This window comes from Staphylococcus pasteuri, assembly GCF_030547725.1.
In the GTDB taxonomy this organism is placed as follows: Bacteria; Bacillota; Bacilli; order Staphylococcales; family Staphylococcaceae; genus Staphylococcus; species Staphylococcus pasteuri.
In genome coordinates, this window is the sequence record NZ_JAUOQO010000011.1 from 1 (window position 1) to 52,377 (window position 52,377).

General features: G+C 31.3%; 47 protein-coding genes and 10 pseudogenes. 19 read left to right on the top strand and 38 right to left on the bottom strand.

The genetic code is table 11. From position 1 onward, the window contains the following. Window positions 1-327: 327 nt before the first annotated feature. Genes Q4528_RS11200 through Q4528_RS11210 form a run of 3 tightly spaced genes read right to left on the bottom strand, consistent with a single transcriptional unit; the run spans window position 328 to window position 2,706 of the window. Window positions 328-1,332, bottom strand: coding sequence for an NADP-dependent oxidoreductase (locus Q4528_RS11200; RefSeq protein WP_303521587.1), 1,005 nt, complete (start codon window positions 1,330-1,332; stop codon window positions 328-330). Window positions 1,333-1,335: 3 nt separating this feature from the next. Continuing rightward, window positions 1,336-2,001, bottom strand: coding sequence for an SDR family oxidoreductase (locus Q4528_RS11205; RefSeq protein ID WP_154874843.1), 666 nt, complete (start codon window positions 1,999-2,001; stop codon window positions 1,336-1,338). Between the two features lie 21 nt (window positions 2,002-2,022). Then, the gene (locus Q4528_RS11210; protein WP_119622432.1) at window positions 2,023-2,706 is read right to left on the bottom strand and encodes a type 1 glutamine amidotransferase domain-containing protein; all 684 of its coding nucleotides are present in this window, start codon (window positions 2,704-2,706) and stop codon (window positions 2,023-2,025) included. A gap of 77 nt (window positions 2,707-2,783) precedes the next feature. Here Q4528_RS11210 and Q4528_RS11215 point away from each other — a divergent pair, with 77 nt between their 5' ends. Next, window positions 2,784-3,119 (top strand): MerR family transcriptional regulator, encoded by a 336-nt coding sequence (locus Q4528_RS11215; protein WP_303521596.1) that lies wholly within the window; start codon window positions 2,784-2,786, stop codon window positions 3,117-3,119. A 230-nt stretch (window positions 3,120-3,349) separates the two neighbouring features. Here Q4528_RS11215 and Q4528_RS11220 read toward each other — a convergent pair. Continuing rightward, window positions 3,350-4,630, bottom strand: a pseudogene (locus tag Q4528_RS11220) (alpha-amylase family glycosyl hydrolase); the annotation flags it as partial. Between the two features lie 94 nt (window positions 4,631-4,724). On the opposite strand from Q4528_RS11220, the gene Q4528_RS11225 reads away from it, so the two are divergent. From Q4528_RS11225 to arsC, 3 genes are read left to right on the top strand one after another with little or no spacing between them, the layout of a single operon-like run. Continuing rightward, window positions 4,725-5,042 (top strand): ArsR/SmtB family transcription factor, encoded by a 318-nt coding sequence (locus Q4528_RS11225; protein ID WP_017636296.1) that lies wholly within the window; start codon window positions 4,725-4,727, stop codon window positions 5,040-5,042. Continuing rightward, complete coding sequence (gene arsB / locus Q4528_RS11230; RefSeq protein WP_191962470.1) at window positions 5,039-6,331, top strand: arsenite efflux transporter membrane subunit ArsB; 1,293 nt, start codon at window positions 5,039-5,041, stop codon at window positions 6,329-6,331. Before Q4528_RS11225 ends, arsB begins: the two co-directional genes overlap by 4 nt. 16 nt (window positions 6,332-6,347) lie before the next feature. After that, complete coding sequence (arsC, locus tag Q4528_RS11235; protein WP_303521658.1) at window positions 6,348-6,743, top strand: arsenate reductase (thioredoxin); 396 nt, start codon at window positions 6,348-6,350, stop codon at window positions 6,741-6,743. Window positions 6,744-6,804: 61 nt separating this feature from the next. On the opposite strand, the gene Q4528_RS11240 is transcribed toward arsC, so the two are convergent. Beyond that, complete coding sequence (locus tag Q4528_RS11240; protein ID WP_154874852.1) at window positions 6,805-7,563, bottom strand: sulfite exporter TauE/SafE family protein; 759 nt, start codon at window positions 7,561-7,563, stop codon at window positions 6,805-6,807. Beyond that, a complete protein-coding gene (gene cstR, locus Q4528_RS11245; RefSeq protein ID WP_000456194.1) occupies window positions 7,560-7,820 on the bottom strand; it encodes a persulfide-sensing transcriptional repressor CstR in 261 nt (86 codons plus the stop codon). The genes Q4528_RS11240 and cstR overlap by 4 nt, the downstream gene beginning before the upstream one ends. Before the next feature lie 138 nt (window positions 7,821-7,958). Between cstR and Q4528_RS11250 the strand changes: the two genes are divergently transcribed. Both Q4528_RS11250 and cstB read left to right on the top strand, forming a co-directional pair. Further along, window positions 7,959-9,026: a DsrE/DsrF/DrsH-like family protein gene (locus Q4528_RS11250; RefSeq protein ID WP_154874854.1), complete on the top strand. Its 1,068-nt coding sequence runs from the start codon at window positions 7,959-7,961 to the stop codon at window positions 9,024-9,026. A gap of 18 nt (window positions 9,027-9,044) precedes the next feature. Then, window positions 9,045-10,373: a persulfide dioxygenase-sulfurtransferase CstB gene (gene cstB / locus Q4528_RS11255; RefSeq protein WP_154874856.1), complete on the top strand. Its 1,329-nt coding sequence runs from the start codon at window positions 9,045-9,047 to the stop codon at window positions 10,371-10,373. Window positions 10,374-10,638: 265 nt separating this feature from the next. Here the strand turns inward: cstB and Q4528_RS11260 are convergent. Then, window positions 10,639-10,965, bottom strand: a pseudogene (locus tag Q4528_RS11260) (HAD family hydrolase); the annotation flags it as partial. 217 nt (window positions 10,966-11,182) lie between these two features. After that, window positions 11,183-12,199 carry a hemolysin family protein gene (locus Q4528_RS11265; protein WP_154874858.1) on the bottom strand — a complete coding sequence of 339 codons (1,017 nt, stop codon included), beginning with the start codon at window positions 12,197-12,199 and terminating at the stop codon, window positions 11,183-11,185. Between the two features lie 173 nt (window positions 12,200-12,372). Between Q4528_RS11265 and Q4528_RS11270 the strand changes: the two are divergent. The 6 genes and pseudogenes from Q4528_RS11270 to Q4528_RS11290 form a co-directional block, all read left to right on the top strand. Beyond that, window positions 12,373-12,609: pseudogene (locus Q4528_RS11270) on the top strand (cassette chromosome recombinase CcrB); the annotation flags it as partial. A gap of 688 nt (window positions 12,610-13,297) precedes the next feature. After that, window positions 13,298-14,836, top strand: a complete 1,539-nt coding sequence (putP, locus tag Q4528_RS11275) for a sodium/proline symporter PutP (RefSeq protein WP_154874860.1) — start codon at window positions 13,298-13,300, stop codon at window positions 14,834-14,836. Between the two features lie 566 nt (window positions 14,837-15,402). Beyond that, the gene (locus Q4528_RS11280) at window positions 15,403-15,720 is read left to right on the top strand and encodes an SAUGI family uracil-DNA glycosylase inhibitor (protein ID WP_225307066.1); all 318 of its coding nucleotides are present in this window, start codon (window positions 15,403-15,405) and stop codon (window positions 15,718-15,720) included. A gap of 86 nt (window positions 15,721-15,806) precedes the next feature. Next, window positions 15,807-15,989 (top strand): annotated as a pseudogene (locus Q4528_RS17170) (DUF960 family protein); the annotation flags it as partial. Next, window positions 15,984-16,391 (top strand): annotated as a pseudogene (locus tag Q4528_RS11285) (DUF1643 domain-containing protein); the annotation flags it as partial. The pseudogenes Q4528_RS17170 and Q4528_RS11285, both read left to right, overlap by 6 nt. Before the next feature lie 15 nt (window positions 16,392-16,406). Continuing rightward, window positions 16,407-16,628, top strand: a pseudogene (locus tag Q4528_RS11290) (hypothetical protein). Between the two features lie 424 nt (window positions 16,629-17,052). Here Q4528_RS11290 and Q4528_RS11295 read toward each other — a convergent pair. The 6 genes from Q4528_RS11295 to Q4528_RS11320 all read right to left on the bottom strand — a co-directional run bounded on the left by Q4528_RS11295 (window position 17,053) and on the right by Q4528_RS11320 (window position 23,480). Next, entirely contained in the window at window positions 17,053-17,535 is a 483-nt protein-coding gene (locus tag Q4528_RS11295; protein ID WP_089589865.1) for a YdhK family protein, read from the bottom strand. Window positions 17,536-17,554: 19 nt separating this feature from the next. Next, window positions 17,555-18,988 (bottom strand): multicopper oxidase family protein, encoded by a 1,434-nt coding sequence (locus tag Q4528_RS11300; RefSeq protein WP_017636308.1) that lies wholly within the window; start codon window positions 18,986-18,988, stop codon window positions 17,555-17,557. A gap of 14 nt (window positions 18,989-19,002) precedes the next feature. Further along, window positions 19,003-21,066 (bottom strand): heavy metal translocating P-type ATPase, encoded by a 2,064-nt coding sequence (locus Q4528_RS11305; protein WP_017636309.1) that lies wholly within the window; start codon window positions 21,064-21,066, stop codon window positions 19,003-19,005. 633 nt (window positions 21,067-21,699) lie between these two features. Then, complete coding sequence (locus tag Q4528_RS11310; RefSeq protein ID WP_002467540.1) at window positions 21,700-22,131, bottom strand: antibiotic biosynthesis monooxygenase family protein; 432 nt, start codon at window positions 22,129-22,131, stop codon at window positions 21,700-21,702. Between the two features lie 30 nt (window positions 22,132-22,161). Beyond that, entirely contained in the window at window positions 22,162-22,293 is a 132-nt protein-coding gene (locus Q4528_RS11315) for an FAD-binding domain-containing protein (protein ID WP_236582557.1), read from the bottom strand. Between the two features lie 44 nt (window positions 22,294-22,337). Further along, entirely contained in the window at window positions 22,338-23,480 is a 1,143-nt protein-coding gene (locus Q4528_RS11320) for an RNA-guided endonuclease TnpB family protein (RefSeq protein ID WP_303521607.1), read from the bottom strand. Window positions 23,481-23,552: 72 nt separating this feature from the next. On the opposite strand from Q4528_RS11320, the gene tnpA reads away from it, so the two are divergent. Next, the gene (gene tnpA / locus Q4528_RS11325) at window positions 23,553-23,999 is read left to right on the top strand and encodes an IS200/IS605 family transposase (RefSeq protein ID WP_372868721.1); all 447 of its coding nucleotides are present in this window, start codon (window positions 23,553-23,555) and stop codon (window positions 23,997-23,999) included. Window positions 24,000-24,333: 334 nt separating this feature from the next. Continuing rightward, window positions 24,334-24,759: a pyridoxamine 5'-phosphate oxidase family protein gene (locus Q4528_RS11330; RefSeq protein WP_017636312.1), complete on the top strand. Its 426-nt coding sequence runs from the start codon at window positions 24,334-24,336 to the stop codon at window positions 24,757-24,759. A gap of 176 nt (window positions 24,760-24,935) precedes the next feature. Here Q4528_RS11330 and Q4528_RS11335 read toward each other — a convergent pair whose 3' ends face one another. From Q4528_RS11335 to Q4528_RS11400, 13 genes and pseudogenes are all read right to left on the bottom strand, one after another. Beyond that, the gene (locus Q4528_RS11335) at window positions 24,936-26,441 is read right to left on the bottom strand and encodes a phytoene desaturase family protein (protein WP_017636313.1); all 1,506 of its coding nucleotides are present in this window, start codon (window positions 26,439-26,441) and stop codon (window positions 24,936-24,938) included. Then, complete coding sequence (locus tag Q4528_RS11340; RefSeq protein ID WP_303521608.1) at window positions 26,438-27,319, bottom strand: phytoene/squalene synthase family protein; 882 nt, start codon at window positions 27,317-27,319, stop codon at window positions 26,438-26,440. Before Q4528_RS11340 ends, Q4528_RS11335 begins: the two co-directional genes overlap by 4 nt. 55 nt (window positions 27,320-27,374) lie before the next feature. Further along, window positions 27,375-28,418: a glycosyltransferase family 2 protein gene (locus Q4528_RS11345; RefSeq protein ID WP_154895750.1), complete on the bottom strand. Its 1,044-nt coding sequence runs from the start codon at window positions 28,416-28,418 to the stop codon at window positions 27,375-27,377. Window positions 28,419-28,484: 66 nt separating this feature from the next. Beyond that, a complete protein-coding gene (locus tag Q4528_RS11350) occupies window positions 28,485-29,975 on the bottom strand; it encodes a phytoene desaturase family protein (protein WP_047211166.1) in 1,491 nt (496 codons plus the stop codon). Then, complete coding sequence (locus tag Q4528_RS11355) at window positions 29,976-30,449, bottom strand: glycosyl-4,4'-diaponeurosporenoate acyltransferase CrtO family protein (RefSeq protein WP_154895752.1); 474 nt, start codon at window positions 30,447-30,449, stop codon at window positions 29,976-29,978. Between the two features lie 4 nt (window positions 30,450-30,453). After that, complete coding sequence (locus Q4528_RS11360) at window positions 30,454-30,954, bottom strand: TspO/MBR family protein (RefSeq protein WP_089589869.1); 501 nt, start codon at window positions 30,952-30,954, stop codon at window positions 30,454-30,456. A gap of 49 nt (window positions 30,955-31,003) precedes the next feature. Then, window positions 31,004-32,503 (bottom strand): NAD-dependent epimerase/dehydratase family protein, encoded by a 1,500-nt coding sequence (locus Q4528_RS11365; protein WP_089589870.1) that lies wholly within the window; start codon window positions 32,501-32,503, stop codon window positions 31,004-31,006. A 446-nt stretch (window positions 32,504-32,949) separates the two neighbouring features. Next, window positions 32,950-33,334 (bottom strand): annotated as a pseudogene (gene isaB, locus Q4528_RS11375) (immunodominant staphylococcal antigen IsaB family protein); the annotation flags it as partial. 315 nt (window positions 33,335-33,649) lie between these two features. Continuing rightward, window positions 33,650-34,015 carry a DoxX family protein gene (locus tag Q4528_RS11380; protein ID WP_303521623.1) on the bottom strand — a complete coding sequence of 122 codons (366 nt, stop codon included), beginning with the start codon at window positions 34,013-34,015 and terminating at the stop codon, window positions 33,650-33,652. Between the two features lie 9 nt (window positions 34,016-34,024). Next, a pseudogene (locus tag Q4528_RS11385) lies at window positions 34,025-34,492 on the bottom strand (zinc-binding dehydrogenase); the annotation flags it as partial. A gap of 41 nt (window positions 34,493-34,533) precedes the next feature. Next, window positions 34,534-34,980: an Rrf2 family transcriptional regulator gene (locus tag Q4528_RS11390; RefSeq protein WP_303521625.1), complete on the bottom strand. Its 447-nt coding sequence runs from the start codon at window positions 34,978-34,980 to the stop codon at window positions 34,534-34,536. Between the two features lie 64 nt (window positions 34,981-35,044). Continuing rightward, a complete protein-coding gene (locus Q4528_RS11395; protein WP_303521627.1) occupies window positions 35,045-35,473 on the bottom strand; it encodes an NAD(P)-dependent oxidoreductase in 429 nt (142 codons plus the stop codon). 35 nt (window positions 35,474-35,508) lie between these two features. Beyond that, window positions 35,509-35,673, bottom strand: coding sequence for a Rossmann-fold NAD(P)-binding domain-containing protein (locus tag Q4528_RS11400; RefSeq protein ID WP_303521629.1), 165 nt, complete (start codon window positions 35,671-35,673; stop codon window positions 35,509-35,511). Window positions 35,674-36,172: 499 nt separating this feature from the next. On the opposite strand from Q4528_RS11400, the gene Q4528_RS11405 reads away from it, so the two are divergent. Then, entirely contained in the window at window positions 36,173-37,342 is a 1,170-nt protein-coding gene (locus tag Q4528_RS11405) for a GmrSD restriction endonuclease domain-containing protein (protein WP_238101228.1), read from the top strand. Between the two features lie 191 nt (window positions 37,343-37,533). Here Q4528_RS11405 and Q4528_RS11410 read toward each other — a convergent pair whose 3' ends face one another. From Q4528_RS11410 to Q4528_RS11430, 5 genes and pseudogenes are all read right to left on the bottom strand, one after another. Beyond that, window positions 37,534-37,626, bottom strand: coding sequence for a type I toxin-antitoxin system Fst family toxin (locus Q4528_RS11410; protein ID WP_001791613.1), 93 nt, complete (start codon window positions 37,624-37,626; stop codon window positions 37,534-37,536). 160 nt (window positions 37,627-37,786) lie between these two features. Continuing rightward, entirely contained in the window at window positions 37,787-38,134 is a 348-nt protein-coding gene (locus Q4528_RS11415; protein ID WP_002452612.1) for an ArsR/SmtB family transcription factor, read from the bottom strand. 18 nt (window positions 38,135-38,152) lie between these two features. Beyond that, window positions 38,153-38,770 carry a CadD family cadmium resistance transporter gene (locus Q4528_RS11420; protein ID WP_303521640.1) on the bottom strand — a complete coding sequence of 206 codons (618 nt, stop codon included), beginning with the start codon at window positions 38,768-38,770 and terminating at the stop codon, window positions 38,153-38,155. 372 nt (window positions 38,771-39,142) lie between these two features. Continuing rightward, the gene (locus Q4528_RS11425; protein WP_002456729.1) at window positions 39,143-39,574 is read right to left on the bottom strand and encodes a universal stress protein; all 432 of its coding nucleotides are present in this window, start codon (window positions 39,572-39,574) and stop codon (window positions 39,143-39,145) included. 116 nt (window positions 39,575-39,690) lie between these two features. Next, a pseudogene (locus Q4528_RS11430) lies at window positions 39,691-40,041 on the bottom strand (winged helix-turn-helix transcriptional regulator). A 101-nt stretch (window positions 40,042-40,142) separates the two neighbouring features. Here Q4528_RS11430 and hxlA point away from each other — a divergent pair. Beyond that, window positions 40,143-40,777, top strand: a pseudogene (gene hxlA / locus Q4528_RS11435) (3-hexulose-6-phosphate synthase). Window positions 40,778-40,914: 137 nt separating this feature from the next. After that, a complete protein-coding gene (locus Q4528_RS11440) occupies window positions 40,915-41,433 on the top strand; it encodes a type 1 glutamine amidotransferase domain-containing protein (RefSeq protein ID WP_017636335.1) in 519 nt (172 codons plus the stop codon). A gap of 141 nt (window positions 41,434-41,574) precedes the next feature. On the opposite strand, the gene Q4528_RS11445 is transcribed toward Q4528_RS11440, so the two are convergent. From Q4528_RS11445 to lqo, 3 genes are all read right to left on the bottom strand, one after another. After that, entirely contained in the window at window positions 41,575-43,140 is a 1,566-nt protein-coding gene (locus Q4528_RS11445; RefSeq protein ID WP_303521643.1) for a YfcC family protein, read from the bottom strand. A 260-nt stretch (window positions 43,141-43,400) separates the two neighbouring features. Further along, window positions 43,401-43,511: an SE2200 family small protein gene (locus Q4528_RS11450; RefSeq protein ID WP_071561274.1), complete on the bottom strand. Its 111-nt coding sequence runs from the start codon at window positions 43,509-43,511 to the stop codon at window positions 43,401-43,403. A gap of 27 nt (window positions 43,512-43,538) precedes the next feature. Continuing rightward, on the bottom strand, window positions 43,539-45,038 hold the full coding sequence (gene lqo / locus Q4528_RS11455) for an L-lactate dehydrogenase (quinone) (protein WP_303521650.1): 1,500 nt from the start codon (window positions 45,036-45,038) through the stop codon (window positions 43,539-43,541). Window positions 45,039-45,727: 689 nt separating this feature from the next. Between lqo and Q4528_RS11460 the strand changes: the two genes are divergently transcribed. Continuing rightward, on the top strand, window positions 45,728-47,503 hold the full coding sequence (locus Q4528_RS11460) for an oleate hydratase (protein ID WP_303521651.1): 1,776 nt from the start codon (window positions 45,728-45,730) through the stop codon (window positions 47,501-47,503). 344 nt (window positions 47,504-47,847) lie between these two features. Continuing rightward, window positions 47,848-50,109, top strand: a complete 2,262-nt coding sequence (locus tag Q4528_RS11465) for an ATP-binding cassette domain-containing protein (protein WP_303521652.1) — start codon at window positions 47,848-47,850, stop codon at window positions 50,107-50,109. A gap of 131 nt (window positions 50,110-50,240) precedes the next feature. Here the strand turns inward: Q4528_RS11465 and Q4528_RS11470 are convergent, their stop codons facing one another. The 3 genes from Q4528_RS11470 to Q4528_RS11480 form a co-directional block, all read right to left on the bottom strand. Further along, window positions 50,241-51,395 (bottom strand): zinc-dependent alcohol dehydrogenase, encoded by a 1,155-nt coding sequence (locus Q4528_RS11470; RefSeq protein ID WP_303521653.1) that lies wholly within the window; start codon window positions 51,393-51,395, stop codon window positions 50,241-50,243. 154 nt (window positions 51,396-51,549) lie between these two features. Continuing rightward, entirely contained in the window at window positions 51,550-52,158 is a 609-nt protein-coding gene (locus Q4528_RS11475; protein ID WP_125061600.1) for a recombinase family protein, read from the bottom strand. A gap of 130 nt (window positions 52,159-52,288) precedes the next feature. Continuing rightward, a partial coding sequence (locus Q4528_RS11480; protein ID WP_303521661.1) for a helix-turn-helix domain-containing protein occupies window positions 52,289-52,377 on the bottom strand: 89 nt, incomplete at its 5' end.

Below are 52,377 nucleotides of genomic sequence, written 5' to 3' on the forward strand. Positions count from 1 at the left end.
AAATAAAGAAGCCAGTAAATGAATTTGTTAAAACTCATTTACTGGCTATTTCTCTAGGGTTTATGTCCCAGACTCTTTATAAATATGAATGCTTATTATCTAATTTTCCATTTACCCAGAATATAATATTGAAAACATTTATTGATTCACTAACGTCTCTCTATTTTATTCTTATAAACAGTTTGTTAGGTAAATTATAACACTAGTTAGTGAAGGATTGTAAAATAGAATAAATAATAATGATTAAGAAGATAAGATATTTAAATACTCTTAATTGGTGATAATATATACAACTCATTTATAACAATTGGTGTTGCAATTTTTGCACTATTCTTCTTTGATTTTGACAACTTGTTTACCGAAATTATCACCTGTAAATAACTTTCTGAATGCAGAAGGTAAATTGTCAAAACCTTCATCTATCGTCACTTCAAATTTAATTTTACCTTCAGACACCCATTGTGCGAGTTGTTCGCTTGCTTCTTTAAAATGATCAGCGAATTGTGCTACTACAAAACCTTGCATTAATGCTTGATTTTTAATCAATGTTCCTTGGATACGTGGTCCAATATCGTCTTTTTCATTATTATATGCTGAAATTGCACCACATACCGGAACGCGTGCAAATCGATTTAAGTGTTTAAACACTTCATCAGAAATTGCGCCGCCTACATTTTCAAAATACACATCAATACCATCTGGTACAGCCGCTTCGAGTTGCTGCGTGAAATCATCTTGTTTATAATCAATGGCCGCATCAAATCCTAATTCATCTGTTAAATATGCTGTTTTCTGCTTACCACCAGCAATACCGACAACTTTTGCGCCTTTAATCTTAGCAATTTGTCCTACGACAGAGCCTACCGCACCGGATGCAGCTGACACGACAACCGTCTCGCCAGATTTTGGTTGACCAATTTGAAGCAATCCTGTATAGGCCGTCATTCCCGGCATGCCTAAAACACTCAAATATAAATGTAATGGTACATCTTTTGATGGCACAGGGGTCACATCGTCTCCATTCACTGTATTTATCTTTTTCCATGGTAATATGCCTGTGACATAATCGCCAACAGATAGACGTTCATCGTTTGATTGTGTGACTTTTCCAACAATATGACCTTGTAATGGCTCATTCACTTGGAAAGGTTGAACATAACTTTTTGTATCATTCATTCTGCCTCTCATGTAAGGATCTACAGATACATAAATGGATTCTACTTGAACCTCACCTGCATGTGGTTCTCGAGTTTCTATTGTTTCAAATCTAAATACATCGTCTTGAGGGATACCTTGGGGTCGTTTTGCAAGTACAATTTGTTGATTATTCATTTATTATTCCTCCAGATATTTATTCGTTGCGTCTGATAATGACAAATTACCATTGATGATTTGGAATTCGTGACCTTGTAATGCTTCATCAGTTAATACAGAAACAAGCACTTCTGCTACATCTTCTCTTGTAATAGACGGATTTTGTACATTTTCAAATTGCTTACTCATATTGAATTGTTGCGTTTCATGTTCGTTTGTTAAAGCGCCTGGATGCACGATAGTATATTTTAAATTTGCATGTCTTAAGTAGTCATCCGCATAATGTTTTGCAATGGTATATGGTTTCAAGTCGCCTGACGCATCAAAAGCTTCTCGACATGAGTCGTACGTTGATACCATAACAAAGTGTTGACGACCGACGTGTTCACTTGCTTTAATTGCTTTCACTGCACCGTCTAAATCTACTATGATTGTTTGATCGTCACCTGTGCTCCCACCAGAACCGACGGAAAAAAGGATTTGATCATACGGTTTAAATAATTCTGTTAATTCATCAATCGATTGTTTTGCAACATCAATGTAAGTTGCATCAATACCATCTGCTTTTAAAACTTCAACTTGTTCTTCTTTTCTAATACCGGCAGTAAAATCAACATCTCGTGCTTTCAGTTTACGTATAAGATGTTGACCGACGCCACCATTAGCGCCAATAATTAATGATTTCATGTGTATCGCTCCTTTATGAAATTATTGATTAGCTAAGATTTTTAAAGCATGTTCAGCAACAGCATGTCCTGATTGAGGATTTTGACCAGTCACAATGCGACCATCTACGACTGCGAAATTGCTCCAGTCATCCTCTTTTTTAAAATGTGCACCGTTACTAATGAATTCGTCTTCTAATAAATATGGCATGTATTCAGTTGTACCATTTGCTTGTTCTTCACTATTTGTAAAACCAGTCACGTCTTTATGATGAACGAGGTAATCCCCATTTTCTTTAATGTCGAGTAGACCCGCCGCACCATGACATACAGAAGAGAGAACGCCTTGGTTATTGTAAATACTTAACGCAATGTCGTTAAGTTCTTTGTTATTTCTAAAATCCCAAATCGCACCATGTCCACCTGCAAAGTAAATAGCTTGATAGTTGCTAGGATTAACCTCTTTTGGAGATAATGTTTGTCCAAATTTATTCATATAATTATGATCTGTGTAGTATTCCCAGTCCTCAGCTCCCATCATTTCAGGGCTAAGACTGATAGGATCAAGAGGCACATATCCACCGTTCGGACTTACGAAATCAACATCATAACCTGCGTCATAGAAATCTTTCGCAAAATGCGTAACCTCTGAGAACCACGCACCCGTAGGTCTGTCTAAATTATCGTATTTCGCAATGTTTGTTACAACAATTAAAGCTTTTTTCATTGTATTTCCTCCTCATTCATGTTTATATAGAGTACAATATCAGTTAAACCTTGATTTAAGAGAAAGGATATGCTTACATGAAACAATATTACATTGAATATGTCTCAGATTATTGCAATATACCTAAAAGCAAACTACGTTATTACGAGAAAAAGAATATATTGAAACACATCCATAGAGACAGCAATAACAAGCGTTTATACACAGACGACGATATCGAAATGATTAAATTTATCCAGTGTCTAAGGAATTTAAATATGCCATTAAAAGAAATTCAAAAAAACACTGACATGCTCTATCAAAATAAAATAGACATACAAAGTATACTTGGAGCACACTTTGAATTCTTGAATAAACAAAGAAATATGATAAGTGAACACATTTCTCTAATTGAAAAAAAATTGAAAATATAGAATGCTTAGAGCTATCAATTGTATGATTTTCTTGATATAAAGATTAATTTAAGAATAAAAATATGATTATTCACATAGTATAGGAGACTTTATTAATACTCAATTTAAAAGTCAGACAAAAAAGGTAAATAATATATAATTTAAAAAATCCAAACCCACTCAAATTAAAATTTATATTGTTATGAGTGGGTTTGAATTTTGGATATTTGTCAACTGAATAAATTTATTAACTAAATCATAGCAACAAATGCTTCATAGGGTTTTATATTATCTGTATTAATTTCAGTATCATAGTTATGCAATTTTAAATCGCCCTTGTTTAATTCAAGATCAGTTTTTAGACTTGCTGTTTGATTTGTTAGATTACCGACAATGACTGCTGTTTTATTACTTAATGTGCGAGTATATGCAAAGATACTGGAATTTTCTGAATCAATTAAGTTGAATTCTCCATACGTAAAGGTGGCATCTGATTTTTTAAGTTGAATTAAATCTTTGTAAAATTGCAATATAGAATGATCATCCGCTTCTTGTTGTTCGACATTAATTGAAACGTAGTTAGGGTTGACTGGGAACCAAGGTTCAACATTAGAGAAACCAGCATAATCTTCATTATTCCATTGCATTGGAGTTCGAGAATTATCTCTGTTTTCCATGCGGTGTTTCTCTAATAATGCATCAGTGTTTCCGCCTTCTTCTTTAACCATAAGGTATTCATTTTTAACAGATACATCGTTAAATTGCTCTATATTTGTAAACGGAAAGTTCGTCATTCCAATTTCTTGTCCTTGATAAATAAATGGTGTGCCTTGTTGTAGAAAGTAAACAACCGCATGACTTGTAGCTGATTCATACCAATATTTATTATCATTTCCCCATGTAGATACACGACGCGGCTGATCATGGTTTTCGATGAATAGTGCATTCCATCCAGTATTTTCAAGTTTTTTTTGCCAACGGTTCAATACCTTTTTATAAGTTTTAACATCGAAATGAGATTGTCCTGTATTCCATAAGCCTAAATGTTCAAATTGGAAAATCATATTAAATTTACCATTTTCTCTTCCAACCCATTCGTCAGCATTATCGGGATTTACTCCATTTGCTTCACCGACAGTCATAATATCATACTTACTTAATGATTCATCTTTGATTTGTTGTAACCAATCTTGAAGACCAGGGCGGTTCATATCAGCATCAAAAGCTGGGGCATATTTTTTACCCGGAGGAACGGGTAAATCTCCCATTTCCCAAGATTTTTTAAGATGCGTAATTGCATCTACACGAAAACCATCAATACCTTTATCGAACCACCAATTCATCATGTCTATAACTGCATTTCGTACTTCAGGGTTTTCCCAATTTAAATCGGGTTGTTTAACACTGAATAAGTGAAAATAATATTGTCCTGTATTTTCATCAAATTCCCAAGTTGAACCATTAAAGATACTTTCCCAGTTATTAGGTTCAGAACCATCATCCTTCGGATCAGCCCAATAGTACCAATCACGTTATAAACAATCTAATGGATTGTTGCAAAAAATCAATGTATATAGATTGTTATCTATATATATGATATTCTATATTAAAGGAGGTAGCAAATTTATGTCTTACAAGGAACTTTCATTACAATTAAAAACTTTATCCAATTCAAGTCGATTAGAAATATTAGATTTATTATCTTGTGGTGAATTATGTGCTTGTGATTTATTAGAGCATTTCCAATTCTCACAACCTACATTAAGTCATCATATGAAAATACTGGTAGACAATGAACTAGTGACTACGCGAAAAGACGGTACTAAACGTATGTATCAACTTAATCAAGAATACTTAGATGCAATCAATAAAGAATTAACTTATATTAGTTCCCCTACTCAACAATGTATGTGTAAAAAAATAAAGACAGGTGAATGTAAATAATGACTATTTTAGCGATTATTATTTTTCTTTTAACCCTCCTTTTTGTAATTTGGCAACCTAAAGGGCTAGATATAGGTATTACAGCATTAATTGGTGCTGTAGTTGCTATAATCACTGGCGTTGTAAGCTTTTCAGACGTACTAGAAGTTACTGGAATTGTTTGGAATGCGACTTTAACTTTTGTTGCAGTTATTCTTATTTCACTCATATTAGATGAAATTGGATTCTTTGAATGGTCTGCCATACATATGGTAAGAGCGTCAAAGGGTAATGGCTTGAAAATGTTTATCTTTATCATGCTCTTAGGTTCAGTTGTAGCAGCCTTCTTCGCAAATGATGGTGCGGCTTTAATACTGACGCCTATTGTTTTAGCAATGGTACGTAGTTTAGGATTTGATAAAAAAACGATATTCCCATTTATTATTGCTAGTGGTTTTATTGCAGATACTACGTCTCTTCCACTAATTGTAAGTAATTTAGTTAATATCGTTTCTGTTGACTACTTCCATATTGGATTTATTGAATATGTAAGCCGCATGATCATTCCCAATCTATTCTCTTTACTTGCAAGTATCGTTGTATTATGGCTATATTTCAGAAAAGTTATTCCTAACCATTTTGAAATTAAAAATCTTAAAGCACCTAATCAAGCCATTAAAGATCCAAAATTATTCAAGTTTTCATGGATTGTTTTATCAATCTTACTCATCGGTTATATAGTTAGTGAATTTATTCAAATTCCAGTATCGTTAATTGCTTGTTTGATTGCGTTTATATTTACTGTATTGGCCTATAAATCGAGAGTAGTAAATACAAAACAAGTTATCAAAGGTGCACCATGGAATATTGTGCTCTTCTCTATAGGTATGTATTTAGTTGTATTTGGTCTGAAAAATGTAGGTATTACTGCACTATTAGCTAATATTCTATCAAGCATATCAAACTATGGATTGTTTAGTAGTGTTATAGGTATGGGCTTTATATCCGCATTCCTTTCAGCCATTATGAATAATATGCCTACCGTATTAATTGATGCAATTGCTATTGGACAATCTGCAACTACCGGTTTAATCAAAGAAGGCATGATTTATGCTAATATCATTGGCGCAGATTTAGGACCTAAAATCACACCTATCGGCTCCTTAGCAACATTACTATGGCTACATGTTTTAACACAAAAAGGAGTAAAAATTTCGTGGGGCACATATTTTAAAACGGGTATTGTTATTACGATTCCTGTTCTGTTTATCACATTAGTTGGTTTGTACGTTACACTTATTATATTTTAAAAAAGAGGTGTCAATGATGACAAAGAAAATAATTTATTTTATATGTACAGGTAATTCATGCCGTAGCCAGATGGCTGAAGGCTGGGGTAAAAAAATCTTAGGTGATGAATGGCAAGTATATTCTGGAGGTATTGAGGCACACGGTGTCAATCCGAAAGCAACCGAAGCTATGAAAGAAGTTGGAATTGATATATCAAATCATACTTCTAATCTAATAGATAAAACTATACTAAACCAATCTGATTTAGTAGTAACTCTATGTAGCGATGCTAATCAAAACTGTCCTGTATTGCCGCTTAATGTAAAGAAGGAACATTGGGAATTTGATGATCCTGCAGGCAAACCTTGGTCAGAATTTCAACGTGTTAGAGATGAAATCAAAACCTCCATTGAATCATTTAAAGCTAGATAAACTTCAAGCGTCTCAATATGGTTGAGACGCTTTTTAATAGATTTTCTATCATATAATGCTCTTAAAAAATCAACTTAATGATTGCAATGACGATTAAAATACTTACAATCACTTTTTGAATAGAATCAGGTATTTTTTGTCCTATTTTCATACCTAGAGGTGTAAATAGTATACTACCTAAAATTAACGGTATTGCACTATTGATAGGAATATAACCCTGTAATAATTTAATCATAAATGCTCCAATAGAAGAGATGAATGCAATTACAATACTATTTGTAACCACCATGTTCATTGGTAATTTAAATATAACAAGTAGTACTGGAATAATAATAAATGCGCCGCCAGCTCCTACAATACCAGATACCAAACCGATGATACCACCTATTGTAATTAAAAGTAGACGATTAAACTTAATACGACTAGTAGATGGTGTAACTTTTATAAACATTAGAATAAGAGCTAGTAATGCAATAATAATATAAACCGTATTAACAAACTGAACATTTATTAAATTCGCTAAGATTGCACCTAGCATACTACCTATTACCATCCCACTTCCCATATTAAGTATAAGCGGTCTAGAAAAATTTTTATTTTTATATGCGTTTAAAGATCCACTCAATGTACTAAAAAACACCTGACTTGAAGTTAATCCTGAAGCAATATAAGCACTATAAGTAGGTAAACCAAATAATGGTGGTAATAATAAGAGAGCAGGGTAAATAACAATGGCTCCCCCTATACCGACTAATCCAGAAATAAATCCTCCTAAGATACCAATAACTAACATTACTATAATGGTGGTTATACTTATCATTTACTTTTTATCAATAATTCAACTGCTTCATTAATTAGTGCCTGAGAATCTTCACTATTTTCTTCAGACATTTTAACGCATTCTACTAAGTTTTCACTAATGATAATACCCATTAAACGTTGAATAGAACTTTTAGAGGCACTTAATTGACTAATGACGTCTTTACAATTTTTTTCTTCCTCCATCATTTTAATGACTCCATTAAGCTGTCCTTGTATGCGATGAATACGATTAATCATCTTTTTATTATATTCCAATATATTTCACTCCATATTAATTTTTAATAATTACATCATATTGATTAAATTTTAGTTTGTCAAATACCTATGCGGGTATTTGACAAACTATCTAATCCATTATAATATACCCCTATAGGTATTTAAAAGGAGGCAATTATGTCACAATATAAAACGAAACACATTAATGATTTCACTAAAAAAGAATTACAAGAATTGGGTTCTAAGGGTCAATTAATTGACGTTCGACAGCCTGAAGAATTTGAATTAGGACACATTAAAAATGCTTTATTACATTCAGTTGAAAATATAGAGACTTTTAAACAAAGCAAAAATAAAACTTACTATATCTATTGTAAAAGTGGTAATAGAAGTAGAAAAGCCAGTCAATTTCTTGCACAACGCGGATACGATGTGGTGAATTTAGACGGAGGTTATACCGCATACGAAGAACAACATCATAATGATAATTTATCTAAAGTAAAAGAAGATAGAGAAATTAAAGATAATCGTAAGACATTCAATTATAGTAATCTACAGTGTCCAGGACCTATTGTTAATATTAGTAAAGAAATCAAAAATATCGCTATTGGTGATCAAATAGAAGTTGTTGTGACTGATCACGGATTTTTAAATGATATTAAAAGTTGGGTCAAACAAACTGGACATACGCTTGTTAGACTCAACGATTTTGGTAATGAAATTCGCGCTATTATTCAAAAAGAAGAAAATAAAAATATAGAAGTGACACACACGAAAAGTGGAACAACAATTGTTTTATTTAGCGGCGAGCTAGATAAAGCAGTTGCAGCAATGATTATTGCTAATGGTGCTAAAGCCGCAGGTAGAGATGTAACCATCTTTTGTACATTTTGGGGCTTAAATGCACTTAAAAAAATTCAAAGTCAACGTATTAAGAAAAAAGGTATTGCAAAACTTTTTGACTTCATACTTCCAAATTCACCAATTAACATGCCTATTTCTAAAATGAATATGTTTGGTTTAGGCAATCTAATGATGCGTTATGTCATGAAAAAGAAAAATGTCGATACTTTACCTTCTCTTATTGATCAAGCAGTTGAGCAAGGTGTTAAACTTATCGCTTGTACAATGAGTATGGATGTGATGGGCATTACAAAAGAAGAACTACGCGATGATGTAGAATACGGTGGCGTAGGTGCATATATTGGATATACAGAACAAGCTAATCACAATTTATTTATATAATTAGAAAGGAATGATATTATGTTTTTTAAACAATTTTATGATAAACATTTATCCCAAGCATCTTATTTAATCGGTTGTCAAAAAACTGGAGAAGCCATGATTATTGATCCTATTCGTGACTTATCTTCATATATTCGAGTTGCTGATGAAGAAGGTTTAACCATTACTCATGCAGCTGAAACACATATACATGCAGATTTTGCTTCAGGAATTAGAGATGTTGCTATAAAGTTAAATGCTAATATCTATGTATCAGGTGAAAGTGATGACATATTAGGTTATAAAAATATGCCTAACCACACTCATTTTGTTCAACATAATGACGATATTTATGTAGGAAATATAAAATTAAAAGTGCTTCATACACCTGGTCACACGCCAGAAAGTATAAGTTTTTTACTTACTGACGAAGGTGCTGGAGCACAAGTTCCAATGGGACTATTCAGTGGTGATTTTATTTTTGTAGGAGATATCGGTAGACCTGATTTACTAGAAAAAGCGGTTAAAGTAGAAGGATCATCTGAAATAGGCGCTAAACAAATGTTTAAATCGATTAAAAGTATTAAAGACTTGCCAGACTACATTCAAATTTGGCCTGGCCATGGCGCTGGTAGTCCTTGTGGTAAATCTTTAGGTGCTATTCCAACATCTACGCTTGGCTATGAAAAACAAACAAACTGGGCTTTTTTTGAAAATAACGAAGCTACCTTTATCGATAAACTCATTTCTGACCAACCTGCACCACCACATCATTTTGCACAAATGAAAAAAATTAATCAATTCGGTATGAATTTATATCAACCTTATACGGTTTATCCAACTACAAGTACAAACAGATTAACTTTTGATCTCCGCAGTAAGGAGGCTTATCATGGTGGACATATTGAAGGTACAATCAATATTCCATATGATAAAAATTTCATCAATCAAATTGGCTGGTATCTAAACTATGATCAAGAAATTAACTTGATTGGAGACTATCACCTTATTTCAAAAGCAACACATACCTTACAACTCATTGGATACGATGATGTTGCTGGATATCAATTACCTCAATCTAAGATTCAAACACGTTCCATTCATAGTGAAGACATTACAGGTAACGAATCACATATATTAGATGTACGTAATGATAATGAATGGAATAATGGCCACTTATCTCAAGCGGTTCATGTACCACACAGCAAACTTTTAGAAACAGATTTACCTTTCAATAAAAACGATGTTATTTATGTACATTGTCAGTCTGGCATTAGAAGTTCGATAGCTATTGGTATTTTAGAACATAAAGGTTATCACAACATTATTAATGTAAATGAAGGTTACAAAAATATACACTTTTCTTAATATTTATACTAATGAAGAAGGACTATAAGTAGTTAGATATAGCTTATAGTCCCTTTTTATATTATTGGATACATATCTATTTAAAAATCATTTATGTATCCTCGCTTTATATCATTTAATAAATATTTTACATAGTGCATACCTTTTTTGTTTATTGATGTGTTCAAAAAACATAACAGCAATTCTTATAAACCTCATATGTTCTGATACGTTCAAAATCCCTTTATGATGAGGTTTATCGTATAAAAGTTAATTACATATTGTTTCATTCACTATGATTATCGTCATTTATAAGTAATATATTCAATGTTTCTATTACGCCATCTCTATCATTATTAATTGAAATTAAATTTGCTTTACTTTTAAGTTCTGGATAAGCGTTGTCCATAGCAACTTTGTATCGTGCATGCTCAAATAAAGGAACATCATTTAAACCATCACCTAATACAATCGTTTGTTCACTACTTATATTTAATAAATTTTGTAAAAAACGAATCGTTTTTCCTTTATCAACGTCTTTAGCTACTGCTTCGATAGCAGCTTGAATATGTTTACGTAAATATTCAATACGATAGTCATCATGAATATGTCCATAACAATGAATCGTCTAGTCTTAAATGATTCGTTTAATCAATGATACTTGTTCGCCAACTACAGTAAAACGACTACTAATTTTCAATCTTCTCATTTCATGTAATCGTTATAGTTACAAATTGAGTCGGATGTCAAAGTTTAAAGTCGGTAAATAAAAAATGCCCTATCATTCAGACTTTCAAATCTCAATGATAGGGTCAGTATAAACAGTTGTATTAATTATATTCATCTTCAATATCGCCAACGATTTCTTCAAGAATATTTTCTAAAGTAATGATACCTTTGAAATCAGCATTATCATAAACTGCAGCAATATGAACTTTTTTCTTTTTCATTATTTCCAAAATGTGCTTCAATGGCGTATTCAGTTTAACGTTGATAATTGGATTAACAAATGTCACTAACTTAGATGGCTGATCCACATTAAATAATGATTTGGAATGGATAAAACCAACAATTTGATCATCTTTAATAGCTGGATATCTTGTAAATGCATCTATTTTAATTTGTTGAATCGCATCATCAAAACGCGTATTTAAATTGAGTGTTTTGACATGTTCTTGATCGATCATAATATCTTTTGCGACTAAATTATCGAATTTAAATGCTTGATTAATATGGTGTAACTCACTGTCATTAATTTCGCCACCTTCATGGCTATCTTGAATTAATTGTTTCAATTCTTCTTCAGAGTGGAATACCTCACTCTCTTTAGCTGGTTTCATGTTGAACATTTTCAAGATTAATCGTGCTGCACCATTTAATAGCCAAATAAATGGATACATTATTTTATAGAAAAAGATGATTGGCTTCGCAAAGAGTAATGTAATATACTCAGCTTTTTGAATCGCAATGGTCTTAGGCGCCATCTCACCTACAACTACATGTAAAAATGTCGCGATAACAAACGCACCACCAATAGTAAATGGATGTATCCATGCTTCAGGAATACCTATACTACTGAATAGTGGGTTTAGAATAAATTCAAATGTGGATTCCCCGACCATACCAATACCTAAAGCGGTAATGGTAATACCTAATTGACAGGCAGCTAAGTATTCGTCAAGATGATCGACAACTTTTTTAGCAGCGATTGCTTTCTTCTCTCCTGCATTAAACAATTGTGCAATTCTTGTTTCTCTGACTTTCACGATAGCAAACTCTGTCGCTACGAAAAATGCCGTTAGGACTAATAATAATATAAAAGTAATCAGACTAAATAGGGTCCCCAAATATGTTCCTCCAAAATAAAAAATATAGACTTACTATTATATGAATTGTATCAACGTTTTTTATATAATCAAAATATTTAAATTTTAAATACTAATATAAATAGTGCTATCTACTAGAACAAGACAAACAAGCTGAATTCCCACATTATAATACTGATATGACTGCTAATGTGTTACAGACAATGTTCAAAGATATTGAAGAATTAGAGAAATAGCAATTGAAATCACTGTATCTAACGATTATCAATCGTATTGATATAAGGATAGATGAATATCATAAAAATTAATTTTACATCATCCTCAAATTGGATAATGCTTTTAATAAACAACTATTTAATAACCATCCACTCGACGAAGTGCTCCTCAGCACTTCTTCTTTATTTTTGCCGCAAACTATATATAACTATTGAATAAACAATGACTATTCTGTTATTCTTTCATTTATTTTATCTAACCAATTTTAGAATTCTCTTTATCAATTTCAATAACACTTATCTAATGAAACAGCCATTGTCGTAATTATTTTCATAACTACACGAAGCTTATATTGAAATTGCTAAAGAACATCCCACGATAATTTTTTACCGGGAAAGGAATGGGATTTGCAAATTCGAAGAAGCAGAAGGATTGTACAAGCACAATCCCAAAATCCCGTTATTCTTTATAAATAAATAATATATATAAGGAAGCAGAGACCCAATCCTATCATCAATACTTATAAATAATGAGTTGATTGTTCGTCAAAATGGGTGGGATTCCGGGATTTCCTTGTTACACCAACGTTTATCACGGGTTTTTATATAGAATTTCCTCATATTGTCAACGGGATTCTTAATAAATGACAAATCAAATATATCGATTTATATGTTACTTAAATATAGTATATTTGTTTTTATTATCGTTATATACAAAATCAATGAATATTATATACTAAAAATTAATATTAAAAATATAGTCACTGCTACATAAATATAGTATTTACAATTAATAAGATTCATTAAATACCAAAAATTTAAATTTATCATTTAAATAACTCTTGTTTGTTGTATAATTATTGTATGTAACTAAAATAAATATATAATAAAGGAGTTATTAATTATGTTTATTCTTGCTACATCATTGTCAAGTCAAGTAAATCCTGATTGGCGAACTTATGTTATGCTTTCAGTTTATTTCTTTATTTTACTTATTATTGGATACTATGGTTATAAACAAGCAACTGGGGATTTGAGTGAATATGTGCTTGGAGGGAGAAATATAGGGCCCTACGTCACAGCATTATCAGCCGGCGCTTCTGATATGAGTGGTTGGATGATTATGGGATTACCTGGAGAAGTTTATACTACAGGTTTATCAGCAGCATGGTTAGCTATTGGATTAACTATCGGAGCTTATGTTAACTACATACTTGTAGCACCAAGACTTCGTGTGTACACTGAAAAAGCGAATGATTCAATCACATTACCTAACTACTTTACACACCGTCTTAATGATAATTCTAATATTATTAAAATTATCTCTGGGGGTATTATTGTCATATTCTTTACACTATATACTCACTCGGGTATGGTTTCAGGTGGTAAATTATTTAATAGTGCTTTTGGTCTAGATTATCATACTGGTCTTATTCTAGTTTCGGTGATTGTCATTGCTTATACATTCTTTGGGGGATATTTAGCAGTATCATTAACTGACTTCTTTCAAGGTGTAGTTATGTTAATTGCTATGATTATGGTGCCAGTTGTCGCAATGATGCAATTAGGTGGCATTGATACATTTTCTCAAGCAGCAGATTTAAAACCAACTAATCTAAATTTATTTAAAGGTACCACTATTGTGGGAATTATTTCTTTCTTTGCTTGGGGATTAGGTTATTTTGGTCAACCGCATATTATAGTGCGATTCATGTCAATCAAATCCGTTAGTCAATTAAAAACTGCCAGAAGATTTGGTATTAGTTGGATGGCTATTAGTTTAATTGGTGCTGTATGTGTAGGATTGATAGGTATTGCTTTTGTTCAAGATAGAGGAGTTAAATTAAATGATCCAGAAACGCTTTTTATTTTAATGGGTCAAATTTTATTCCATCCATTGGTTGGTGGTTTCCTTCTTGCAGCAATTTTAGCAGCTATTATGAGCACAATCTCCTCACAACTACTTGTTACTTCTAGTTCACTTACTGAAGATTTCTATAAATTAATTAGAGGCGAAGAAGCTGCAAAAAAACATAAAAAAGAGTTTTTATTAGTAGGTCGATTATCTGTTCTTATTATAGCAATTATATCTATTATAATCGCATGGACTCCGAATGATACTATACTTAATCTTGTTGGTAATGCATGGGCTGGATTTGGTGCTGCATTTGGTCCACTAGTATTACTATCTCTCTATTGGAAGGGGTTAAGTCGTACAGGAGCTATTTCTGGTATGATATCAGGAGCAGTTGTCGTCATTATTTGGATTGTTTTTGTGAAACCATTGGGAGAATATAATGACTTCTTTAATTTATATGAAATTATTCCTGGATTTTTAACAAGTTTGATTGTGACTTATATCGTAAGTCTTATAACTAAAAAACCAAACAGAGATGTTGGAAAAGAATTAGAAGAAGTTAAAAAACTTATAAAAGAAAAATAACACTTTATCACTTAAAGAGGTAGAACAAGAAATTTTGGTTCTATCTCTTATTTTTGTATTTACAAATTTCATTTTATTGAAGTATATAGTTTTTATCAATTTCAATAACACTTATCTAATATAATAGCAAATTGCATTATCTATCTACTACTACATGATGCTTATATTGAAATTGCTAAAGAACATCCCACGATGATTTTTTACCGGGAAACAAATGGGATTTGCAGATTCGAAGAAGCAGAAGGATTGTGCAAGCACAATCCCAAAATCTCGTTATTTTTTATAAATAAATAATATATATAAGGAAGCAGAGAGATACACTCATCATTAATACGTATAAATAATGAGTTGATTGTTCGTCAAAATAGGCGGGATTCCGGTATTTCCTTGTCATAACAATGTTTTTAGCGGTTTTTTATATGGAATTTTCTCTTATTCTCACCGGGATTCGTAATAAATGACAAATCAAATATATATTATCCCAATGATGTATATCAACTACATCACTATCACACTATCTAGGAGGCAATGATATGAAAACAATCACTCAAGAACTCAAATAATATATAACTCGTCTTTTCCAACTATCTAACAATGAAACATGGGAATGTGAAGCGTTAGAAGAAGCAGCAGAAAATATACTTCCTACTCGCTTTGTAGACCATACCCCACTTGCTCATCTTACACTTGAAACTTATACCTACTATAACAATGAACTACATGAGCTAAGTATCTTTCCATTTCTTATGTACGTCAATAACCAACTCATCAGCATTGGTTATTTGGATTATTTTGATATGGACTTTCTCTACCTCACTGATATTAAAAATACGATTATCGATGAACGTCATCTACTAAAAGAAGGAGGGAATCGCCATGAATAATTGGATCAAAGTGGCACAAATATCTGTTACGATTATTAGTCAAGCAATTATCATCATGAAAGAAATTCAAGATGAGGTAAAATAATATGAAAATCAATCGATATATCACAAGAGGCATTAGTGAACAACTATCTCTAGAGCTTCAAATATTACTTTGGAATATGGTGAAAGAAAGAGATAATCACCCCCATACAGATTACCTACACATTTTTAGACTACAAGAAGATAAGAATATATTGTCAATCACACATGAACAAGAACAACCCGCTTGTACAGTGATAACGATGTACCCTCATTTAGATGGTGTATTATCACTCGATCCTACTACTGTTCTCATTCTTAATCAATTAGCGAATTCTGAACAATATGGCGCTGTATATTTAGTGAATTTATTTTCGAATATTAAAACGCCTGAAAATCTCAAACATATCAAAGAACCATACGATGAGCACACAGATATACACTTAATGAAAGCGATAAGTGAAAGTGACACAGTGATTCTAGCTTATGGCGCCTATGCGAAGCGGCCTATTGTCGTCAAACGTGTTGAGCAAGTGATGGAAATGTTGAAGCCTCACAAAAAGAAAGTTAAAAAACTCGTTAATCCAGCAACAAATGAAATCATGCATTCACTAAACCCTAAAGCACGTCAAAAATGGACATTAAAATAAAAAGGAGGGTTATCTATGAACCGTGAAACTACACAATCAGACTGGTGAACGGTTGCTAATTGTTTAGCGTCACAAAATTATATATCAATAGTAAAAGGGCTAGTACATCACTTCACAGCAATTGAAGATGAAGAAATATTGGGGAAAATCTATGAAGATTTTATGAATGACGATTGTATTACAACGGTACTTAATAATGATTTACAGACAATTATTAACCATTATCTATCAAAATGAAAACTATATTCTAATAAAACTAGAGCATCCTTCACTTTGCAGTGAGGGATGCTTTAGTTTATCCATTATTTCTCATTTTATTATTTTTTAATGCATTTTTATTACCAATAAATCTTACCAAATTATAATCCAACCTTAATTTAAAATTTTTATTGCTATAATTATAGCATAAAAGATAACTACTAAAACTGAAAAACCGCATCACTTATGATATGCTTCTGCGTATCGGTTAATGATGTGGTTTTTAATTATATAATTTCAATTAATAACGTAATGAACAGTTTTTTGATAAATGTTATTCTTCTAAAATTCTTTTTAATTTACACACTAAAAAATATCCTCCTTAACAATAATAAGTTATTTAAATTATTGATTAAGGGGGATATTTTTATATCTATTTATTTCTCAATCTAGAACTAGATTTTTATCGTGCTTTCAGTTCATTTACTGTCATCCATTTATGATTTTTAATGATTTTACCATTATCTTTGGATTTGTAATCAACTACGTAAACAGTAGTCTTTTTCACGTTATCTATATTGGCTGTAGCACCTTTCATATCAGACATATGACTTGCTTCTAATTTAACAGTATCGCCCTTACTAAATCCATCTTTAGGTGCATCTTTGATCTCTTCGTTTACGACCCTTTTATGATTGTTTACTTTTTCATTTCCACTTGTGGGTTTATAACTTACAACATAGGCATATGTTTTATACGCACCTTTTACAGTAGCTTCTGCACCTTTCATACCTGGCATATGTCCTGCTGTAATCGTTACTTTATCTCCTACTTTAAATTCACCTTCATTAGTCGATTTCATATCTTCAGGAACTTTACTTTCATCATTATGCTTCATATGGCTCTCACTTTTTTGGTCATTAGTGTCTTTATCTTTTTTCATCATATTAAAATTTCCCTATTGATTAGTTTGTTACTTTTACTTGACCCATCATTCCATTATCTTCATGCTCAAGTATATGACAGTGAAACATGTATGTTCCAGTATTTTTAAATACAACCTCTATTTTAGCTTTTTGTCCAGGTTCCAAAGATATAACATCCTTTTTACCCCTCATATCTTTTGGAGGTTTCTCCCCATCCACAGATAAAACTTTAAATTGCGTTCCATGGATGTGGAAAGGATGTTTCATACCACCCATTTTATCTTTGACGTTTTCAATTTCCCATACTTCTTTCTGGTTTAACTTTTGTGTAAAATCTATTCTGTTAGGATCGAATTTATTACCATTAATGGTAACATTATCATTCATACCTTCTAATTTTATTTTCTTACCTACTTTTGGTGTATTACTTTTGTTAGAACTTTTCTCTTTGTTACTAATCGGTAAAATTACAGTTTTATCATTATCAACCAGACTGATTTTCTCGCCTTTCATTTTAGATAAATCTATTACTATTTCTTTTCTTTCTGAAGGAGCTAAATTAATTTCTTTTAATTTTTTAGCGTTTTTTAATTGACCGCCATCTGAAGCAATATACTCAAAACTTTGATTATTACTTAGCTTAAGATTTAAATCTCGAGCATTAGAACCATTTAAAAGTCTCAAACGTATTTTCTCTTCTTTTGCTGTAAGTTTGGGGTTTACTATTCCGTTCACAAGAACAGTATCACCTTGAGTGCCATCTTCGTCTTTCGTTTTTGAATAATTTAATTTTTTAGATACAAATGTTTTATCTTGGATTATTATAGGCAAATCATTTTTTCCATAATTACTAGGATAATTATTCTTTTTACTATCTTCTATATATAATAATCCTGATAAGCCATTATAAACTTGTTTAGCTGTATTTGGAGAGGGGTGGGGGTGATACCATAACGTAGCAGAATCTTGATTAACCTCAAATTTTATAGTTTTTTCTTTTCCTGGTTTTATAACCTGAGAAGGCCCTCCATCCACTTTTCCATTTACTTCTAATCCATGCCAATGAAATGTTGTATTTTCATCTAAGTTATTTATTAACTTAATTTTAACTTTATCTCCTTTTTTTAATTTTAAAGTTGGTCCAAGTAAATTTCCATTGTAGCCTAGAGTATTAGAAAAATTATTTTTGTAAAACTCTGTCTTTCCTTCCTGAGCTTTTAATGTATAATTTTTATAACCATTGTTATCTTTTTTTGACTCTGCAACTTTAGGGAATATTATTTCATTTTTTCCTTGTGAAGAATTTAATTTCTTTCTTTCGTCATGATGTTTCATATTTGTCATATCCATTGTATTTTTCTTATCTTCTTTCATATTCATCATATCATTCTTACTTTCTGCGAAAGTATCATTAGACGCAATAATTGTTATGGAAAAAATTATAATTAAAATTGCAAAAACTTTATTATACATAAGGTTTACCTCTTTTATTTTAATTTTAATGTAAAAGCATTAATCGCTACTATAACTGTACTTAAAGACATTAATATTGCTCCTACAGCTGGTGATAAAATCAAGCCGATAAATGCTAAAATACCAGCTGCTAAAGGTACAGCAACAATATTATAACCTGCACCCCACCATAAGTTTTGCACCATTTTTCTCATAGTATTATTTGAAAGGGTCAAGAAATGAATAATATCTGATGGATTACTTTTAACAAGTATGATATCACCTGAATCCACTGCAACATCTGTGCCTGCACCAATTGCTATACCAATATCGGCTCTTATAAGACTCGGCGCATCGTTGATACCGTCTCCGACCATCATGACTTTATTACCGTCACTTTGATAATCTTTTATAATGCTTTCCTTATCTTCTGGCATGAGTTGTGCGTGGACATCACTAATACCTAATTCTTTTGCGACAGCGTGTGCCACTTCATTATTATCACCTGTAAGCATGACTGGTGTAATATTTCTTGATAGTAAATCAGCTACCATTTGTTTTGAGCTTTCTTTAATTTGATCTCCTTGAGCAATCATGCCAATGACTTGTTGGTCCTCAATTAAATAACTGATTGAATTACCTTGTTGAGCTAATTTAGTAAACAAGTCATTGTCATAATTAAGTTTATGTTTATCAAGATAAGAGACATTTGTTATTTTATATGTTTTATTATCAATTAGACCTTCTAATCCGACACCTGGAATATTATTAACGTCTTGTGGGTTAGTAAATGAAACATTTTTACTTTTCGCAAAATCAACAATACTTATAGCTAATGGGTGATTAGATTGACTTTCTAATGAGGCGAAAAGGCTTAATATTGTATCATTACTCAAATCATTTTTAAAGCTCTCATAATGATTCACAGAAAAGTTACCCTCAGTTAAAGTACCAGTTTTATCCATCATTACATAATCGATATGTTGAGCTATTTCTACAGACTCTCTATTTTTAATAATTAAACCGTTATGTGCACCAATTGAAGTAGAACGTGCAGTGACTAAAGGTATTGCCAAGCCTAAAGCATGTGGACAAGCAATGACTAACACAGTTACAAGACGTTCTAATGCAAAATCAACATCATTTTGAATGAGCATCCAGACAATAAAAGAAATCACGCCAACACTTACAGCAAAGTAGAATAAATAACCCGCTACTTTATCAGATAACAATTCAGCACTAGATTTATCATTTTGTGCTTGATTAACAAGTCCCATAACTTGAGAAAGATATCCATCTTCTCCCACAGCTGTAACCTTGACTTGTATTGTTCCAGACCCATTAATAGAACCCCCGATGACGTTGTCATTTTGATTTTTTTGTACTTTTTTAGATTCTCCAGTGACTAGGGATTCATCTATAGATGTTTGTCCTTGAACGATAATACCATCTGTTGGAATACTTTCTCCGGCTTTTACTTCGACGATATCATCAGTCATGATGTCTGATATTTTAACTTCTTCACGTTGGCCATTATCCATAACTTTAATAGCACTATTAGGTAACAGTTCTGCCATTTTCTTTAAAGCATCTCCAGCATTTCCGACAGCATTCATTTCTATCCAATGTCCTAATAGCATAATTAAAATTAAGGTTGCTAATTCCCAAAAAAAGTCCATTGTATGACCAGTTGCACTACTAAAGTTATTCATATAAAAAGCATACAAGCTATAAATATAAGCTACTGAAATACCTAGGGCAACTAAGGTCATCATGCCTGGTTTTTTTGTAGCAATTTCATCTTTACCACCAGACAAGAACGGTTTACCACCATAAAAGAATAAAATTGTACTTAATATTAACACTACCCATTCAGAACCTGGAAATGTGAATTGAAAAGGTAAGTTAACACCCATCATTGGCGATAAAAGAATGATAGGTATTGCAAAAATTAATGAAACAAAAAACTTAACTTTAAAATTTCCATGATGATGTGCATGGCCACTATGATGATGATGTGAGGCATGGTTATCATGATGCATTTGATTAGAATGATTCATGTGATTTTGATGATTATGCGCTTCACCATTATTATTCAAATTAACCCCTCCTAATGAAAATGTTATAGTAAAGTTACTTATACTATAACATATACCCCAATGGGGTATAAATAATTTCGATTTATCTCCATTTATGGATTTATTTATATCATTCTGAAAATGATGTCTATACGTCCTACATTAGACCTTGTCATCGATGTTTAAAATAAGGTTTTAATTAAAAAATCTCATCTGAATTATCGCATGACAATACACTCTGACCAAGGTTAGCATTATCAACACAAGTCATATATTAATATGCTTAAAGAAAATAACGTATTTCAAAGTAGGTCTAGAAAAGCAAATTGTCTAGATCATTATTTAAAGAAGCCAGTAAATGAATTCATAATAAACTCATTTACTGGCTATTCTTCTAGTATTTATATTCAGTCTTTTCAAACTATATTAATCATTTTTTAATTCTTAAATTCTACGCCACAATAGCTGCATTTTATTAAAGATACTATATATTCAATCAATTTCAGAGTGAGTTATATACAACCTCATTTATAGTATGAGTCTGCTTATCAGTGATTTTGCTAAAAATTTTATATCGCTTAAAAAATAGACAAGTTAGTATTTAAATAACTCGCCTATATGTTTTCAGAAATATCATTTAATTCAAAAATTATGTTATTTAAATTCTAAACTAATATTAAATGATAGGTTTCTGTTTACAATAGATTTATCAGCGCCTTGTTTGGTTCCTCTATTTTTATGGGATGTTTTATATTCCTGAGACTCTTGCCAATGTTTGTAAGCTGCTTCGTCTTGCCAAAACGTAATGATAACATGATGTTCATGTGTACTATGTGGCTTTAGAAATAATAGATTTTCAAACCCTTCAGTATTCTCTAGATGTTTATCTCTATTTAAGAACACACGCTCGAAGTCTGCCTCTAAACCAGGATTAGCATATAAATGGTTTAAAACTGCATAACCATATTGTGGCAAATCATTAATTTGTTCTAATATAGTATAGTGGTATGTCACATTAAATCTATTAATAGTTACCTCATTATTATTTTTGTCTAAATAAATACGATGTATTTCATTTTTTAACAAATGAATCACTCCTTTTTATTGGATGACATGTCAAAATTGCTTAAATTTATCCATAACATAATCTCTACTATTTTTATGATTCACGATAGTCTGTGGATAATCTTTTCCAATTTCAATATGATGAACTACATCGTTACTAAAGTAACGAGTTTCTAGGAACACTCATGACTTGATTTACTTATTTCAAAGTAAATCAGTGGTCTAAGCTATTTGACTAAGGCTTGTCCCAAGCCTACATTTCTTATATTTTTCGCTGCGTTAATATCTCTATCATGTAAAGTATGACATGATGAGCAACGCCAATGGCGTATATCTAATGTTTTTTTGCCACTATCATGACCACAATTAGAACAGAATTGTGAGGTTTTATATGGATTGACACAATGTAACTGTTTGCCGTATCGTTCACATTTATATTTTAATATTATTTTAAATTGATGCCATGATTGTGAGGCAATAATACGTGCTAAGTGATGATTTTTTAACAGATTAGATGTTTTCAAATCTTCAATGACAATCACATCATAGTTTTTGACTAAATCTGTCGTGATTTTATGAATATAGTCTTTACGCGTATGAGCTATTTTTTCATGAATACGAGCGACTTGTTGACGTGCTTTCTGATAATTTTTTGATTCTGACAATGACTTATCTTCAGCTTTGGCACGTAATCGACGCCTTGCCATTCTTTTTTCCCAAACATGTAACTGTTTTTGGTATTTTAAATGCAACCTTTGAGAACGATATTTATGACCGTCAGATGTAATCGCAAAATCAGAAACGCCTAAATCTATACCTACAGTTTGATGTGTTTTAGGTAAAGTTTGATTTTCACTTGTAACTAAAACAGACATCATATACTTACCACTTGGTTTTTGTTTAATAGTAACTGATTTGATACGTTCATTTTCAATATGAGGTACACTCATTCTACACTTAACCCAACCTAATTTAGGAAGTTTAGCATAACGTTGATTGCCATTAAAACGTATATTCTCCCCTCTTATTGTACTTAAATAAGACTGTACCGTTTGTTTTCTTGATTTAAATTTAGGATAGCGACAACCTCCTTTAAAGAAACGGTCAAATGTATCAGATAATGTTTTAACAGAACATTGAATCGCGACACTGTCTACATCTTTTAACCAAGGATATTCCCGTTTTAACTGAGGGATTAATGAAGATAGTTTTGAATAAGATAACATTTTAAGGTTAGCGTTATTTTGATATCGTTCTTTTAACATACCTAACATTTGATTCCAAATGAATCGTGTATGACCAAAAGTCATTTGTATCAGTTCAGCTTGTTTTTGATTTGGATATAGTTTACATTCGATTCCTTTATACATATGTGTCACCTCCTTTTACACTTATATGATAACACACATATGACTTTGTTTAAACCAATATTAAATGCTATAATTAAGGTTTATAGGAGGTTTCATATGATTGTTAAAACAAGAACGAATGTGTATGATTTTAATTTTCATCTTGTATGGGTGACTAAGTATCGTGCTTCAATTTTTGATACAGATTTAAAGCGTAATGAGATGAAACGTATACTTGAAAATATATCTCATCGTTACGATATCACTATTCAAGAAATCGAAGTGATGTCAGACCATATTCACATGTTACTAAGTTTCAATCCCAAACATGCCCCAAGTTCTATTGTTAAGACGCTCAAAGGACGTTCTGCGAGAGAATGGTTTCAACTATTTCCCGAGACGAAAAAACAACTATGGAATGGGCATTTATGGTCACCCAGTTTTTTCATGTCGACACTTGGTAATATGTCTAAAGATGTTGTAGAACAATACATTCAAAATCAATTGACAGAGTACAATGCAGGTCGCCCAAGACAATGATTCAACTCGGTACTCAAGTACCGAGTTTTCTCATTTGGCGACCTCTAATAAAATACAATTTATTTATCTCATTTTGATGCTTCACTATATATTGAAAAAGTGGATTATCTTTCGTTCTAAAAACTCTGTTAAGTATGACTCCTAAATGGATTTTATTGCTTCCCAGCTTTTTTCATACAAATTCACTTTATCATTGTCCTTTAACTTAAGATTGTGTTTTCAATCATATACCCGTTTTAACTTTTGTATAATTCACTTAAAAATAAAATAAATTTTAATACCTTACATATTATAGGCAACTTCAGTGTATATTATTATCAGAGGTGATTAAATTATGAATAACGAACAATTACAAAATGAAATTGAAAATATATTAAATACATCAAAAATAGGTGTTCTATCTACTGCACATAACAATACACCTAATAGTAGATACATGATATTTTATAATGATGGACACACACTTTATACTAAGACAAGCATTGAGTCTAAAAAAATTGATGAATTGAAAGATAATCCCAAAGCTCATGTACTTATAGGTTACGATGAAACGAATAATCGTAGTTTTCTAGAAATTGATGCTAATGTTGAAATACTGAAAGATCAAGAGACTATTGATTGGATTTGGAACAAACAAGATAAGTCCTTTTTTGACTCTAAGGATGATCCAAACTTGTGTGTAATTAAAGTAATACCAAAATCCATAAAAATTATGAACGATAAAAAATTAGACACACCACAAACCATTACGTTCGATTAGTTAAAAAGGCGAGCCTGGGACATAAATAGATGTCTCAGGCTCGTTTTCAATTTGGCAGTAGGTGACTGAATTGAAAATGCGATTATATCAAGCTTTTTTCAATTCTAGTCACCCTTGCCGGAGTGGGACTACGAAATCTATATTAGAAAATTTGATTTCTGTCCCACCCCCGCTTTTTATATACCATTATTAATATCTTCTAACATAGCATCAACTGTAATTTTAGCACTCGTCAGTACAATTGGCACTCCTGCCCCTGGATGAACACTAGCTCCAGCAAAATACAAATTTTTGTAATCTCTGCTCACATTAGGCGGTCTGTAATAGTTACTTTGCGCTAAAGTAGGCATTAAACCAAAGGCTGCTCCAAATTTAGCATTATAATCTCCTTCAAAATCCTTAGGTGTATAAATAATTTCTGTCACAACTTGCTTTTTCAAATCTTCTAACGCTTTAATCGTAGAAAGCTTATTGTAAATAATATCTTTCACTTGTGTGATTGTTGACTCATCAGACCAATCCGTATCACCTGTTTTCAATTCTGAAACGGGCATCAGCACATAAATACCTGTTTGACCTTCTGGCGCTAACGACTGATCTTCCACACTAGGAGCGTATACATATATTGATGGATCTTGGGATATTTCGCCAGAAAATATTTCATTGATATTATTATCAAAATCCTTTGAAAATATAACATTATGTAACAAGATATCTTCAGATAAATCTTTATCAACCCCTATGTACATTAAAAAGGCTGAGCAAGAATAGTCCATATTATCAATTTTCTGTGTCGTATACTTCTTAGGATGATGTTCATTTTTAATTAAAGATGAAGTAGCATATGGGAAATCAGCAGTACAAATTATTTTGTCATACTTTTCTATATGTCCGTTTACTTTTAGTCCCTCCGCACACTTATACCTACCATCAATGATAATTTCTTCAACGTTTGCGTTGGTATAAATTTGAGTATCTAATTCTTCATTTAGCGTTTGAAGTGCTCTGACAAAGCTATACATACCACCTTTTATAAAGTGAACACCAAACATTAACTCTATCATGGGTATAATTGAATACAATGACGGGCTTCGTTTAGGGTCGATACCTATATATAATGTTTGAAACGCTAAAATCTTTTGGATTTTTTCATTATCAACATATTTTTCAATTAAATTATCTGCTTTATCAAATGTTTTGAGTTTCATACCTTGATATATAGTAAAAGGATTATAAAAATCTGTAGGTTTCCTAAACGTACGTTCTAGAAAATATTTTCGTGCTATTTCGTATCTTTCGTATATATCTGTTAAAAAGGACATAAAACCATGTGTAGAGTTAGATTCAATACTTTCAAGCATATCTCTTAATTGAGCAAGATCTGTAGGAACGCGAATTTGATCTGTTTCACTAAAATAAACATCATATATATGTGATAATTGTTTAATTTCCAAGTAATCATTCATATTTTTTTGAGCATAATTAAAAACGTCTCGATAAATCTCAGGCATCATTACGATGGTTGGTCCCATATCAAATGTAAATCCATCTTGCTTGATCTGATTCATCCTGCCACCTATTTGTTGGTTCTTTTCATATAAATCTACTTGGTGACCGTTTGCTGCTAATCTTGAAGCTGCAGCTAAACCTGAAACACCGCCGCCTATAACTGCAATCTTCATAATGTTTCACTCCTATTATATTTCGCACTAAGTTCATGATAAATTTTCATTTTTTTCAATTTGCTTACATATACTTTCTTATGCAACGTATAGTTTGCCTTCCTTACTTCCACAAGTATTTCATGATAAGCTATCGCAGCTAATTCGATAATGTAACGTACCTCTTCGTCAAAATAATTAATACCGTTTAATGCAATATCATATAACCTAACTGCCTCTGTAGCGTAACTTTCCCACAGTTCTATATAATTTGGCGTAACTCCTTCATAATATATAGAATGTAGATTAACTCGATATTGAGCTAATTTTTCAACACTTAGATAAATTCTTCCATTTTGAAAATCTTCGCCGACATCTCTTAAAATATTAGTTATTTGCATTGCCTTGCCTAAAGCAATCGCAGCTTCTTCAGCTTGCTCGAAATTATTTTCATTTGATGAAGTTAATATAGGAGTTAACAATTCACCGACAGTACCTGCCACACCATAGCAATACTCATATAAATCTGAATCAGTTTTCATTTCTTTTAAAACTAAATCTTCCTTCACATATTGAATTAAAGATTCAAAAGGTTTTTTAGGTATTGAATATGTATTCAATGTATTACTTAAAGCATTCATAATAGCTGTATCACTTTGATACGCTTGAATATAATCACAATCGCTATAAATCACATCTAAATCTCTAGCTATGCCGTTTAATTGCTCAAGATCTTTGTATTTATCAATACTGTCATCTATAATTCTGCAAACTGCATAAATAGCCCAAATTGCTTTTTTCCTTTTTAAATCCAAAAAATCAAAGGCATATGAGAACGTTATTGAATGTTCTTTCGTTATATTGTGACAATAATTATCATCTCTCTCTAATTGATTCATTTATTGGCCTCCTCAGTAAACCTAGAACTTCTTGACATTTGTATAAAAAACTAACCTATAAATCTATTCTACGGCCTTTCCAATATATACGTTTGAATACATTGATATCTAACAATGATTTAAAAAATATCACGACAAAGCATATGAAGAGCAGTGGATGACATAAACTCGCAACGATATTAAAATTTCCTGTTCTTCGGATAAATATATGAAATTGTATCGTATATATAAAATATAGAGTAATAGCTAATAATATATATAACGAGCCTAAATTAATTGAAAAAATTATCGCTAAAACTGTTGTAAGTGAACCAAATAGCCATAAAAATACAAACGTAAGCGTAGACTTTTTAGTTACTTGAGAGCCAAGTGCAAAGTGTTTACTCCAACCCTCTAATAGCGCTTTATATCCTTGAGCATACATTCTAAAATTCACTACACCTTGGCCTTCATGCAAACTAACTGGCAAACCTTGCTGATTATATGCTTTACTTATTGCAAAGCCTTCAATGATTTGATTTTTAGCTTTCAAATGTCCTTGTGTCAATTTATAATCTTGCTTATTTGTCACAAGGACTGGTCCAAACGCGCCTTGCTCATTATTTGCTGATTTCGTGATCGAAAATTGATTCATACCTACGATTGTCATTAAATTAAAAATCGCCGATATATTTTCATATAGCTTTTTTATCTTGTGATAAGGTTGTATTGACAACAAACCTTTACCACCTTGTAAATCATATTGATTGGCTATATTTTGAATACTATCATCACAAGCAAACTGAACATCAGCATCAACAAACATTAATAAATCATGCGTTGCATATTTGCTACCTTGCCAACAAGCATGTGACTTACCTTGCCATGTAGTATCATTTTCAACAGTATATACGCTCGCACCATAATATCTAGCGACAACTTGTGTCTCATCAGTTGAACCATCATCCATAACAATTACTTCTATTTCTTGCTTTTTACTTATACTGTTAAGTAATTTAGGTAAGTTCTCCGCTTCATTTCTAGCAGGTACAATAACACTGACGGCTGTCTGACCTCTTTCTTTTCCGGAGTTATTTATAATCGCTCGACGCGCATACATACACATTCCACTTATTAGTGATAGTATCGTCAATACTATTGCTATTATATAAAGTATCATTCAGCCTCAACTACTTTCTCCATTAATAATAGCTTCTGCTACTTGCATACCACTCAAAGTAACCATAGGCATACCAGCGCCAGGATTTACAGAACCACCTACAAAGTACAAATTTTTGAAGTACTGACTTTTTTTAGGAAATTTAAAACCTTTATTTTTCTTCTTATTGGATACTACGCCATATATAGCTCCTTTATTAGAATTGTATGTATTTTCTATATCATGTGGTGTCCATACGTCTTCATATACAATGTGCTTTCTCAAATCTTTCAAGCCCATGGACTCTAATTTATCCAATATACGTTCTTGGAATTGCAGATATTCTGCTTCACTAAATGACTTACTCTGAATGTACGGTATGTGTGGCAATATTTTTATATTCTCGTGTCCCTCTGGCGCCTGTGTCTTATCTGTTTTATTTGTATTCACTACATAAATAGTCGGATCTTCAGGCAAAACATACTGGTGAAAAACTTGATCATAATTAACTTTAGAATTACTTGAAAAGAAAAAGTTATGATGTTGAAGCTCTGGATAACTTTTGTCCACACCAAGATGCATGACATAACCTGAACTAGCTGGCTCAAATTTACGTTCCAATTTGTTTATTTGGTTTGCATCAAAATTCAATAAATACTTATAAACAGGGATTACTTCCATATTAGATATAATGTAATCTGCATATATTTCCTTATTACTTTCTATTGTTATCCCTGTCACCTTATTTTGACTATTATAATTGATACGTTTTACAGGGGTGTTAAAATGTATGCCCACACCTAATTTTCTCGCTAATTGTTCCATCGCTTCCGCTAACTTATGAATGCCACCATCTACGTACCACAAACCTTCCTCATGTTGCATTTGAGGTAATAAACTCAATACAGCCGGAGCATCATAAGATGAGGAGCCGACATATTTTATGAAATAACCTAGCATTTCTCTTAAATATGGGTTATCTACCCTTTTATTAATGGCTTGTTGCATTGTATGAAAATAATCGAATTGCTTTAAAGCTGAAAATGGACCATGATAACGAATAATTGCAAACATCGTATCTAATCCCTTATCAAAGTAGCTTTTTTCAGCAACTTGATGTATCTTTTGTGCGTAACTAAAAAACGAAGAAAGTTGCTCTATATCTTTATTTGTTAACGATTCATTATTTGTTAACATATCTTCCATGGATTCATATAAATCTAAAATTTGGCCATCTGGGTAAACGTTTCTAATCTGTAAACTTAACTTACGAATGCTAACATAATCTTCTAGCCTTTCATCACATCGTTGAAATAAGCGTTGAAATACTTTAGGCATGGTTAAAATTGATGGACCGAGATCAAATCCATAGTCATCTATGTCTAACCTATTTACCTTTCCACCGATATGCTTATTTTGTTCATATAAATCCACTTGATAGCCTGCTTGAGCCATACAAATTGCGCTAGCAATCCCTCCCAAGCCACCTCCTATGACAACCACTTTCTTATTTCCCATTTAATCACCTTTTCTTTTTTGTAATTTATTATAAATACGTATTAACTTAGGGCGATTATAGCGCTGAACAATCATACAAGGCAAATTAGCTATAATGACATATATAAAATTAATTAGTTTAACACTTTTTGACGCTTTAAAAAACGCAATAACAGGAAATATGGATAGCAGATGAACCACCTCTGCACGTCTAGTTTCTAATATAAATCGCTGTATATCATTCATATTTTTAGATAGATCGAAAGTCGCTTTACTACTGATATTAGGGTTAAGATTTTGACCGTCTGGCAAATGATTTTTCCAATATTGCACTTTAACTAATTGTTGCCATAATTGACCTTCTTGTTCAATATTCCAACTTCGAAAATACTTATTATCTTTTTCTAAGAACTTATAACTAATACGAGTACCAAGTTGAGCAATAATCATTTGAACTATAAACCAATATAGCGCAATATATATAATCTTTTTCATCAATTTAATGCTCAGATTTCGCTGTATAGCTTGGGTTATCTTTATTTAAATACCAATTACCAGCTGTTAAATAAGTAGCAAAAGTGCTCCAAAGCATATATGGAACTAGTAAAATGCCAGCAACTTTTTTTACATTGAAAAATTTTACAGTTGTTGTAACTACTGCGCCCAATAATACAACACTCTCTATCAACGCACTAAAGCGTAATTTATATTTGAAGTATAATATCGACCATAGATAATTCAGGCTTAATTGCGTGTAATAAGCACCTTTCAAATCGTTACTAGTAGATTTATTAGTCACTAATGCATAAGCTACGCCCATCGTTGTATAAAGTATTGGCCATACAATTGGAAAGACATAGCCGGGTGGTGAAAAAGATGGTTTAACATTATTTTTATAATCTTTTCTCGCGTTTTTCACTGCAAATTTCCCTATAAATTTACCGCCTGTAATAGGAGTTATAACTTTTATAATTGTTTTAATTATCTCTTTTGATTTCATAGTCGATCCCCTCTTTTTTTGTAAAAGTAACTAGCCTTTATTTTAGCCGTTACAATTCGGCATTAGACATGTTATTTTTTCTAGCTAAATACTTTTTCAATCCATATACTTTCAAAACAATTGCACCTGTAATAACAATTGGCAAAATAAACTTCTTCATATTAAAGTATTCTCCTTTATTAGTTTTTTGGCTATTAATCTTGAATTTAAAAAGATTCATTACACTTTTATGAACTTTTGCTTGAGTATACTTATATACCCACCAAGGTAACGTCGGTTCATATTCTTGTAACGCTATGATACATGCGTCACTATTAGGTAATCTTCTAAACTCTAATCTCGCATTACCACCATCTGAATCTGAAGCGAAATCTCCACCAACAATTCGATATAAAATTCTCTCATTATTAGAAGCTTTAAAATCTTTACTTAATAATAGTAAGTCCTTATTTAAACACGGCACACTAATCGTAAAGTTATCTTCGTTAAAATCACTATTAACGACATTTAATGTAATTCTATTTAAAAAATTTGCATATGATTCTGCCAATTGAATCATATTTACATCTTTAGGTAAGACTACCCTTGATATTGCTCTAACATCTTTAATATCGCCCTTACGTGATGACTTCCCTTTCTTTTGTGTCTTAGTTTCTTCTTCCAAGGCATTACGCACACTTTCCTTATAATCAATCTTGCCTATAGAAATGTCTTTCACAATATTTTCATCATTTCTAATCATATCATGAATTAAGCTATCCATTAACGGATAGACCATTTCTTTTGGAACACCTGAAATAAGTTTCACCCAATATTTACTTAGCCAAATGGGAATAATAGGCAAATCTATCGTAGGTAATCGTTTATCTAGTACCTCTGCAGTTTGCTTGAATAGATCTTTATAAGTCATATGACTAGGTCCACCAATATCTATCGATTCGTTCTCATTTGGATTACGCTCTACAATTTTATATAAACCGTCAATCACGTCGTCTATTGCAACTGGCAATGTTGTATTATAAGCCCATTTTGGTAGTAACAGGCCAGGTAATCTTTCTACTAATTTTTTTAATATAGGGTAAGAACTTCCTTTAGAGCCTATAATCAAACCAGCTCTTAAAGTACTTACTGGTACACCATATGATCCTAAAATCTGTTCGCATTCTAAACGGCTTCTTAAATGTGGTGATAATTCATTTGTATTAGGTATCAAACCACTCATAAATACAATATGCTGAACTTTGTTATAACTTGCGGCTTTAGCAAAATTATCAGCTAATAATGCATCCATATCTTCAAAGCTCGCCTGCGTCAACTTAGCTGAAGGCATCATAGAATGGACAAGATATATAGCGATATCAATATCCTCCATTACCTCAGTGATTTCATTTAAATCAAACAAGTCAGCTGCCTTCCAAGTAACATTTTGTTCATTTGATTTATTTTCTATATTTCTAGAAATAGCTATAATTTCATAGTTATCTTTTAATTTATTCATTAAGTGACTACCGATATATCCCGAAGCGCCTGTTAATAATATTTTTTTCATATATTTAGCCTCCAAATAGAAAAAGATGAGCAGGTAAACTTTACCTCAGCTCATCTTTAACTTAACGAGCTCACTTGCTCATTATCTTAATTGACAAGAGCTCCAAGTCTCTTATTTAAAATTTAACCCTTCTTAAAGCTTTTCAATCTTTATTTATAATAATTAATCAATAAATTTATCAAACCACAAGAATTTGACTAAAAAAGGAATAATCTTACTTGCTTTAATGATGTCACTAGTATAAAAAATTCTTTATCTTTTCCTGTATAATCTGGAATTAGTACCATATTTGCTTTGGTACTATATAATCACTTTCGATTTAATATATATCTTGATATTATTGAAAAGTATTTGAGCAATTTAAGTTTATTTTTACAATGTATCTACTACAACTTTATATTTTAAAAGTCATCATTTTCTATTTTATACATATATTCTTTGGCTCAGGCTGATGTAGATATATACTTTGGTTCACCGTAATGATTCAATAATTTTTTTGCTCACTGACTTACCGTCTAATAAGAAGAAAACACCATTCGTTTTATGATTAGAAACCTCGTAATATGTTGGATCGTGTAAATCTTTATTATTTTTAGCTAATGCATTTTTAGTAATCTTGTTATTATTAATCTTGAAGTTATCAGCTTTTTGAGATGTTTTAAAATTCTTATCTAGAATAAAATTACTTTGATTTGCTGTATAACCACTGTAACTATAATAAGGTTTCACAGATTCTTGCGCATGTGCTTGAGTGATATTAAATAATTCGGGCGTTACGAAAAAGCCCAAAACTAAACTACTAGCTAAAATAAAGTTAGAAACTTTTTTCATAAAAACCCTCCCCTCATATTTGTCTTACAGGTCACGTTATTACATTAATGTTACAATGTTGCGATAGCATCACATGATAAAATACATTTTTTATTTCTTCTTACACTCATACAAGCAAATTAACTTATGCTTTTCTTAATTTAGAAACTTATCACTATAGAAAAATTGAAAAGTAAATGTCTGATATGATCTTATTTAAACAAAGAGCACATAAGCGTTGTCAAGAGAATCATTTGATATACGTCGATTTTAAGTGTAAATATTAAAAAATCGCCTGGAACAAAAGTAATGTTCCAGGCGTGGCTATGATAAGTCTTATAATAGTTTCGCAAGTGCGAACATGACAAATTGTAATGGTAAACGAATGACATGCTGCTTAACACTATCTGTTTCATCTCTTTCATCTTTGTAAGAGATGTTCTTACGTGCAGCGTAAATATTTGCAGGAAATACGACCCAAAGGAATCCTTGTACTACTTTTCTTACGCGTGATCTATTTTTAGCACCGAGTACATAAAAAGCAATTATAAATTCTAATATGCCCGAATACTTAACTATTGTGTGTTTGAAAGATAAATAGGACGGCACGATTTTTAAAAACATATCTTTATTTTTAAAGTGTGCAACACCACTTTTATAAAACAGTAAACTAAATATGAATCTTACTATGATATTTTTCATAGTCTTCTCCTATTCTTCAGCGACTTTGACAACTTGTTTACCAAAATTCTCTCCTGTGAATAACTTTCTAAATGCAGAAGGTAAATTGTCAAAACCTTCATCTATCGTCACTTCAAATTTAATTTTACCTTCAGACACCCATTGTGCGAGTTGTTCGCTTGCTTCTTTAAAATGATCAGCGAATTGTGCTACTACAAAACCTTGCATCAATGCTTGATTTTTAATCAACGTTCCTTGGATATGTGGTCCAATATCGTCTTTTTCATTATTATATGCTGAAATTGCACCACATACCGGAACGCGTGCAAATCGATTTAAGTGTTTAAACACTTCATCAGAAATTGCGCCGCCTACATTTTCAAAATACACATCAATACCATCTGGTACAGCCGCTTCGAGTTGCTGCGTGAAATCATCTTGTTTATAATCAATGGCCGCATCAAATCCTAATTTATCTGTTAAATATGTTATTTTCTGTACACTCTTTTTTTATGTCAAATACAATCTTATAACAATTATTAAGAAGATCTTAAGGATTCTAACTTTTTAGTGATATCTTGCATAACATCAGCAAGCGTAATACTACGCATTTCATTTTCCATACTTTGCTGAATTTTATCTAACTTTGAGTCCATTGCCATATGAATATTACTCCCAATCGGACAGGCTGGATTAGGATTTTCATGGAAGTTAAACAAATTATCTTCGTTTACAAGTTCTACTGCTTTATAAATATCATAAAATGTAATTTCACAAGGTTTTCTTGAAAGAGTAATACCAGTTTTTCCTTGACTAATACTAATGATACCAGCTGCTTTAAGATTTCCCATAACATTTCTTACAATAACAGGATTCACACCAATACTTCCGGCCAAAACGTTACTGGTCACTTTTTCATATTCTCCTAAATAATTAACTGCCGATAAAAGATGAACCCCTATCGTAAATTTACTTGAAATCTGCATCACAACAACCTCCTTCTTGTAATGTATTCTCTTACAAGAAAACTGTCAATGCAGATTATTTTTGTTATTCTCCAACAACACTAATTCTTTCTTTAATATGACTACCTGATTCAATCTCGTCAATCACTGCGATTGCATAATCCGCGTAAGAAATAACACTCTCACCTTGACCGTTAAGGATCAACTCTTCGCCACCTAGTGTATATTTTCCAGTTCTCTCACCATCTGCTTGGAAATCTGCTGCAGGACTAATATAAGTCCATTTAACATCATCATACTCACGAAGATCATTAAGAGCTTTCTGATGTGCATTAAGTACTGGCATGACTTCATCTGGGAAAGGTGTAACATCTGCAACAGTCTGAGTATGTTCTGCATTAACAAATAAACTTCCTGCTCCCCCAACTACCAATAATCTTATTTCTAAGCCTTGCAAAATTTTTGCTAAATGGTTAGCTGCATCTGGAATAATATTAACCGTTTCCGGAGTCAAACCTCCTACTGCATCAACAATTACATCAAATTCTTCTATATCTTTTTTTCAATATCATAAACATCTTTGATAATTGCATCATTTGTACGTGTTTTATTTTCCCCTCTAACAATGGCAGTAATATCCATGCCACGATTTAATCCTTCTTCTACAATTAATTGACCTGCTTTACCATTTGCTGCTACAACTGCTATTTTCATTGTAATATCCTCCTTCGGTAAATATCTGATTTCAAAACTTGTAACTTAATAATTACAAGTTAATTCTAACAAACCTCCCCCTACTTGTAAACAATTTAATTACAAGTTATGTGTTTAAATTGAAAAACTCACGTTCGAATCGTATATTGTACACTTTGAAGACAATGCTACTTCCAAGTGTGCTATAAATCTTCAAAGATTCATAATATAAAAAATGAGTACAAACTAAAATAGTTGTACTCATTTAAAAAGTAAATCCATTCTCATGTAGTAAGTAAAATTTATAGTAACTAAAACGTATGATTAGAGTGTACACTAAACGTACAATTCCAATAAAAATACGAATAAAATATCAAAGCAGCTTAAATAAGCTGCTTTACATTTTTGTGACACTTTTTGTATGTATTTACTTTTTATAAAATGCTGCTAAAAAATATTGACTTTTTAACGTCTTAGGATTACTCTTAAATTAACAAGCAGCAAAAGGGGGGTAGTGAGTATGTCAATTAGATTAAATAAAAAATTAAATGAAAATGCATTTAATGATCCTACTAAAGAAACTATCCAAAAATCAATTAACCAATTATGTTCTGATGTGGATTCAGGCCAAGTTATTATGCCAATCTTTCAGCGCGATTTATCTTGGACAACCGAAAAGAAAATAGACTTATACAATTTTCAATTAGGAGGTTTTGCTCCGGTTTCTCCTATTTCAATGAATAGAATTGGTCCTAAAAGTAAGGGGATGCCCCATGTAAAGCTATTAAGTAGAACTGAAATAGAAGAATTGAATGAAGGTAGTCTAAGTGTGATAGATGGGCAACAAAGGATTTCAACGAATTATCAAGCTTATTCAAATGATGAATCAATACAAGAAATAGCGCTAGATTTAACTAAAGGGAAATTTGTCAATTTAAAAGAAAAAAAACCGAGTAAAAATCAAATCCCCGTTGGTGTTTTATACAATAAAGATCCTGAGATCTATACTGAGTATCTTAGATTAAATCCGAAATTAGCAGAATTTTCTGTATCATCTATTCTAGGACAAATACGCACCAAATTTTTTAATTATTTTTATACCATTAACTATGCTCAAGACTTATCTGGTGAAGAACAAATCGAATGGTTTGACGTTCTAAACTTGGCAGGTAGTAGAGTTCCTGACCTTCAAATGAAGCTCACTAAATTGCAAATAAAAGGCTTGGATTTTTATAAAGAATACTCCAATGTTTTCAGAGATAGATTGGAAATGGCCGGACTTGACCATTTATTTATACAAAAAAATACAGAGGTGTCTATACCTTTAGCCACACTAAATTCTGCTTTTGAAATAGTGAGTGGTAAAAAAAACCATGCTTTAAATTACAGTCCTATCCCGTCAGATGCCAAAGATTCTTTTTTAAATGAACTAGAGCTCGATCAATTAAGAAAGTGTTTTAAAATGACATTAGACGGCTTAAATGATGCCTTGAACTTTATTGAAATTAATAGTCTAAAAGAACCATCAAGAATTGATTATATTTCCTATTTATCTGGGTATTTCACCTATAATAAGAATGCTTCTAACACTTCTATCCAAAACGTTATAAATTGGTATAATAATACCAACTTTGGAAATAAATCTAATCAAAAAAGACGAGAACTGTATAATGAATTATTAATTTGTTAAAGCTCAACAACTAAAGTAATCTTTCATAGTTTTCTGTCGCAAACAGTATTAATTAACTGTTTTTGCATTCCTCTACTAACCAGTGTTATAATCTAGATAACGAAAATGATTAACAATTAATGCACCAATCCCCACACTACTGCAATAGTGTGGGGATTTTTTCGATGCTGGCTTATAAAGTCGCCTATTAATTATTTGTTGCGTTTACTAAGCCAATAAGTATAATACGCAACAGCACAGCCACTGATGACTGGTGCTATGATGTGAACGAAAATGATTAGCAAAGTAATGCACCTCCTCTCTGCGTCTAAATTGACGCCTGAGAGATAGGCGACCTGTATATTATATCATCTGTAATAAGTAAGTTACAGATAACTTCCGATAAGTCATTTTATGTTATATCTTTGCTTATTTTTATAGTATCAAGACAAGAAGAAACTCGTTTCAAAAACCCTTCTGATTTTTAGAGAAAAACTCTCTTATTTCATCGTCTTTAATAAAATAATATGCCATCTTTCCATCTTTATAAAAATCAAGCACCTCATTTTTATATAAAAGTCTTAAATGATGTGAAGTTGAAGCAATACTCATTTTCAATATCAAAGAAATATCACAAACACACAACTCATCTTCTTTAATCAAAGATAATATGATTTTCAATTTTTTCTCATCACAAATTTTTTCTAAAATGTTAAGTAATTTCTTAGATTTATCATCTTCTAAAAAACTTAAAGCATTGTTAACTTTATCCTCATGTACACAAATCACATCACAAGCATTTTCATAGCTCATATAAAATCACACCCTAAATTAAAATATAAATCCTAAAATTGTTCCAATAGTGTTATTTTCAATAATAATGAATAAACCTAAAGCTATGTAAATAACAGCCATAATCCAACGACTAAATTTCTCAACAATTTCTCCAACTCCTGAAATATTAGCTAATTTTTGTGCAATAAATACCAAGAAGAAAATTAAAATTAAAAAGACAAACAAAGTAATTAATAAATCAGTAACACTTAATGTCACAAAATACGGAACAAATAAACCAATATTATCAGCACCACAACTTGCTATCGTAACAATTGCAACCGTACCAACTAATTTAGACAATCCTTTTTCATTCAATTCTTTTTTAGCTTTCTTTTCTCCTTCACAATCATCATAAATAGCTACTTTAATTCCTAAATAAATCGGTATTAACCCTAATAATCCTAATATCCATTTTTCAGGAACATAATTTAAGACAAAGGCAAAGAATAAACTTACGACAATCAATGTCACAGATCCTACATATTGACCAATATAAATATCTCTATATTCTTTTCTAGTCTTTGCTCTAGCAAAAAATATTAATAAAATCACTAATAAATCTACTGCTGTCGCAATATAAAGAATAGCAGCAGTTACAATAGTCTGAATCATAATTACACCTCATTCAAAAATATTTTTGAATATATTATAACTTATATTTTCAAGTAATTATAGATGCTTTATTCCAATTGCTTTATTGACGTTGAGCCTCGGAACCCTTAACAATCCCTAAACTTGTCGAATGGTCGATTTAATAGCTCACGCTATACCGACATTCGTCTGCAAGTTTAGTTAAGGGTTCTTCTCAACTTCAATAAATTTTCTCGGCATAAATGCGTGTCTAATCTTTTTTAGAACGACTAATCAAAAAATAATCTAAAAAATCACAAACCAAAATTAAAAAATAAAAAAGCCTAAATACTCTCTCGATTTGTGAGAAAGTATTTAGGCTTTTTGAATTAATAAATTTCTTACTTCTTATGTTTATTTAACAATTAGTACTGGGACAGAACTTCTTTTAGCAATCTTATGTGTAACATCTCCTAAAACATGTTTAATATTCAAATCGACTCTATGATTACTCATAATTACTAAATCAAATTCACCATTATTTATATCTCCAGAAGTAATTTTTTCTAAGATTGTATCTTTAATATGCCCAAAATCTACATCTATTTTATATTGAATATCTCTTTTTTCTAATTCACGTAAAAATGGAGTAAGTTTTTTTTCTTTTTCTCTAATAATATCTTTTTTATGCTTATTATAATATTTGACACTAATTGCAAGATCATTTTCTGTTACAACGTGATAAATTACAACAACTGAATCTTCATCGGTGACTTTTTCTAAATAGTCAGGGATAGCACTAAAATCATTTTCGAAATCATAGGGTAATAATATATTTTTGAACATCTACACCAGCCTCCTATTACTTATATATACATTGTAAATAAAAAGCATGGCAAGTTCATGAACTTGCCATGCTTTTTATTGTGGATCAAACTTCTGATAATCATCACTTATGTTAATTATCTATGATTATTGTTTTTAAGTATATCTAGAAAATCGTCTCCCCAATTGCAAATTGAAAAGACTACCTTATCAAGTTTTAATCCTATTTTAGTCAACCTATAATCTACTTTTGGAGGAACCACTTGGTAGACCTTCCTTTCAATGATTTTGTCTTTTTCTAATTCTCTGAGTTGCCTTATTAAAATACGTTGATTGATATCAGGAAGTTTGTTTTGTAATTCACTCAATCTTAAACGATTATTTTGCAAAAGGTGGTAAACAATGGCAATTTTTCATCTTCCACCAATTACAGACAGGGCTAAATCTTTTGAAGTATAAAATTCTTTATTATTATATTCAATTAACACAAGGAATCCTCCATTTTCATATAGTGACAAAAATGTCAGTATTACTATTAGAAACAACTAATACTATAATAACATTATAAAAGATAGAGGGGAAAAATTTAATGAAATTACGATTAGCAATTGATTTATTAAATCAAAAAGAAGCAGCAAAGCTTGCTCAATAAGTAGAAAAATTTATTGATACCTTAGAAACTGGAATACCCATTGTTATAAATGAAGGACTATCTGTCGTTGAATATATGAGTAAGTCAGTTAATAATGCACAAGTATTAGCTGATTTAAAAATTATGGATGCTGCTGGATATGAAGTAAGTCAAGTAGTAAAATTTGGGGCTGATATTGTGACAATTCTTGGTGTTTCTAAGGATGCTTCAATTAAAAGTACTATTGATGAAGCTCACAATAATGGTAAAGAATTATTAGTTGATATGATTGCGTTCAAAATTTAGAACAACGTACAACAGAATTAGATGAAATGGATGCTGATTATATTGCGGTGCATACGGGTTATGATTTACAAGCTAAAGGTGCTTCGCCTTTAGAAAGTTTATGTACTGTTAAATCAGTTATTTCAAATTGAAAAGTAGCTGTAGCAGGTGGAATCAAACCAGATACAATTAAAACAGTTGCAGCTGAAAAATCAGATTTAATTATTGTTGGCGGTGGCATCGCAAACGCTGACGATCCCAAAGCTGCGGGTAAACAATGTCGTGATATAGTAGATTTATATTCTTAATTATTTCTAATTTATATTGGAGAAAAAACATATGTCATTTGGAAGACAAATATAAAACTGCATATGTTTAAACTTCCTCTTTCTAGTGTATATAGTATTTAGATTTAAAAATTATAATTGAAAGGAATTGGTATATTATGACTAAAAAAGTAGCAATCATTTTAGCAGATGAATTTGAAGATATAGAATTAACTAGTCCAAAAGAAGCATTAGAAAACGCTGGCTTCGAGACTGAAGTTATTGGTGATACAGAAAAACATGAAGTTGTTGGTAAACATGGTGAAAAAGTAATGGTAGATGTTAGTATTTCAGATGCAAAACCAGAAAATTATGATGCATTATTAATCCCTGGTGGATTCTCACCTGACCATTTACGTGGTGATGAAGAAGGTCGATATGGTACATTTACTAAATATTTCACTCAAAATGATGTACCAACATTTGCAATATGTCATGGCCCACTATTATTAGTTGATACTGATGATTTAAACGGACGTACAATAACTGGTGTTATCAACGTACGTAAAGATTTATCTAACGCGGGAGCACACGTTGTCGACGAATCAGTTGTAGTAGACAACAATATTGTAACAAGTCGTGTACCAGATGATTTAGATGATTTCAACAGAGAAATTATTAAACAATTAGAAGCATAGTTTTGTAATATTAATAAATATTCAATTATTTTAGTAACTATCGACAAATTTTCTAAAATTTGTCGATAGTTTTTTAGTTGAGATATTATATGAATAAACCAAATAACATAAATATAAAATTAATTTAAAAAGATGTTTATATTAATGTAATAAAACTTGGGTTACTAACATGCCACCACCGAATACCAGTACAAAGACCACAACTGGCCAAACGAAACGGAACCAATGTGAATAACGCATATTGAGCATTTGTAATGTAGCCATGACTAAACCGGTTGGAGCTAAGAATAACATTGCATATTGGCCAAATTGATAAGCACAAACAATTGTATATCTAGGAATTCCTACAGTATCTGCTAATGGCGCAAAAATAGGCATCGCTAATACAGCTAATCCAGATGATGATGGAATAATGAAACCTAGGAAGAAAAAGATAAATAATAATGCGATAACAAATAAAGGACCTTGAATGTTTTCAACAAGTGATGAAGAAAAATTTAAAATCGTATCTGATATTCTTCCATTATTTAATACTAAATTGATGCCACGTGCGAGTCCTATAATAAGTGAAACACCAACTAAACTTGATGCACCTTTAACAAATTCATCTACCACACCTTGTTCTCCCAATCCTTTTGGACCAGTCGCAGCTAAGAACATAATAATGATTGTAAATATAAGAAATGCTGAAGCCATAGTTGGGAACCACCAACCTTGAGACATAACTCCCCACACCATTACAGGAAAAGGTATAACAAATAGTAATAAGATTAATTTCTTACGTGTAGTAAATGTTTGATGTTGAGTATCATGTTCCATGACAGACCATTGTTGATTAAATGTATCTTTATCTTCATAACTATATGAAGCTTCTGGGTTCTTTTTAATCTTTTTACAATACCAATAGAGATAACCTATAACAAACATAGCTCCAACAATACAACCTGCAATACGCCAATACAAACCTTCAGCAAATGTTGTACCAGCTGCATTAGAGGCAATAACTACTGAAAATGGATTGATTGTTGAGAATGTAGACCCCATTGAACTTGCCAAAAAGATAGCACCGACACAAACAATAGAATCATAGCCCATAGCAATAAAGATAGGGACAAGAATAGGGTAGAAGGCAACAGCTTCCTCTTCAATGCCACATAATGTTCCGCCAAGTACCATTAATATAGATACAAAGAAAATTAACAGAAATTCTCTTCCTTTTGTCTTTTGAGTCAATGCGAGAAGACCAGATTCAAAAGCGCCACTCGCTTGAACAACGCCAATTAAACCACCAAGAATAAGTATAAAGACCATAATATCAGCAGCTTCAATGGTTCCGTTGACCATACTACTTGTAATATCGGTTAATTTAGCTGGATGTTGATCTAATCGTTCATAAGTATTTGGAATAGACACAGGCTTATTAATTGCGCCTGAAGTGAACTGATTAATATCAATTTTGACACCCATTTTATCTAACTCCTGTTGTGTAGCTTTATGCGTTTCAACTTTACCATGAGGCTTCTCGACCTTTAGTGAGTGATTTTCATAAGATAATTTTGAATATGAACCTGCTGGAATCATCCAAGTTGCTAATACAGCTAGAATAGTTAAAATGAATAAAATTGCAAAAGCACCAGGCATTTTTAACTTAAACTTTCTCTTAGGTGAAGATGAATGCTTATCTTTATTTATTTGTTCTGCTTTCATAAAATACCTCCTTTACAAAAAGCATATAAATGTATTTTTAAGCATAAAAATACATTTAAGTGTTAGATAACTATAACATAAAATTAATAAAATTTCGAAGGTATGTATTAATTTAGAGAAAATAAGAAGATATATTTATAAAAAATATGATGTTAAATTAAAAGAGGTCGTATATATACGACCTCTTTTAATATCACTAAAAAATTGTTTTAACTTTATAAAAATAATACACGTAATAAGTATTATAAATTGTTTTTGTTTTAATATTCTATATTTGGTGCTTGGTTTACATGTTTTTGGTAACGTTTGAGTGCACAAAAACCAATAGTACTAATAATTGTTACTATTAATAATTTTTTCACGCTTAACATTCCTTTATTTTAACATTGTATTGTAGTCTAATTATTGTTTTGGTAGTAATTTAACTCTAAATCTTTTGATGTTTGTTGACGTATTTTTCTCATTAATGCAGTATCATTAATGAGTGATTTACCATAAGATGGAATCATTTTTTGGATTTTAGGCATCCATTCAGTTTCATATTCAGGGAAGTTTTTCTCAAGTACTTCTAGGGCTACAGATACTGAAGTTGATGCTCCTGGAGACTCTCCTAATAACGCTATTACTGAATGATCTTCAGAATTAACAACTTCTGTACCAAATTGAATAAATCCTTTACCATATTCAGGAGTATCTTTAATCACTTGTACGCGTTTACCTGCCGTATATAACTGCCAATCTTCATCACGTGCTTCTGGATAAAAAGTACGTAAATGATTCATACAACCTTCTTTAGTCATTAATATCTGATCAAATGAATATTTGATTAAAGGTAGATTTTTAGCAGCAGCAGATAATAATGTTGTAATATTATATGGTTTAACTGATTTAAATAAATCTAAATTTGAACCATTTTTTAAAAATTTAGGGCCGACACTAGCAAATGGACCAAATAGTAACGTACGTTCACCATCAATATAACGAGTATCTAAGTGAGGTACAGTCATAGGTGGTGTGCCAGGAGGTTCTTTACCATATACTTTGGCATCATGTTGAGCTATGATGTCTGGGTTAGTACAAATTAAAAATTGACCTGTAATAGGGAATCCACCTAAATGTTTACTTTCTGGAATTCCTGTTTTTTGTAATAGTGGAATTGCACCACCACCGGCGCCAATAAATACATAATCAGCAAGTTCAGTCTGAACATTACCATTGTTACGTTGACGCACTTTAACTTCCCATTTTCCATCTTTTCGATGATTAAAATCTATCACTTCGTGATTATATTGAACATTGGCATTAGGATGTTGTTCAATATTTTTAGCCATTTTACGAGTAAGCTCTCCAAAGTTAACGTCTGTACCTTCGTTGATCTTACTAGCAGCCATAATATCACTTGAGCTATGACCTTCCATCATTAATGGAATCCATTTTCTCATTTCTTCAATATCTTCTGTATATTCAATATTGTCGAACATTGGAAATTCTTTCATAGCATGATAACGATCTTTTAAGAATTGAACGTTATTTTTACCTCTAACAAAGCTAATATGAGGTAATGGTTGAATAAATTCTTTAGGGTTTGAAATGCTATTATTTTTGACTAAATGACCCCAAAATTGTTTTGAAATCTCGAACTGTTCATTAATTTCTTTCGCCTTTTCTATATCAATTGATCCATCAGGTTGTTTTACTGTATAGTTCAATTCACATAAAGCAGCATGACCAGTTCCAGCATTATGACGCTCATTTGAACTTTCGATACCAGGTCGATCCAAACGTTCATATAGTTTTATATTCCAACTTGGTTCTAATTCTTTAAGCATAGAACTAAAAGTTGTGCTTAAAACACCAGCGCCAATAACAACAACTGTTTTTGACTCTTTTGTATTCATAATTGACTCCCTTCTTTTACGTACATGTTTTATTTTAATATAAATATTTCCAGTATAAAAATACTTATATTAAATATGACCTATTCTTTTATGGAATAGATCATTTTAATTTTAAAATTTTTTCTATTATCTTAATCAGCAACTCAGTAGAAATACATATAAAAATTGATAAATACTTTAACTGTTTTTTGACTAATTGCAACCTGTTTTTACTTACAAACTACAACAATTATAACAATCTTAGAATGAGAAAATTACACAATTTTAACTTTAATATATTAAAAAAAATAGATAAAATAATTAACGAAAAATTTAATGTTTTTATTTAAATTATAATGCAAATTATTGTATAATAATATGTATTTTTGGTCAAATAAATAAATGTTAAAGTGTTTTTTTCTTTTGGTTTAGTTTTGATAAATTATTGACAAAACAGAGAGGGATTTAAGTGATTTTAATTAATAAGTTTCATTAAATATGCATACAAATTCATTATAGATCATAAATTAATATTTACTTTATTTCTACAATATAGTGATATCAATCTATTCTTGTTTATTATAAAACAATCGGATAATAAATATAAATAAAATTAATATATTTTTGTAAATATGTATAAAAAAGTGTATAATGAAATTACGTCGAGTTAGAGTATTTAGAAATTTCACTTATTAATAAGGAGGTTTTTTATGTACTATACTAATAGTAATTATGAAGCCTTTGCACGTCCGAAAAAACCTGAAAATGTTGATAAAAAATCAGCATATTTAATTGGATCAGGTTTAGCTTCACTAGCAGCAGCATGTTTTTTAATTCGAGACGGTAAAATGAAAGGTAAAAACATCCACATTTTAGAAGAATTAGACATCTCAGGGGGAAGTTTAGATGGTATTAATATGGAGCATCATGGCTTTGTCGTACGTGGTGGTAGAGAAATGGAAAATCATTTTGAATGTTTATGGGATTTATTTAGAAGTATTCCATCATTAGAACAACCTGATGCATCCGTGTTAGATGAATTTTATTGGTTGAATAAGGAAGATCCTAACTATTCTAAATGCAGAGCCATTTATAGTGGCGGTAAACGCATTGATACTGATGGCAATTTTACATTGTCTAAAAAAGCTATTAAAGAAATTTTAAGTTTATGTATGAAAAAAGAAGAAGATTTAGAAGATGTTATAATTTCTGAAGTTTTCACTGAAGATTTTTTAAATTCTAATTTTTGGTTATATTGGAAAACAATGTTTGCTTTCGAACCTTGGCATTCAGCAATGGAAATGCGTCGATATCTTATGCGTTTTGTTCATCATATTGGTGGTTTGGCAGATTTTAGTGCTTTAAAATTCACTAAATATAACCAATATGAGTCTTTAGTATTGCCAATGGTAGAATATCTTAAGTCACATGGCGTGCATTTTGAATATGGTGTTCAAGTTGACAATATATTGGTCGATTCAACATCATCTAAGAAAATTGCACGAGAAATTATTGTAAACAAAAATGGTAAAACAGAATCTATACCTTTAACATTAGATGACCTTGTTTTTGTAACGAACGGCAGTATTACAGAAAGTTCAACTTATGGGGATAATGAACATCCTGCTCCACCAACGAAAGCATTGGGAGGTAGTTGGACATTATGGAAAAATTTAGCTAATCAAAGTCCAGAATTTGGAAGACCTGAAAAATTCTGTGATCATATTCCAGATAAAAGTTGGCTCGTATCTGCAACAACAACAACAAATAATAAAAAAGTAATTTCTTATATCGAAAAATTAAGTAAACGTGATGCTTTATCTGGACGCACTGTTACTGGGGGTATTGTAACGGTAGTAGATTCAAGTTGGCAACTTAGTTTTACAGTCAATCGTCAACAACAATTTAAGGAGCAACCTAAAGATCAGGTAAGTGTATGGATATATGCATTATACTCTAATGTTAAAGGAGATTTCATTAAAAAACCAATCACTGAGTGTACAGGTAGTGAAATCTGTCAAGAGTGGTTATATCATATGGGAGTGCCACAAGATGAGTTAGTTGAATTAGCACAAACAGAATGCAATACGATCCCTGTTTATATGCCTTATGTGACAGCGTACTTTATGCCGAGAGCATACAAAGATCGTCCATTGGTCGTTCCTAATGGTTCTAAAAACTTAGCCTTTATAGGTAACTTTGCTGAAACAGAACGTGATACAGTATTTACAACTGAATATTCTGTACGTACAGCTATGGAAGCTGTATATCAATTATTAGAAATAGATAGGGGCGTACCTGAAGTGTATGCTTCTGAATTTGATGCACGTGTACTTATGGATGCTTATTATCAATTAAATGATCGTAAATCATTACCTGAATTAGTTAATAATAACTTCCTTAAACGTTCAGTTTTAAAAAATGCGATGAAAAAAATACAAGGCACTTTCGTTGAAGAATTATTACGCAAACATAAGTTGTTATAAAAATTACACGGTGAGTCTCAAAAAACAAAAAACATTGTATAAAAACAACAAATATTATAGAGTTATAAACATATCTTTATATATTTAATTGTTTTGACACGCTGACGTTGAAATCACAATCCACTAACTCTTGAGTTCTAACGTTATCTAGTATACCAATCTAGATAACGTTTTTTTATTATAAAAAATATATTTTGTTATATGCGACCATGATGAAAAACAAAATTAAAGGAAAATTATTTTTATTAGGTTTATAGTAGTAATAACTTTAAGAAAAAGATAAATTAAGTTAGTGTGATAATTTAATCAATTGATAAACATTATAAGAGAGGGTCATTGAATTTATGAATAATATTACTATTATAGGAGCTTCACAAAACAATTTAAAAAATATAGATATAACTATACCTAAACATTTGATTACAGTATTCACAGGACGTTCTGGTTCAGGTAAGTCATCGCTGGTATTCAGAACAATAGCTGCTGAATCTGAACAACTTTTAAATGAAAGTTATTCTAGCTATATTCAATTTCATTTAAATCAACAACCGAAACCAAAAGTAAAAGAAATTAAAAACCTTCCTGTAGCAATGACGATTAGTCAAAAAAGATTTAATGGTAATTCTCGCTCTACTGTAGGTACAGTGTCGGATATCTATGCCTCTGTTAGATTGTTGTGGTCGAGGGTAGGTGAACCTTTTGTCGGTTATTCAGATGCCTTTTCATTTAACAGTCCTAATGGTATGTGTGAAACATGTGAAGGATTAGGTTACATTGAAGACATTAATTTAAATGAACTCTTAGATTGGGATAAATCTTTAAATGAAGGTGCTATTAATTTCCCTTCTTTCGGACCTGATAAAGAAAGAGGTAAAGCTTATCGTGATAGTGGTTTATTTGATAATGATAAAAAATTAAAAGCATATACAAAAGAAGAATTAGATTTGTTTTTATATCAGGAGCCAATAAAATTAAAAAACCCGCCCGAAGAATGGCGAAAATCAGCAAAGTATGTGGGACTTATACCCAGGTTTAGAAGGATATTCTTAGGGGATAAAGAATTTAACAAAAAACGTTACGCTAAGCATCTTAAAAACGTTGTAGAAAATAAAATTTGTCCAACTTGTAATGGTCAACGTTTAAATTCGAAAATTTTGAGCTGTAAAATTCAAGGGAAAAACATTTCAGATTTTACACAAATGACTGTAAAAGAAAATTTGGTGTTTCTTGATAAATTGAACGATTCAACTGCCCAATTTATTATTGAACCACTTCGAAAGCAATTAGAAGCACTTGATTATATAGGATTAAGTTATTTAACGCTTAATCGTGTAACCACTTCTTTATCAGGTGGAGAAGCACAACGTCTTAAATTAATAAGACATTTGAACAGTTCATTATCTGATTTGGTTTATATCATTGATGAACCAAGTGTTGGTTTACATCCAGAAGATATTGCAAAAATAAATGAAATTTTGAAATCTTTAAAAGATAAAGGAAATACAGTATTAATTGTAGAACATGATCCTGATGTAATTAAAGAAGCAGATTATATTATTGATATGGGACCAAGTTCAGGGACGCAAGGTGGAGAGATAACGTTTGAGGGAACATACAAACAATTATTGTCTTCAGAAACATCTACTGGGGAAGCACTACGTATCAAACATCACTTAAAAAATGAGACACGTGAAGCAAAGCATTTTTATCATCTTGGACCAGTGACTCAAAACAATTTGAATAATACGACAGTTGATATACCTAAGCATGTTTTGACAGTATTAACTGGAGTAGCAGGTTCTGGGAAAAGCACTCTTGTTAAGGCAGGTTTTGCAAAGAACGATAATGCAGTATTTATGGATCAAAAAGCGATACAAGGCTCCAATCGGTCTAATTTATTAACTTATTTAGGTGTTTTTGATAGAGTCAGAAATTTTTTCAGCAAAGAAACTGGATTAAATAAATCCATGTTTAGTTATAATTCGAAAGGGGCTTGTCCTAATTGTGGTGGTAAAGGTTATATTGAAACAGAACTTGCATTTATGGGTGAGTTTTCACAAACATGTGAAGTGTGTCACGGTAAACGTTATAAGCCAGAAGTATTGAATGCGACTATAAATGGCTATTCTATTGCTGATTTCCTTGAATTGACTGTTGATGAAGGTATAAGATTTTTTGATAAAGAGAATGAAATTCAGTCTAAGTTACAAGCTATAAGTAAAACAGGATTAAATTATGTAACACTTGGACAACCTCTATCTACCTTATCAGGCGGTGAAATTCAACGCGTTAAATTAGGTCAATATTTAAATGAAGATGTTACAGATAGTATTTTTATATTTGATGAACCTACGACAGGTTTACATGAAGCTGATATTCCTATATTGATAAATTGTTTTAATAATCTTATTGAACAAAATAATACTGTTATTTTAATTGAACATAACTTATCAATAATGTGTGAAGCTGATTGGATTATAGATGTAGGACCAGGTCCCGGTTTAGATGGGGGAAAAGTACAATTTAGTGGATTACCTGTAAACTTTGTTAAAGAAAATAAAACATTAACATCTAAGCATTTGAAACTTTATACAGAAAATAATTAAATTTGTTTCATATAACTTTAAATAGAGTTAGAAATTTTATGTGTTAATTTAGTGGTTTGAAAAATTAACACATAAAATTAATAAAAGAGCCTATGGTTAAAATGATGTGCATAGGCTCTTTTGTATATTTATTATTGTGGTTTTAAAATGACTTTAATATTATTATCTTTTTTCTGATCGAAAATATCATACGCTTGTTTTGCATCTTCTAAAGGCATTGTATGCGTTATAATTTCTGTTGGATCAAAAACTTCGTTTTTAATCATTTCATATAATTTTGGCATTTGATGAATAACTGGCGCTTGACCACTTTTCACTTGAACATTTCTATTAAAAATTAAATCTATTGGATAATTATCTGCTGGTGTCCCATAAATACCAGTTAATTGAATGGTACCAAATTTTCTTACTGATTCAGCTGCTGTGATAATTGGACTAATATTACCTCGTTGAGCTGAATTTGAACTTAATTCTAAATCATCTTGAGCTACTTGTCCATCCATTCCTACACAATCTATAACAACATCTGCTCCGCCACGTGTCGTTTCATGAAGTAGTTTTCCAATATTATCTTCTTTAGAAAAATTATACACTTCAGCACTGTTATATTTTCTTGCATGGTTTAATCTATGTTCTACATTGTCAATGGCAATAACTCGTTCGGCACCTTTTAACTTAGCAAATTTTTGTGCCATTAAACCGATTGGACCACAACCAAGAACAATAACAGTATCTCCAGATTTTACGCCTGCATGTTCAACACTCCAATAAGCTGTTGGGACAACATCAGATAAAAACAATACTTGTTCGTCTTTCAAATCACTATCTGGAACTTTGAATGAAGAGAAGTCAGCAAAGGGTACTCTTAAATATTCAGCTTGACCACCCCAGTGATTTCCGTGCATAGCACTACCAAAACCGAAAAGACCCCCGTTATCCATTTTCCAGCTTGCTGGTGATGGATTAGAATTATCACATTGAGACTCCATTTCATTATTACAATAGAAACAATCGCCACAACCTATGTTAAAAGGTATAACAACTCTATCTCCCTTTTTCAAAGTTTTGACGTCTTTCCCTACTTCTTCTACAATTCCCATTGGTTCATGTCCAATAACAAAACCTGGATCCATAAATAGATCGCCTTGATGATAGAGATGTAAATCAGAACCACATATACCTGAAGCTGTTATTTTAATAATTGCATCTGTTGATTCTTCTATTGTTGGATCATTTACTTCACGAACTTCCATATTTTTATGCCCTTGATACGTCACTGCTTTCATTTAAATCACACTCCTAATCATACTATACCTTTTTTAATTTTATTTACAACCTTTTTCTATTTTACTCAAAAGTATTTTTAATTTGGAGTGTCATATAAATACTATATTTAATTGACACTTTGAGTTTCTTTCACTTTCATTAACAACCATTTTTTCAAAACAATTCCTTATCTTGTTTAATTCTATAAACAGTCTGCCTTGTGATATTCACTTCTTTCGCAATCCTACTAATTGCTTGGCCTTCTTCTAACATTTCTACAACTCGATGATAAATAATACGTTTTTGAGGATCCTTTGCATTCGCTGAATAAAGTAACGGACGCCCTTTATATACACCTTTTTCTTTCGCAACTTGAATACCTTGTGCTTGTCTACGTTTACTTTCATTTCGTTCTTGTTCTGAAACCATTGCTAATATTTGTATGATTAAATCTTTCATAAACTTATCTAATAATGGATTGCCAATGACTTCATTCATCATAGGTAAACTAGTAATCATCAATTGAACTTCTTTATCCTTTAAATAATTAACTGTGTTAATCACTTCATCATAATTACGACCTAAGCGATCAATCGATTCTACTACAAATCTATCGCCCATTCTCACAAAGTTAAGTGCTTCTTGAAATACGGATCTATTTTCTACTGACTTTCCCGATTGTTTCTCTGTAAATATTTTCTCTACGCCAAATGTTTTCAAATTATCTATCTGTCTCTCTAAATTCTGATCTATCGAAGATACTCTTGCGTAACCTATAATCATTCATTTTCACTCCACAATTAATATACACCCTAATCATACGTTCAAGTTACTATAAATTCAACAACTATATATGTATGATTAGGGTGTATCCTGTCTAATTTTTTAGCTTTCTTAAAACTTAGTAATATTTTTATTTATCTTCATTTTCTTGGTTATTTAACTTATTGAGATAACGATAGATTGTTGTACGTGAAACTTTCCATTGCTCTGCAATAGTTT

What these genes read in the sequence shown, in the direction of transcription:
- Q4528_RS11200 (WP_303521587.1), bottom strand. Translation starts at nt 1,332, where the DNA reads ATGAATAATCAACAAATTGTACTTGCAAAACGACCCCAAGGTATCCCT.
- Q4528_RS11205 (WP_154874843.1), bottom strand. Translation starts at nt 2,001, where the DNA reads ATGAAATCATTAATTATTGGCGCTAATGGTGGCGTCGGTCAACATCTT.
- Q4528_RS11210 (WP_119622432.1), bottom strand. Translation starts at nt 2,706, where the DNA reads ATGAAAAAAGCTTTAATTGTTGTAACAAACATTGCGAAATACGATAAT.
- Q4528_RS11215 (WP_303521596.1), top strand. Translation starts at nt 2,784, where the DNA reads ATGAAACAATATTACATTGAATATGTCTCAGATTATTGCAATATACCT.
- Q4528_RS11225 (WP_017636296.1), top strand. Translation starts at nt 4,725, where the DNA reads ATGTCTTACAAGGAACTTTCATTACAATTAAAAACTTTATCCAATTCA.
- arsC (WP_303521658.1), top strand. Translation starts at nt 6,348, where the DNA reads ATGACAAAGAAAATAATTTATTTTATATGTACAGGTAATTCATGCCGT.
- Q4528_RS11240 (WP_154874852.1), bottom strand. Translation starts at nt 7,563, where the DNA reads ATGATAAGTATAACCACCATTATAGTAATGTTAGTTATTGGTATCTTA.
- Q4528_RS11250 (WP_154874854.1), top strand. Translation starts at nt 7,959, where the DNA reads ATGTCACAATATAAAACGAAACACATTAATGATTTCACTAAAAAAGAA.
- cstB (WP_154874856.1), top strand. Translation starts at nt 9,045, where the DNA reads ATGTTTTTTAAACAATTTTATGATAAACATTTATCCCAAGCATCTTAT.
- putP (WP_154874860.1), top strand. Translation starts at nt 13,298, where the DNA reads ATGTTTATTCTTGCTACATCATTGTCAAGTCAAGTAAATCCTGATTGG.
- Q4528_RS11295 (WP_089589865.1), bottom strand. Translation starts at nt 17,535, where the DNA reads ATGATGAAAAAAGATAAAGACACTAATGACCAAAAAAGTGAGAGCCAT.
- Q4528_RS11300 (WP_017636308.1), bottom strand. Translation starts at nt 18,988, where the DNA reads ATGTATAATAAAGTTTTTGCAATTTTAATTATAATTTTTTCCATAACA.
- Q4528_RS11320 (WP_303521607.1), bottom strand. Translation starts at nt 23,480, where the DNA reads ATGTATAAAGGAATCGAATGTAAACTATATCCAAATCAAAAACAAGCT.
- Q4528_RS11330 (WP_017636312.1), top strand. Translation starts at nt 24,334, where the DNA reads ATGAATAACGAACAATTACAAAATGAAATTGAAAATATATTAAATACA.
- Q4528_RS11335 (WP_017636313.1), bottom strand. Translation starts at nt 26,441, where the DNA reads ATGAAGATTGCAGTTATAGGCGGCGGTGTTTCAGGTTTAGCTGCAGCT.
- Q4528_RS11340 (WP_303521608.1), bottom strand. Translation starts at nt 27,319, where the DNA reads ATGAATCAATTAGAGAGAGATGATAATTATTGTCACAATATAACGAAA.
- Q4528_RS11345 (WP_154895750.1), bottom strand. Translation starts at nt 28,418, where the DNA reads ATGTATGCGCGTCGAGCGATTATAAATAACTCCGGAAAAGAAAGAGGT.
- Q4528_RS11350 (WP_047211166.1), bottom strand. Translation starts at nt 29,975, where the DNA reads ATGGGAAATAAGAAAGTGGTTGTCATAGGAGGTGGCTTGGGAGGGATT.
- Q4528_RS11355 (WP_154895752.1), bottom strand. Translation starts at nt 30,449, where the DNA reads ATGAAAAAGATTATATATATTGCGCTATATTGGTTTATAGTTCAAATG.
- Q4528_RS11360 (WP_089589869.1), bottom strand. Translation starts at nt 30,954, where the DNA reads ATGAAATCAAAAGAGATAATTAAAACAATTATAAAAGTTATAACTCCT.
- Q4528_RS11365 (WP_089589870.1), bottom strand. Translation starts at nt 32,503, where the DNA reads ATGAAAAAAATATTATTAACAGGCGCTTCGGGATATATCGGTAGTCAC.
- Q4528_RS11380 (WP_303521623.1), bottom strand. Translation starts at nt 34,015, where the DNA reads ATGAAAAATATCATAGTAAGATTCATATTTAGTTTACTGTTTTATAAA.
- Q4528_RS11390 (WP_303521625.1), bottom strand. Translation starts at nt 34,980, where the DNA reads ATGCAGATTTCAAGTAAATTTACGATAGGGGTTCATCTTTTATCGGCA.
- Q4528_RS11400 (WP_303521629.1), bottom strand. Translation starts at nt 35,673, where the DNA reads ATGAAAATAGCAGTTGTAGCAGCAAATGGTAAAGCAGGTCAATTAATT.
- Q4528_RS11405 (WP_238101228.1), top strand. Translation starts at nt 36,173, where the DNA reads ATGTCAATTAGATTAAATAAAAAATTAAATGAAAATGCATTTAATGAT.
- Q4528_RS11415 (WP_002452612.1), bottom strand. Translation starts at nt 38,134, where the DNA reads ATGAGCTATGAAAATGCTTGTGATGTGATTTGTGTACATGAGGATAAA.
- Q4528_RS11420 (WP_303521640.1), bottom strand. Translation starts at nt 38,770, where the DNA reads ATGATTCAGACTATTGTAACTGCTGCTATTCTTTATATTGCGACAGCA.
- Q4528_RS11425 (WP_002456729.1), bottom strand. Translation starts at nt 39,574, where the DNA reads ATGTTCAAAAATATATTATTACCCTATGATTTCGAAAATGATTTTAGT.
- Q4528_RS11440 (WP_017636335.1), top strand. Translation starts at nt 40,915, where the DNA reads ATGACTAAAAAAGTAGCAATCATTTTAGCAGATGAATTTGAAGATATA.
- Q4528_RS11445 (WP_303521643.1), bottom strand. Translation starts at nt 43,140, where the DNA reads ATGAAAGCAGAACAAATAAATAAAGATAAGCATTCATCTTCACCTAAG.
- Q4528_RS11450 (WP_071561274.1), bottom strand. Translation starts at nt 43,511, where the DNA reads ATGTTAAGCGTGAAAAAATTATTAATAGTAACAATTATTAGTACTATT.
- lqo (WP_303521650.1), bottom strand. Translation starts at nt 45,038, where the DNA reads ATGAATACAAAAGAGTCAAAAACAGTTGTTGTTATTGGCGCTGGTGTT.
- Q4528_RS11460 (WP_303521651.1), top strand. Translation starts at nt 45,728, where the DNA reads ATGTACTATACTAATAGTAATTATGAAGCCTTTGCACGTCCGAAAAAA.
- Q4528_RS11465 (WP_303521652.1), top strand. Translation starts at nt 47,848, where the DNA reads ATGAATAATATTACTATTATAGGAGCTTCACAAAACAATTTAAAAAAT.
- Q4528_RS11470 (WP_303521653.1), bottom strand. Translation starts at nt 51,395, where the DNA reads ATGAAAGCAGTGACGTATCAAGGGCATAAAAATATGGAAGTTCGTGAA.
- Q4528_RS11475 (WP_125061600.1), bottom strand. Translation starts at nt 52,158, where the DNA reads ATGATTATAGGTTACGCAAGAGTATCTTCGATAGATCAGAATTTAGAG.